The following is a 57,328-nucleotide window of genomic DNA, read 5'->3' on the forward strand; positions in this document are numbered from 1 at the left end:
CGCTGACCTCTCGACGGGAACACGTGCCATCCGAGTCGCCCCGTTCCTCCCACCGGTCTCGTATCAGTCGACTATATTTCCGACGCTGATTTTACGAATGTGGAAAAATTATTTGATAGATATGAACTGAACTACCGCCATTCAGAACTGAAGGACGGTAATGGAAAACATAAGCGGCAAATTTATAAACAATACCTCTTATCTTCTACGTACAGGAGAGCCAGTTAATGTCCGATGACACACCCAAACACGGCACGGGAGAATCCGATCACGAGAAAGAGGACTACCATTGCTTCGAGACGATGGCACAGTTCAACACCGAGGAGATTCGGGGGGTCGCCCGATGACGCTCGGCACCAATCACGACTGGTGGCCAAACCACCTGAAGGTGGAACTCCTCGACGAGAACGCGCGTGATGTCGGACCGCTCGACGAGGAGTTCGACTACGCCGAGGCGTTCGAGTCGCTCGACCTCGACGAGGTGAAGGCGGACATCGAGGACGTGATGACGACGTCCCAAGACTGGTGGCCGGCCGACTACGGTCACTACGGGCCGCTGTTCATTCGAATGGCGTGGCACAGCGCAGGGACGTACCGCACCTGGGACGGCCGCGGCGGCGCGTCCGGCGGACGCCAGCGTCTCGCCCCCATCAACAGCTGGCCGGACAACGTGAACCTCGACAGGGCACGCCGACTGCTCTGGCCGGTCAAGCAGAAGTACGGCCGCGCGCTCTCGTGGGGCGACCTCATCGTCCTGACCGGCAACGTCGCGCTGGAGTCGATGGGCTTCGAGACGTTCGGCTTCGCCGGCGGCCGCGAGGATTCGTTCAAGGGCGACGACGCGGTCAACTGGGGTCCCGAGGACGAATGGGAAGGTGCCTCCCTCGACCGCTTCGACGAGGAGGGCGACCTCGAAGACCCGCTCGGTAACACCGTGATGGGGCTCATCTACGTGAACCCGGAAGGCCCGCAGGGCGAACCGGACACCGAGGGGTCGGCTCACAACATCCGCGAGACGTTCGGAAACATGGCGATGAACGACGAGGAGACGGTCGCGCTCATCGCGGGGGGCCACACCTTCGGAAAGGTCCACGGCGCGGACTCCGGCGACCATCTCGGCCCCGACCCCGAAGCCGCACCCCTCGAAGAACAGGGTCTCGGCTGGGATAGCGACCACGGCGAAGGGAAGGGTCCGGACACCATCACCAGCGGCATCGAAGGGCCGTGGACCACCGCGCCGATCCAGTGGGACATGGGCTACATCGACAACCTGCTCGACTACGAGTGGGAAGCCCACAAGGGTCCCGGCGGCGCGTGGCAGTGGCGGCCGGTCGACGAGGAGGCAAAGGGAACCGTCCCCGACGCCCACGACTCCGACGAGTCGGTCGACCCGATGATGCTCACGACCGACATCGCGCTCAAGAGGGACCCCGACTACCGTGAAGTCCTCGAACGTTTCCAGGACGAACCGGCCGCGTTCCAAGAGGCCTTCGCGAAGGCGTGGTACAAGCTCATCCACCGCGACCTCGGGCCGTCGTCCCGGTTCCTCGGTCCGGAGGTCCCGGACGAGGAGATGATCTGGCAGGACCCGCTGCCCGAAGCCGACTACGACCTCATCGGAGAGGAAGACGTCGACGAACTCAAGGGGAAGATTCTCGACTCCGAACTGTCCACCTCCGAACTGGTCAAGACCGCATGGGCGTCGGCGTCGACGTTCCGCGGCAGCGACAAGCGCGGTGGCGCGAACGGGGCCCGTATTGGCCTCGAACCGCAGAAGAGCTGGGAAGTTAACGAGCCGGAACAGTTGGAGAGCGTGCTGATGACCCTGGAGGGGATTCAGGAGGACTTCAACGAATCGCAGTCCGACGGGACGAGAGTGTCGCTCGCCGACCTGATCGTTCTGGGCGGCTCCGCGGCCGTCGAGAAGGCGGCTGCCGACGCCGGATACGACGTGGAGATTCCGTTCGAACCGGGACGAACGGACGCCACGCAGGACCAGACCGACGTCGAATCCTTCGACGTGCTCAAGCCGGACGCCGACGGGTTCCGTAACTACCTCGGCGGGGAGCACGACCGTAAACTGGAGGAGATTCTGGTCGACGAGTCGGAACTGCTGAACCTGACCGCGTCCGAGATGACGGTGCTGCTCGGTGGCATGCGCACGCTCGGCGCGAACTACGAGGACAGCGACCTCGGCGTCTTCACCGACGAACCGGGGACGCTGACCAACGATTTCTTCCAGACCCTGCTCGGCATGGACTACGAGTGGGAACCGGTCTCGGACGACGAACGGGTCTTCGAGCTTCGCGACCGGGAGACGGGCGAAGTCGAGTGGGAGGCGACCCGCTTCGACCTCGTCTTCGGTTCGAACTCCCGACTCCGAGCCGTCTCCGAAGTCTACGGTGCCGACGACGGCGAGGAGAAGTTCGTGAGCGACTTCGTCGACGCGTGGAGCAAAGTGATGAAACTCGACCGCTTCGACCTCGAGTAAGCGGGTCGCGAGTCGTCGGTGACGGCGCTGCAAACCGACGCGCCGATATTTTTCTCGCGCCGTTCGCGCGTTTCCGTTCTCGATTTCGCGCACGAAGATGTAAGAGTCAATACAGAACTGCGCTTCGGGAAGGGTTAATGTGCCGACGATTCACATTCATATTCGATGACAGGAGAGTTTTCCCTCGAAGCCCTCGCACGCCTCCCGGAGTTCAACCATCCGGCGGCGTCACCCGACGGCGAACGGGTCGCCGTCTACTACGACGACACCGGTCGCAACGAACTCCACGTTATCGACGTGGCGTCCGGCGAGATGCGGCGGGTGAGCGACGGCGAGGTTCCGCGAAACGCGCGGCATCCGTTCATGTGGGCACCGGACGGCGAACGCGTCTACTTCCATCTCGACGATTCGGGCGACGAGCAAAACGACATCTGGGAGATGGACCTCGACGGCAACGCCGCGCCGGTCGTCGAGGACTCCGGACAGTGCATGCTCACCGACGTTCACGACGGGAAACTGCTCTACGTGAGCAGCGTCGGCGGGCAGATGAACCTCTATCGCTACGACCGAGAAACCGAAACGAACGAGCAACTCACGGAGTACGAGTTGGGCGTCTATTTCGCCTCCTACGGTCCCGACGGCGACCGGATGGTCTACATGACCAACGAGTCGGACGACATGACCAACATGGACGTGTACGTCGCCGACGCCGACGGATCGAACCCGCGAAACCTCGAACTCGGCATCGACGGCAGCGAGAGCCACTTCGAGGATTGGTCGGCGGACGGGACGGAACTCCTCGTCTCGGACAACGCGGACGACAAGACGCGCTGTGGAATCTACGACTTCGAAACGGAGTCGGTCGAGTGGTTCGGCGACGGCGAGCACGTCGAGGAGGCCGTCGCGTTCCTCCCCGACGGAAACGGCTTCCTCGCGCTTCGGACGCGCCGTGCCGCCGTCGTTCCACTGGTGTACGACGTCGACGGAACCGCGACGGAACTCGACCTGCCGACGGGCGTGGCGTCGTTCCCCGAATACGGTGACGCCGCCCTCCTCGGCGACGGACGCGTACTGGTCGAGCAGACGACGCCGACACAACGCCCCGCGCTGCTCGTCCACGACATCGAATCGGGCGAAACCGAAACGCTCCTCGAACCGGTCTACGACGACGTCGACCCCGAGTCGTTCACCGACGCGGAGTACGTGACGTTCGAGTCGCACGACGGAACCGAAATCGGTGGCCTGCTCTACGACTCCGGCGAACGCCCGTCCAAAGCGGTCGTGAAGGTCCATGGCGGCCCGCCGGTACAGGACCAGCGGAACTTCAAGCGGCGGACGCAGTTCTTCCTGAGCCGCGGCTACTCGGTCCTCGAAATCAACTATCGTGGGTCGGCGGGTCGCGGACGCGAATTCAAAGAGCGACTCATCGGCGACTGGGGCGGCGGCGAACAGGACGACGTCGCCGAGGGAGCGCGATGGCTCCGCGACAAGGACTGGATAGACGAGGACGCACTCCTCGTGTACGGCGGCTCCTACGGCGGCTACAGCGCCTACTGGCAGATGGTCCGATATCCCGAACTGTACACCGCGGGTATCGCGTGGGTCGGCGTCACCGACCTCCACGACATGTACGAGAACACCATGCCGCACTTCCAGACCGGACTGATGGAGAAGTACCTCGGCGACCCCGAAGAGAACCACGACCTCTACCGGGAGCGAAGTCCCGTCGAGTACACCGAAAACCTCGGTTCGCCGCTCCTGATGGTCCACGGCGTCAACGACCGACGGGTGCCGGTTTCCCAAGCGAGACACTTCCGCAACGCGCTGGAAGAAGACGGCTTCGAGGAGGGCGAAAACGGCGACTTCGAGTACGAGGAACTCGGCGAGGAGGGACACGGCAGCACCGACATCGAACAGAAGATTCGGTCGATGGAACTCGTGGCCGAGTTCCTCGACCGTCGGGTGGCGACGAGGAAGGACGTCAGCGCCCGCTGACGACCGCCAATCCGTGCGCCGTCGTCCGCTCGAACTCGGTCGGCCACTCGTCGCCAACCGCTTCCCACGTCGTTCCGGCGTCCTCGGTTCGGTAGATGCCGCGGTTGTTGACGGCGTACAGTTCCCCGCCCGAGTCGCCCGACTGGAAGACGGTCCGGGTAACGCCCTCCCCGGTCGGAAGGCCCTCCAATCGCTTCCACGGTTCGCCGTCCCGTTTCCGCGAGACGATGGAGTCCGCGGAATCGACGTTGTGGGCGGTTCGCGGCCCCGTCGCGCTGGAGAGGAGGACGGTGTCCGGGTCGTCCGGTGCGAGGGCGACGCTCCAGCAGTAGCGGCGGTCGAGACCCCCCTGCGGGTACTCCCACGTCTCGCCCCCGTTTTCGGATTCGGCGTAGCCGTCTCCGGCGGCGGACCAGACCTGTCCCGGCGCGTCGGGATGAGTCGTCAAGGAGTGGTTGTCGATGCGGGCGGTCGGCACCTTGTCCTCCCACGTCTCGCCCGCGTCGTACGTCTGGACGAGCGCTCCCGCTTCGATGCCGACGTAGAGGTGGTCCGGGTCGTACGGGTCGGGTTCGATCCACCGGACGTGGTGGGTGTGGGGGCGGGGCGGAAAGGACCAGTTCGGTTCGGAGGGCAGGTCGGTCAGTCCGTCGCGGTGGTCCCACGAGTCGCCGCCGTCCGTGCTTCGATAGACCGCACTGGGTTCCGTGCCGACCCACACGGTGTCCGGGTCGGAGGGGTCGACGGCGAGCGACATCACCGACTCGGGAATCGTCCCCTCGCCGACCGATTCGAACGAGTCGCCGCCGTCCTCGCTTCGGAAGAGACCGGCGTCGAACGTGCCACAGAAGACCCGTTCACCCGTCGCAGCGACGCACTGCAAATCATGGTCCGTCAATCGAACGGAGGAGGTTCCGTTTTCATCGAGGACGAACAGGCCGTTTCGCATCGCAGCGTACAGTCTCATGAATAGTATTACGTCTTCCACCCGCCTGAATCTGTGGATCCAGTAACAATTTTTCTACAGGAGTGCGTTTCAGGAAACTGTTTACCGTCTCTCGTCCGAATCCCGATTCGATGTCTCGCCTTTCGGCCATCTACAAATACTACTGCTACCAAGCGACCGTCTCGTTCGGGTTCTTCTCGCCGATATTCACCCTGTTCCTCCTGTACCGCAACCTCGATTACACGCAAATCGCGCTGCTGAGTACGCTGTACACGACGCTGACCATCGTCGGAGAGATACCGACGGGCTACGTCGGCGACCGAATCGGCCGCCGTGACAGTCTCGTCATCAGTTCGGTCTGTATGACGCTCTCCATTCTCGGCTTCGTCGTTGCACGGTCGTTCCTCGCGCTCGCGGTGCTGTACGTGCTCTGGACGCTCGCGCTCGTCTTTCGCTCCGGGAGCGACGACGCGTGGCTCTACGACCACCTCCGCGCCGAACTCGACGCGGACGAGTTCGCCCGCGTCCGCGGCCGTGGCATGGCCGTCAATCGCGCGGTGACGGTCGTCACGGTGCTCGGCGGCGGCGTGCTGTACGAACTCGACCCGCGATTACCGTTTCTCGCCTCCGGCGTGCTGAACGGCGCTGGCGTCGTCGTGCTGTCGACGCTCCCCCGAAATCGAGGATACGGCGACGCCGACAGCGACGACGTCCTGTCCCCCTCCGACGCCGTCGGCGTCATCCGTCGTCACCTTTCGGTTCCTCCGCTTCGGTCGTTCGTGGTCTACGTGGCGCTGTTCTTCGCCGCGGTCGGGGTGGTCGAGAGCTACGTCCAACCCATCGCGACGGGTCCGCTCGGGATTCCAGTCGAACTCATGGGGCCGCTGTATGCCGGGTTCACGCTCGTCTCCGCGGGGGTGAGCTACTACGCCGGAGCGATAGAGGAAACCGTCGGACTCCGAACGACGACCCTGCTCGTCCCCGTACTCCTCTGTGTCTCGTTCGTTCTGCCGGTGTTCGCGCCCCTCCTCGCCCTCCCGATGTTCGTCGCCCGAACGGGGTCGAACACGCTCCTCCGACCGCTGGTCAACCAGTACATCAACGACCACTCGGAGTCGGTCGGACGGGCGACCATCCTCTCGGCCGCGTCGATGGCCTACGCGGCGCTACGGCTTCCCCTCACTCTCGTCGGTGGGTTCGCCGCCGACGCGTATTCGCCGCTGGTCACCGTCGCTGCCGTCGGGGTCGTGGTCCTCGTCGGACTCGCGCTGGTCGCCCTCTGGGGGTCGCCCGTCCAAGCGGGGACGGAAACGACCAGTACGTCGTGAGAAACACGCACCGAGTTCACTCGACGGGACGTGACTGGTCCCTCTCGACCGTTCGCGGCGGTTCCCCGTCCCGCCTCGTGATGTACCCCGCGATTTTGTTGCGGACGCTCTTCGAATCGACGTTCGTCAGGACGGTCACACTCTCCTTGTTCCGGTCGAAATCGTCGGTGAACGCGTTCGGGTATCGCTCCAACAGGATACCGCCCACTTTCTTCACGTAATCTGGTTGGACTGGCATTGGAACGTCGTCAACCCACTCCGGCAAAACCGTTGGGGTGCCGCCGCGACCGGAAAACGGGGTAAAATCGTCAGTCCGATGGACTGCACCACCCGTTGATTTATCGACCCCGACCGACCGAGGATTATAGGGGCATCGGGAACCAACGTCGCTGACGTGACACGAATCGCAGTGACGGGTGCCGGCGGCAACGTCGGGAGGGAGTCGCTTTCCGCCCTCGAAGGGTTCGACGTGACGCCGCTCACTCACAGCGAACACGACGACATCGACAGCGTCCTCTGTGACGTGACGGACTACGACGCGCTCTCGGATGCGTTGTCCGGTCACGACGTTGTGGTACACCTCGCCGCGAACCCGTCACCTGATGCGGACTGGCGGAGCACCGTGGACGTGAACATCGAGGGGACGCGGAACGTCTTCGAAGCGGCGCGCGAACACGGGATTCGGCGGGTCGTCTTCGCCTCCTCGAACCACGCCGTCGGGATGTACAACGCGGCGGACAAGACCAAAACGGAGACCATGACGTCCGACACGGCCGAACCGATATACCACGACGATCCGCCGCGCCCGGACTCCTACTACGGCGTGAGCAAAGTGACCGGCGAGGCGCTGGGAACCTACTACGCCGACCGCTACGGTATCGAGGTCGTCAACCTCCGAATCGGCTGGCTCATCCCCGAGGCGGAGCTTCGGGAAACGCAGGACGAACCGGAGGAATACGCTCGATTCGCTCGCGCCATGTGGCTCAGTCCGCGGGACTGTCGCGACGTGATTCACGCCGCCGTCACGGCGGACCTCCCGGAACCGACCGTCACCGCCCACGCCACTTCCCGGAACGACGAGCGATTCCTCTCGCTCCTCTGGACCGAGCGTGCGTTGGGCTACCGCCCACGGGACGACGCGGCGGAAGTCCTCGACTGAGGGTTCATGGATACGAAACCGACCTACTCGGTCGGGCGAACGCCCGTCAGCCGTCGCCCCAGCCACGTCACGACGACCGCGAACAGGTAGTACGTGACGAACAGTCCGACCACCCACAGCGTCTCTCCGCCGCCAATGACTCCATCGAGGGCGTAGGCCGCGTTTTCCAGCCCCCACGGAGCGTCGTAGAGGAAGAGCATCACCAGATACGACGGGATGAACAGAAGCCGCCAGAGGAGGGAGCTGTAGATGTCGAGGACGGCGGGCAGTTGCGACGTGAGCGCGAGGAAGGCGAACAGGAGAAGCGTCGGACGGGCGAACCACACCGACGGTGTCGGTGCGGTCGGTAGCGGTGTTTCATCCATACCATCCGTACGTATTCGAACGGCTTTACGTCGCGTCCGGTCGGCCGTGACAGGGGCTGTCGGCCGCGACAGCCCCGTTCAACGCTCCTCCATTTGCGGTGGACCGTCGGACTGCCGTCGTGCGCCGATGGTTTTCGGATGGGGGTTCTCCCCGCGTTCCGCCATGCCGAGATACAGCGCCCCGTTGACCAACCCGACGTGACTGAACGCCTGCGGATAGTTCCCCAGCAACCGCCCCGACTCCGGGTCGATTTCCTCGGCGAGGAGGCCGAGCGGGCTCGAGTGGTCACAAACCGATTCGAACACGTCGCGCGCCTCGTCGACGCGTCCGGAGAGCGCCAGCGCGGAGACGAGCCAGAACGAGCAGATGACGAAGGTTCCCTCCTCCCCCGGCAGGCCGTCCGTACCGTTGTAGCGACGAACGAGGCCGTCGTCGTCCGCTTCGAGGCGGTCGCGGACGGCGTCGATGGTGTTCTGCACCCGCTCGTCGTCGAACGGAAGAAAGCCGACGATGGGAATCAACAACGCCGTGGCGTCGAGCGATTTCGAGTCGTAGGATTGGGTAAAACTCCCGACCTCGTCGTCGTACCCGCGTTCGAGGAGTTCGCCGCGAATCATGTCGCGGGTTTCCTCCCATTCTGCGGTCGGGGCGTCGAACTCCCACTCGTCGGCGATTCGCAGGCCGCGGTCGATGGCGACCCAGCACATCACCTTCGAGTGGACGAAGTGGCGAGGGCCGCCGCGGACCTCCCAGATTCCCGCGTCGGGGTCGTCCCACACGTCGCAGACGTGTTCGACGATGCCGCGAATCGCGTCCCAGTCGTGGGACGAGAAGTCGTCGGGTTCGGCGGTTTCGAATATCGCCAAGAGGAGTTCGCCGAACACGTCGAGTTGTCGCTGATCCTTCGCCGCGTTGCCGACGCGAACCGGGGTCGAATCGCGGTAACCCGAGAGGTGGTCGAGCGTTCGCTCCGTCAGGTCGGGGTCGCCGTGCAGTCCGTACAGCGGTTGGAGTTGGGTCGGATGCTCGGCGTGGCTGAGATTGAGAAACCAATCGAGATACGCGTCGGCCTCGGCGGTGTGGCCGAGGTTGGCGAGCGCCTGAATCGTGAACGCGGCGTCGCGAATCCAGTTGTAGCGGTAGTCCCAGTTTCGTACCCCGCCGGGGTTCTCCGGGAGCGAGGTGGTCGGTGCGGCACAGATGGCCCCCGTTTCGCGGTGGGTGAGCAGTTTGAGCACCAGCCCCGACCGAATCGCGAGGTCGTGTGCCACTCCGCTGAACGTACAGACGTCCGCGCAGGAATGCGCCCAGTCGTGCCAGAACTCGACGGTTCGATGGAGTCGTTCCTCACAGTCCTCCGAGACCGCCTCCCTCGTCTCCTCGTGGGACAGCACGAACCACGTCGGTTCGTCCGCCGACACCGACCACGTGGCGCGCGCCGTCGCTTCGTCCACCTCGAACCCGACGCCGCCCGAGAGGAAGATGAACTCCTCATCGTCCGTTCCGCTACCATCGTCCGTAACTCGAATCCCGTTCTCGACGGACTCCACGAACGTCTCCCCGCGGGCGTAATCGAGTCGTGGCTCGAACGTCAGTTCGAGTTCGACGCTCCCCTCGACGGACGCCACCTTGCGGTAGACGGCACGCTCTATTCCGTCCTCCCGAACGGGCATGAAATCGAGGACGCACACCGTGCCGGAAGCCGTCTCGAACGTCGTCCGCAACACGTTCGTTTCGTCCAGATACGACTGTTCCGCGTCGAACGGTTCGGTGGGCTGAATCCGCCAGTAGCCGCCGTCATCGGCGTCCAAGAGGCTCGCGAACGAGCTCGATGATTCGACGTGGGGCATGGGGAGCCACTCGATTTCGCCCTCGTCGTTCACCAGCGCACAGGTCTCCAGATTGCCGATGAGTCCGTACCGTTCGAGGGAGGGGTAGCGAGTCACCGTTTCGCACCTCCGAAAAACTGCGTCATACTGACAATTCGACCGAGAAGCGAATTGAAGCTTTGGGCGGATCACCGTTCATATTCGGGCCGGGTCGGCGTACGTTTTTATGCGATGACGGGGGCACTCCGGGCCACCGTGGGACACCGAGCACTCGTCGCCTACGAGCGACCGGACGGCCGCTACGACCGCCACTACGCCCATTGGGGTGCGACGGACCTCGCACTGCGCCACGAAATCGCGGCGGAAACGCCGTTTGCTGACGGCAACGGAAAACGAAACCCGAACCGATGGACCCCGGCCATCGACCCGACGCCCCGAGAACGGGCGCTGTCGTTCGAAGATGCCGCCACGTTCGATTACCGGGCGTACGAGGCGTTCTACGTCGTCTCTCTCGCGTGGGACGTCACCGCGTTCCTCCCGCTGTGGTTCGGCACCACGGACGACGAACCGCACGCTGGCGTCCTCGTCGAGGTGGATTCTGAGAACGATGCCGAACGCGCCCGTCGATGGTTTCGCGCGACGAGAGCGGTAGTTCGGGACATGGTTTGTCGCGAGGCCCTCGACGAACCGGAGGTACACGACTACCTCGACGCACGCGTCAGCGAGTGGACGGGAAGCCGTCGGGAGGTGATTTCCGTGCGCTGATGGCAATCGGTTTTTATCCGACTACCATCTACCATCCGGCAGTGACGCAGACGAACGACATGGACCCCGCCACGCTTCGACGGCCGACGCACGGCGAGGCGCTGGCACACGTCGAGACGGCCGTGGAACGGGGCGACCTCGTGACCCTGTTCGGCCGTTGTACCGTCGACTACGACGGACGCGCGGAGAGCTATCTCGGACCGGGCGACCGCCTCGTCGTCCTCAAACCCGACGGAACCACGCTCGTCCACACCGAGGAGGGACAGAAACCGGTGAACTGGCAACCGCCGGGCGGCATCCTCGCCGCCGAACTCGTGGACGGCCAGCTCCGCGTCGGCAGTCGGCGAACGAACCCCAGCGAATCGCTCGAAGTCCAGTTCGAACGCCTCGTACAGGTGTCGGCGTTCGACGTGGCCGACGCGAAGGAGCTGTCGCTCGCGGGAACAGAGGAGGACCTCCGCCAGCGAATCTTGGACGACCCGGACCTCGTGGAAGCCGGGTTCACGCCGCTCGCAACCGAGCGCCAGACGGCGGCGGGTGCCATCGACATCTACGGCAAGGACGCCGACGGAATCACGATGGTCGTCGAACTCAAACGGCGGCGCGTCGGTCCGGATGCGGTGGGGCAACTCCGGCGCTACGTGGACGCCCTCCACCGTGACCTGCACGCAGAGGCCGAGGTTCGCGGCGTCCTCGTCGCGCCGTCAGTGACGGAGCGCGCCCGCAACATGCTCGCCGAAAGCGGCTTGGAGTTCGTCCCGTTGGAACCGTAAAACAGCGGTATCTCAATCCAACTGCCTTTTCAGCCTATCGAGCAGTTGCAACGCTTCGAGCGGCGTCGTATCGGCGACGTTGGTTCGTCGGAGTTCGGCCAGTACGTCGTCCGAAACGGACGAGGCGGACCAAGAGGGGGCGGAGTCGGTCGAGTCGGTATCTCGGGAATCGGAAGCTTCCTCCGCCGCATCCACATCCTCGCTTTCGGCCAGCAACTCCTTCGAGCGTCGAATGACCGTCTCCGGAACACCTGCGAGTCCCGCGACTTCGACGCCGTAGGACGCCATCGTCGCACCTTCGGAGATGTGGTGTTCGAAGACGACGTCGCCGTCCCGCTCCGTCGCGCCGAAGTGGAGGTTCGTGGCGTTCGGGAGTTCGTCGGCGACGGCGGTGAGGTCGTGGTGGTGCGTCGCGAAGAGCGTCTTCGCGCCGATTTCGTCGTGGACGTGCTCGGTCACCGACCGGGCGATGGCGAACCCGTCCGTCGTACTCGTTCCGCGACCCACCTCGTCCAACAGAATCAGCGACCGGTCCGTCGCGTCGCGGAGGATGTCCGCGAGTTCGGTCATCTCGACCATGAACGTCGAACGGCCGCCCGCGATGTCGTCGCTTGCGCCGACGCGGGTGAACACGCGGTCCACCAGTTCGAGGTGGGCTTCGTCGGCTGGCACGAAGCTGCCGATCTGTGCGAGGATGGAGACGAGCGCGACCTGCCGCATGTACGTCGATTTCCCGGCCATGTTCGGCCCGGTGATGACCGCCAGCGTGTCGTGGTCGAGGTGGGTGTCGTTCGGGACGAACGAGGATTGGGTTCGCTCGACGACGGGATGGCGGCCGTTTCGAATCTCGATTCCCTCGGGAACGATTTCGGGACGCGCGTAGCCGTGCTTCGCGGCGACTTCGGCCAGCGCGACGAGGGTGTCGAGTTCGGCCAGCGTCTCGGCGAGCGACTGCACTCGTTCGGATTCCTCGGCGACGGCCTCGCGAACCTCGCAGAAGAGGTCGTACTCCAACTCGTCGGCGCGCTGTTCGGCACGGACGATTTCGTCCTCGCGCTCCTTGAGTTCGGGCGTGTAGAACCGCTCCGAATTTTTCAAGGTCTGCCGTCGCGTGTAGTCCTCGGGCACCTTGTCGAGGTTCGGGTCGGTGACTTCGATGTAGTAGCCGTGGACCTGATTGTAGCCGACCTTGAGCGATCCGACGCCCGTCCGCTCGCGTTCGCTCGCTTCGAGGTCGTCTATCCACGCCTTGCCCGAGCGTTCCGTCTCGCGGAGGGTGTCGAGTTCGTCGTCGTAGCCCGACTTGATGACGCCGCCCTCGGTGATTTCGATGGGGGGTTCCTCGGGGATCGCGCGGCCGATTCGGTCGCGCACGTCGGCCATCTCGTCCAGATTCGCGTGGAGCGTTCGGAGCTTCGGCGATTCGACGCCTTCCATCGCCTCGACGATGTCGGGAACCACGTCGAGCGTCGCCTTCAGCGAGCGCAAATCGCGGGCGTTGGCCCGACCACGCGAGACGCGCGAGATGAGGCGTTCGATGTCGTAGACGTTTCGAAGCAGGTCGTGAACCTCCTCGCGTGCCTGCACCGCGGTCGTCCACTCCTCAACGGCGTCGAGTCGGTCCTCGATGCGGTCGCGTTCCAGCAGGGGGCGGCGAAGCCAATCCGTGAGTTTGCGACTCCCGAGGGCGCACGCCGTTTCGTCCAAAACGCCGACGAGGGTTGCTTCCTCCCGACCGTGGACGGCACGGGGGGAGAAGAGTTCGAGGCTCGTGAGCGCGACCGCGTCCAACAGCATGTACGAGCGCGGGTCGTAGCGCGTGAGGTGGTTGAGATAGTCGAGTCGGGTGTCCGCGACGTTTTCGCTTCCTTCCTCGTCAATTGCCCCTTCGCCGCCGCGGACGTACTCGGCGTAGGAGAGGAGCGCGCCGCAGGCCCGGATTTCGGCGTCGGTGGCGAGCAACCGGTCCGGCGGGCCGAAGTAGTCGGAAACGAGGTCGCTCGCGCCGTCGATGCCGAACGTGGCACCCTCGTACTCCGTCACCATGCAGTCCGCGTCGAACACGTCGGGCGTCGGCGTATCGTTCGCATCGAACGCGGGGGCGACGATGGCTTCCGTGGGCGCGAACCGCTCCACTTCGTTACGGACTTCGCCCTCGGTTTCGACCGTCGTCGCGTAGAAGTCCCCCGTCGAAACGTCGAGGACGGCGAGGCCGTAGCCGTCGTCGTGGGCGAGGCTGGCGACGAAGTTGTTGTCGTCGCCGTGGAGCAGTTCGTCCTCGGTCAGCGTACCTGGCGTGACGACGCGGGTGACGGCGCGTTCGACCACGCCCGAGGCGTCGGCCGGGTCCTGCACTTGGTCCGCAACCGCGACGCGATAGCCCGCCTCCAACAGCGCCTCGATGTACGATTCGGCGTTGTCGATGGGAATTCCGGCCATCGGATACGTCCCCGTGTTGTCCTCGCGTTGCGTGAGCGTGATTTCGAGAATCCTCGAACAGCGCTCGGCCGCCTCGCAGAACGTCTCGTAGAAGTCGCCGACCTGAAACAGTACCATCGAATCGTCGTACCGGCGACACAGCTCGAAGTACTGGCGCATCATCGGCGTCAGCTCGTCGCTGTGTTCGGCCATCTTCTCGGGTGCCCCCAACGCCGCGTCCATGGGTGTGACCCAGTTCCCGCACGGCAATAAGCCACCGGAATCGGGGCGCGAGTTTCCGAATTCGGTCTACTATTCGTCCGTGAAGGCCACGTCGTAGAGGTGGTAATCCGCCGTGGCGAGTTCGAGCGCCCCATCCATGTGTTCGCGCACGTCGGGGCGCTCGAAGATGGCCTCGTAGGCGGCTTCGCTCTCCCACTGGGCGTAGTTGACGACCCGTTCTCCGTCCCGGCTTCGGTGGATGTTCGCGGAGACGAAACCGGGGAGGTGGCGCATGGTCTCCTCGGTGGCGTCGGCGAGGAGGGAAACGAGTTCGTCCTGTCGCTCGGGAGCCACCGTGAATACGTTGATGAGGGTCGTTACGTCCGTTTCCGTGTCGATAGTCGTCATCGAATCGTCTTCGTCACACCGACGGAAATACGCTCCTGCCGACCGCTTCCGTCCGTTTCCAGTGGAGTTAAGTGGAGTCGGCCTCTCGGAAGTGAAGGTTACCGATGGACATCAGGACAGGCCTCTCGTACGGCGATGTACTGCTCGTTCCGCAACGCTCCCCGGTCGATAGCCGGAGCAACGTCTCTCTCACGACGAATCTGACGCCGAACCTCGAACTCGACGCGCCGGTTCTCTCCGCGCCGATGGACACCGTCACCGAGACGGACGCCGCGAGCGCGCTCGCCGAGATGGGCGGTCTCGGCACGATCCACCGCTTCATGGGCATCGAGGAACAGGCCGAACAGGTCCGTTCGGTGAAAACGGCCGGTGGACGGGTCGGTGCCGCCGTCGGCATCAACGAGGAGTTCATCGACCGGACGGAGGCCACGCTCGATGCGGGCGTGGACTGCGTCATGGTGGACGTCGCCCACGGTCACATGGAGCGCTGTCTGGACGCCGTGTCCGAAATCAAGGCGGAGTTCCCGGACGCCGAACTCGTCGCCGGAAACGTCGTCACGCCCGAAGCCGTCTCGGACCTCTACTCCGCGGGCGCGGACGGCGTGAAGGTCGGCGTGGGTCCCGGTTCGCACTGCACGACCCGGAAAGTCGCCGGTGCGGGCGTCCCCCAACTGACCGCCGTGGACGACTGCTCGGAGCGGGCGGACGAGTTGGGAATCCCTATCGTCGCCGACGGCGGTATCCGCACCTCCGGCGACGCAGTGAAGGCGCTCATGGCCGGTGCCGACACGGTGATGATGGGAAGCTTCTTCGCCGGAACCGAGGAAGCACCCGGCGAAACCGTGACCGTGGACGGGCGGACGTTCAAGCGCTCCCGCGGCATGGCCTCCACCGCCGCGAACGCGAACCGCACCGACAAGGACCTGACCCCCGACGCCGACGAGGGAATCGAAGGCCTCACCGCGTACAAAGGCCCGCTTGCCGACGAAACCGAAACCTTCCTCGCCGGAATCCGCTCGGGACTCAGCTACTGCGGCGGCCACGACATCGCCGCCGCACGGGAGAACGCCCAGTTCATCCGAGTCGCCCCGAGCGCGCGGGAACGGGAAGGCGCTCATTCGGTCTTCGCGGACGTGAAAACGGAAGCGGAGAAGGAAGCGCTGGCCCCGTTGCAGTAATCCCCATACGTCGCGCATTTCGATTTTCGATATGGCGCGCGCTGGTGGAGCGACACGGCCACTCTCGGCCGTGTCGCTCCGCTGATAGCGTGCGAGGGATGAGCATCGTAGCGAAGCGAGAAGCGCAATCGGTTGGGGAGGGAGTGGCTGATGCGGTGCTGTGCGGAAGCGGTGCGGGTGGGAATGAAAGGGGCCACCCGGTCGCGCTTGCATGGTTGCTGTGTGGGCAACTATTCTGGCCGAACATGGCGGAGAGGCCAGAATATCCTGCACAGCAACCGCGAGCGGGCGGGGGCTTTTGAAGACTTCTTCTCTGTAACTGCAATCGCAAAACAACCAACGTCACTTCGAAGCGAGCGTGGCGGGAGCTTTCGGAGACCACGTTACAGTGTCGCCGTTTGCAAAGTGATCACCGGAATCCGTCCGTTATGAATCTCTCACGGAAACCTCCGATACGGTTCCACGAATCAGCACGGATTTGTGCGCCGCCGAAATACCACCGGTATGAGCGACCTCGGGAAGATAGACCGCGACTTCTTCGACGAGCACATCTATCCCTACCTCGGCGCGGATCGCGACGACGAACTCCTCGGGCCGAAACACGGCGTGGACTTCGGCGTCATCGAGCTTGGCTCGATTGCCAGTCGGACGGAGTCCGACGACGCGATTGAACTGGGCGACCAAGTCGTCGCGCTCGCCACCGACCCCCTCTCGCTCCTGCCCGAATTGGGATTCGAGCGGGCGGCGTGGTTCGCCTTCCACGTCGTGATGAGCGACGTGGCGGTGAGCGGTTTGCGTCCGACCCATCTGGCGGTGGATTTCAACCTCCCGCCCGAAATCACCGACGAGGAGTTCGCCACGGTGTGGCAAACGTTCGACCGGGAAGCGAAGAAATTGGGCGTCAGCGTCGTCACGGGCCACACCGCGAGATATTCGGGGTGTCAGTATCCGTGGGTCGGCGGCGCGACGACGCTCGCGGTGGGGGAGAAGGAGAACCTCGTCCGGCCGGACGGCGCACGACCGGGCGACACAGTGCTGGTGACGAAGGGACCGGGCGTGGAGACGGCGGGGTTCCTCGTAACGCTGTTCGAGGACCGGATCGACCTTCCCGAGGGGACCATCGCGGACGCGAAAGAGCGCTTCTACGACATGAGTCCGGTCGAGGACGCGCTGGTGGCGGCCGAGGCGGGACCGGTCACTGCCATGCACGACGCCACGGAGTGCGGGATTCACGGTGCGTTGGTCGAGATGGCCCGCTCCGCAGGGGTCCGATTCGACGTGAGCCACGACGACGTGCCGATTCTGCCGGGCGTGTTGGAAGCCTGCGAGTTCTTCGATATCGACCCGTGGGCGTCCACGACCGAGGGGACGCTCGTGCTGACGGTCGCGTCGGAGGGCGCAGAGGACGTGTTGGCCGCGTTCGACGACGCCGGAATCCCGGCGGCCGAAATGGGGACGGTGCGCGAGGGCGAAGGTGTATACGTCGACGGCGACCGAATCGAACATCCCGACGTAGACCCCTCGTGGCAGGTGTTCGCCGAGTTGTCGGGCGAACGGGAGTGAACACCACGGATAAATACCACAAAGTAATATCCCAGACTGATGAGCGAGTTAGGCAAAGTGGACGGCGAGTTCTTCGAGGAGTACATCTTCCCGCACCTCGGCGCGGAGCGAGACGACGTGACGCTACAGCCACAGCACGGCGTGGATTTCGGCGTCATCGAGCTCGGCTCGATGGCCAGTCAGACGCAGTCTGACGATGTAGTAGAAGCCGGCGGCAACGCGATAGCGATGGCGACGGACCCCATCTTCGTCATGCCCTCGCTCGGGTTCGAGCGGGCGGCGTGGTTCGCGTTCCACATCCTGATGAGCGACGTGGCGGTGAGCGGTTTGCGTCCGACCCATCTGGCGGTGGATTTCAACCTCCCGCCCGAAATCACCGACGAGGAGTTCGCCACGGTGTGGCAAACGTTCGACAGGGAGGCTCAAAAACTGGGTGTTAGCGTCGTCACGGGGCACACGGCCCGGTATGCGGGATGCAACTACCCGATGGTCGGCGGTGCCACCGCGATGGCCGTCGGCGACCCCGAGAAGGTCGTCCGACCGAACGGTGCACGGCCGGGCGACAAAGTGGTGCTCACGAAGGGTCCCGCCGTCGAAGCGACCGGCCTGTTGAGCAACCAGTTCGAGGAACTGATGGACCTCCCCGAGGGAACCGTCGAGGACGCCAAGGACCGATTTTACGACATGAGTCCGGTCGAGGACGCCCGCATCGCGGCGGAGACGGGCGACGTGTCGGCCATGCACGACGCCACGGAGGGCGGCGTCCACGGCGCACTGGTCGAGATGGCGACCGCGAGCGGAGTTCACCTCGACGTGAGCCACGACGACGTGCCGATTCTGCCGGGCGTGTTGGAGGCCTGCGAGTTCTTCGGCATCGATCCGTGGGTGTCCATCAGCGAGGGGACGCTCCTGCTGACCGTGGCACCCGAGGACGCGGAACGTGTCGTTTCCGCGCTGGACGACGTCGACATCCCCGCGGGAATCATCGGCGACGTGCGCGACGGGGACGGTGTCACCGTCGATGGGGAGGAGATAGCGCATCCCGAGGTGGACCCCTTCTGGGCCGCCTTCGAGGAGTTCATGGAGAAATCGACGTGACCCGAAACGCCGCACCGGTCGGGATTCCCGTCGCGCTGACCATCGCGGGAAGCGACTCCGGCGGCGGGGCGGGGATTCAGGCCGACCTGAAGACGATGGAAGCCCACGGCGTGTTCGGTACCAGTGCAATCACGAACGTCACGGCACAGAACACCCGCGGCGTGGAGGGGTTCGCCACGCTTCCCGTCGAGGAAATCGAGGCCCAATGCGAGGCCGTCCTCTCGGACTTCGACGTGCGAGCGGTCAAGACCGGCATGCTCGCCGAAGCACCCGTCGTTCGGAGCGTCGCGGCGCAAGTCGCCGACGTGGACGTCCCCGTCGTCGTTGACCCGGTGATGGTCGCCGCCTCGGGCGACCGACTGCTCGATTCGGCGGGCGAGGAAGCCTACGTCGACCTGTTCGAACACGCGACGCTCGTCACGCCGAACGCCGAGGAAGCCGAGGTGTTGACGGGTATCGAACCGACCGACGACGGGAGCGCCACGGAAGCGGGAGAAGCGCTCCTCGAACTCGGCGCGGATGCCGCCCTCGTGAAGGGTGGCCACGTCCCCGGCGAGACGGTTCGGGACGTGTTGGTCACGGACGACGGCGCGACGGCCTTCGAACACCCGCGAATCGACACCGACGCGACCCACGGGTCGGGATGCACGCTCGCCAGCGCCGTCGCCGCCCGACTCGCACTGGGCGACGACCTCGACACCGCGGTGTCGGGAGCCACCGACTTCATGGAGCGCGCGGTCCGCTACGCGGTCGACGTCGGCGAGGGACCGGGAGCGGTCCACCACCTCGCCGACCTTCGGAACCGAGCGGCACGGAACGACACGGCGGAGGCGGTCGAACGAATCGTCCGCTCCTTCGTCGAACGGGACGTGAGCGCGCTGGTTCCCGAAGTCGGAATGAACGTCGTCGCGGCGACGCCGTACGCCGAGAACGCGGGGGAGACCGCCGCCGTCGAGGGACGAATCACCCGCACCCTGTCCGGCGTGAACCCGAACCGCGGCGTTCGGTTCGGCGCGTCGAGTCACGTGGCACGGTTCCTGCTTTCGGCCCGCGAGTTCGATTCCGACCTTCGATTCGCCGTCAACTGCCGCTTCGACGCCGACGTGGAGGACGCCCTCTCGACGCTGAGCGGCGACGTCGCGGAGTTCGACCGCGACGCGGAACCCGAATCCGTGAAAGAGAAGGAGGGAAGTACGATGGGATGGGGCGCAAAGCGGGCCTTCGAGTCGGCGGACGGAACGCCCGTGGCGATAATCGACCGCGGCGAGGTCGGGAAGGAAGCCATCGTCAAACTGCTTGCGGCCGAGGAGGAGGAACTCCAACGACGGACGCTGGCGCTCCACTCCGCGTTGGAGGCGGGAGGGTCGTCGTGAACGCCGACGTCGGGATCATCCTCCCGCAGTACGGCGACGACTACGATATGGTCCGCGACGTCGCGCTCGACGCCGAAGCGTGCGGGTTCGACGCCGTTTGGCTCGAAGACCACTTCCAGTCGTGGGTCGGCGACGCCGAACGGGACACCTACGAGTGCTGGACGACGCTCTCGGCGCTCGCGGAGGCGACGGACGACATTCGACTCGGGACGCTCGTCACCTGTCAGGCGTACCGTCACCCATCGTTGCTGGCGAAGATGGCCGCGACGGTAGACCGCGTGAGCGACGGCCGCCTCGACCTCGGAGTCGGCGCGGGGTGGTACCGGGACGAGTTCGAGCGCTTCGGCTACGAGTTCCGCGAACCGCCCGCCGCGCGCATCGAACGACTGCGCGAAACGGTCGAGATTCTTCAGGGGTTGTGGACGAACGAGACGTACACCCATCACGGCGACCACTTCGATGTGGACGACGCGTTCTGTCGTCCGAAACCGGTGCAGGACCCGCACCCGCCCATCTGGGTCGGCGGCGGGGGGGAGCAGTTCACCCTGCGGTACACGGCCGAACTGGCCGACGGGTGGAACTACGGAACCCTCGACCCCGACGGCTTTGCCGAGAAGTTGGCGGTGCTCCGGAACCACTGTGCGGACGAGGCCCGCTACGACGACATCACCAAATCCGCGGAACTGTTCGCGTTCGTCGCCGACTCACGGGGCGAGGCGGTGGAAAAGCGCGACCGGTTCGCCGAGCGCCACCTGCCGGATGAACCGAGCGAACCGCGGGAGTTCTTTCTCTCGGGCTACGTGGAAACGGCGTTGGTCGGCACGCCGGACGAGATTCGGGCGGAACTGGAGCGTTACGAGGCGGTCGGGATGGAGGCGTTCATGCTGAGCGTCCCGGACGCGCCGCGCGACGACAGCGTGGCCCTGCTCGCCGACGAACTCGTTTGAATCGACGGTCGGCGGAACTCCTTTCGACTACACCTCGTGATAGCTCCGTACGGATACCGTCCCGTCGTCCGCTATCCTGAACTCGGTGAACGAACGCCTATCTCCCTCGACGACCGGGAGTTCGACCGTTCGAGTCACCCGCTCGCCGTCCACGGTCAGTCGGAGGGTGTATCGTCCGGAGCGGTTCAACGTGGACAGCGGTTCGGACGAGTCTGCCGAGAGACGGAACGATTCGTTCGACGGTCGCTCGCCGTCGGCTTCGATGACGAACGCGATATCGTGTGACGCGTCGTCGGAGTTGACTATCGAGACGCGATGGTCGGGGAACTCGTTTCGCGGCGAGGCACAACCGGACAGGAGCGGAACTGCCAGCAGCAAACCGGTACAGAGGAGCAGGGTTCGACCGTCGAGCGAGGGCATGAAAATCGACTACTCATGACGTGATAAATGTCTTCTGGAAAACACGTGCTTTGCATGAAATATAGGGGATAACCCCCGGTTCGAGCTCCGAAAATGAAGCGGGAACCGGTCCTTTCCGGGCTTCTACGCCATCATCCGCCGACAGCTTTCCGCACAGTCTTCGAGCACGTCGGCACAGACCTGACAGTGGTCGTGATCGTGCTGGGAACACTCCGCGGCGCACTCCTCGCAGGCACCGGCGCAGGCTTCGGCGAGTTCCGCGCCATGAACCGCACGTGCATCGACGCGAGGTCGGCCACGTCGCGACAGAGGCGGATACACCGCGCCATTCCCTCTCCTTTTTCGGCACACTGGTCCGCACACCACTCGCAGTCTTAGGTTGCCTCGAAACAGTCGTTGATGCAGTTGTCTATCTCGGCGTCGAGATGGAACGATTTCGGTCAGAGCCATGAAACGACCGACTGCGGAACGCCGAGTGTCTATTCCGGTTGCTCACGCAACCGGCTTTTGGGACTTCGAACGAACAGCCAGAGGCCTGCAAGAAAGACGAGGAGGGCGACACACCCGAACGCGAGATGCCATCCGGCCACCCAGTAGGGGAGTGCGACCACGTGCCGAGCGCTGTCGAGGAGATAACCGAAGACCGGCAGGTTCGTCGTTCCGACCCCGACGGTTCCCGTCTCACCCGTTGGCGGTCCGGCGGGGTATTCGCCGGGGTAGCGGTCCGCCTCGTAGGGAAGGGTGGGGACGCGGGCGCTCCAGACCATCTTCCCCGACTCGTTCAGTTCCACGACGCGGTTGTTCCTGCTGTCGGTGACGAGCGTGTGGCCGTTCGGGAGGCGGTCCGCGTCCCGCGGCCAATCGAATCCGATGCCGCCCGCGCCGTGGGCCTGCCACGCGATTTTCCACGTTCCGTCGATCCGGTGGAGTTCGACCACGCGATCGTTCTCGCTGTCGGCGACGAGGATGGCATCCTTCGAGAGATACTGGGGGTTGTGCTGCTTGTTCAAGCGTCGCCAGTTCCCGTCACCGTTCACGACGTCGACGACGCCCTCCCCGCGCTGGAGGACGACGAGTTGGTTCGCGTTTCGGACGCTGACGAGGTAGCGCCCCGGCCCGATTCGGTCTACGTCGTTGATGTGAAGCCAATCGGTTCGCGTCGGGTCCGACGGCGGGTCGTACCGTTCGCTCGCGTTCCACTGCCACGTTATCGTCCCGTTGGGTGCGAGCGTGAACACCCGCTCTTGGTCCATATCCGCCACGAGGAGATCCCCCGAGGGAAGCAGATCAGCGTCGTGCATCTCGCTGTTCCGTCCGGAGCGGACGGGAAACGTCCACTCGTAGACGACGTGCGGCGAGGGCTTCGGGTCGATGACCCGCACGCCGGTTCGGGCACACGGCGACTCGTAGGGACCGCAGTTCCGATAGCCGTTATCGATGAACGACGCGAGAACCGTTCCGTTCTGGAGCCACGACACGTCGTGATAGCCGTTGGCGTGACCGTACTGCCAGAGCACGTCTCCATGGGTGTCGAGGGCGACGACCCGGCCGTCGGTCGTCGTGGACTGGACGCCGACGACGGTTCGGTCGGAAACGGTCGGGGACGAGACGTTCGAAATCGGCGGCGTAACGGCGGCGCTGACGACGAGCGTGAGGACGAAGCCGAGGACGGCGATCCCCATCAACGCCGCACCGAGCCGACGCGAACCGGAGGGAACGGAAACCACGGGAGGAGAAGATACCGTCGCGGGCGGGAAAACCGTACCGGAGGGAGCGCGTCCGAACACGTCCGAGCGCCCGACGTTTTCGCGCCGAATCCACACCGTTTTAGTCTCCGTCCGACCCACTGTCGCACATGAATTCGGTTCTCGCCTTCGGGGGTGTCCGCCGTGAGTGAGGGCGGCATCGTCGGGGAGTTCCTCTCGCTCAAGGCCGAGACGGACGCGGACGTGTTGACGATGCAGGTCGGCGACTTCTACGAGTTCTTCGCGGACGACGCGGAGTTCGTCGGCGACGTCCTCGATTTGAACATCTCGAAGAAGTCCAGCCACGGCAGCAGCTATCCGATGGCGGGCGTCCCGCTCTCGGAACTGACGCCGTACGTCAAACAGTTGGTCGAACGCGGCTACCGCGTGGCCGTGGCCGACCAGTACGAGACGGACGGCGGCCACGCCCGACGGATTTCGCGGGTCGTGACGCCCGGCACGCTGCTCGAAACCTCCTCGGCGGACGCCCAGTACCTCGCGGGAATCGTCCGCGTGGACGACGGCTACGGGTTGGCGTTCGCCGACGTGACCACGGGGAAATTCCTCGTCAGCGCCGTTTCGGGACCCGACGCGGAGTCGAAGGCGTTGACGGAACTGTACCGGTTCGACCCCGCCGAAGTCCTTCCCGGCCCGGAGATTCGGAACGACGATTCGTTCCTCGAACGGGTGCGCGACCGGACCGACGCCTCGCTGTCGGTCCACGACGCGAACGCCTTCGCGCCCGGCAAGGCCGCACACCTCACCCGCGAGCAGTTCGGGAAGGAAACGCTGTCCAGCCTCGGACTCGATTCGGGCGACGGCGCGGAGGTACGGGCGGCGGGCGCGGTCCTCTCGTACGTCGAGGAGACCGGCGCGGGCGTCCTCGGGTCCATGACGCGGTTGCAGTCCTACCACGCCGACGACCACGTGGAACTCGACGCGACGACCCAGCGCAACCTCGAACTCACCGAGACGATGCACGGCGACCGCAAGGGGTCGCTGTTCGAGACGGTGGACCACACGAAGACGAGCGCGGGACGTCGGTTGCTGAAGGAGTGGCTCCAGCGCCCCCGCCGTTCCCGCGACGTGCTCCGGGAACGACAGTCGAGCGTCGCCGCCTTCGCCGAGTCGGCGCTCGCCCGCGAGGAGATTCGAGAGACGCTCGCGGACGCCTACGACCTCGAACGGTTGGCGAGCAAGGCGGTGTCGGGGAGCGCCGACGCCCACGACCTGCTGCGGGTTCGGGACAGCCTTGCCGTCCTCCCGTCCGTCGCGGACGCCATCGCGAACGCGCCGTCGTTGTCGAGTTCGCCGCTGTCCGAACTCGTCTCCCACCCCGACCGCGAGGGAGCGGAGCGATTGCGCGAGGAGTTAGCCGAAGCGGTGGCCGAGGACCCGCCGAACACGGTCACGCAGGGGGGTCTGTTGCGCCGCGGCTACGACGCGGAACTGGACGAAATAATCGACAAGCACGAGGAGAATCTGGAGTGGTTCGACACGTTGGCGGGGCGCGAGAAGTCCCGAACCGGCATCTCGCACCTACAGGTGGACCGCAACAAGACGGACGGCTACTACCTGCAGGTCGGGAAGTCGGACACCGACAAGGTTCCCGAGGAGTACGAGGCCGTCAAGACGCTGAAGAACTCCGAGCGGTACGTCACCGACGAACTCCGGGAGCGGGAACGGGAGGTCCTGCGACTCGAAGAGCGGCGCGGCGAACTGGAGTACGAACTGTTCGGGGAACTCAGGAATCGAGTAGCCGAGCACACGGAACTGCTACAGGACGTGGGACGGACGCTGGCCGAGTTGGACGTGCTGGCGAGCCTCGCCGTCCACGCCGTCGAAAACGGCTGGGTACGGCCGGAACTCGCCGAGTCGGGACTCGACATCGAGCAGGGTCGCCACCCTGTCGTGGAGCGAACGACGGAGTTCGTCCCGAACGACGTTCGGATGGACGACGACCGCGAGTTTCTCATCGTCACTGGACCGAACATGAGCGGGAAATCCACCTACATGCGGCAGGTCGCGCTCATCACGCTGCTGGCACAGGTCGGCAGTTTCGTCCCCGCGCGGTCGGCCCGCATCGGCGTTGTCGACGGCATCTTCACCCGCGTCGGGGCGTTGGACGAGTTGGCACAGGGGCGTTCGACGTTCATGGTCGAGATGCAGGAGTTGAGCAACATCCTCCATTCGGCGAGCGAGGAATCGCTCGTCATTCTGGACGAGGTGGGACGGGGCACGGCGACCTACGACGGGATCTCCATCGCGTGGGCGGCGACGGAGTACCTGCACAACGAGGTCAGGGCGAAGACGCTCTTTGCGACCCACTATCACGAACTGACGACGCTGGCGGACCACTTGGACCGCGTCGAGAACGTCCACGTGGCGGCAGATGAGCGGGACGGGGACGTGACCTTCCTCAGGACCGTCCGCGACGGCCCGACCAACCGCTCCTACGGGATTCACGTCGCCGACTTGGCGGGCGTGCCGATGGCCGTCGTGGAGCGCTCGCGGGACGTCCTCGACAAACTCAGGCAGGAGAAGGCCATCGAGGCCCGCGGGTCGGGGTCGAACGGGTCGGTGCAGGCGGTGTTCGACCTCGGGTCGGGAGGGTTCGAGACGAACGGAGCGGACGAGAGCGAGGCGAGAAGCGATGGGATGCACGACGACGAGGAGTCGAACGCGCCCGACTCCGCGCTCGACCCCGAAACCGAGGCCGTGCTCTCGGAACTCACGGGCGTCGAAGTCGCCGACATCTCGCCCATCGAGTTGATGTCGAAGGTACGGGAGTGGCAAAAGCGAGTCGGGAACTGACCGACGCCCGAGGTGGCGGCGATTCGAGGGAGCGACGAAGCGTGGTGACGTATCCACGGACCGTTCGAAAAATACGGTGAAATGTTGACAGTCGAACTGCGCTAAACGCGGGCGAATCCCGCTACCGGGAAATTATTCGCCGGACGAGTAGTTGACAGTGACCCACGTGACGCCGTAGATGTCGTCCCAGTCCTTGTCCTTGTCCATCAGCAGGACCATCAGTTCGACCTCGCCGTCCTCGGCACCGGCCTCTTCGAGACCGCCGGGGCGGATGTCGATGGTGAACTCGCCGTTCTCGTCGCGGGAGACGTCGGACCGCTCGATGAGCGTTCCGTCGGTACGAGTGAAGCGCGACCCGTTGTCGAGCGACCCGTCGACGTACACGAGGAAGAACGGTTCGCCGTTCACCGTCCCGTGTTCCGCGGGGTCGACGTGGTGCATGTCCGTGTTGGCTTTCACTTTCAGGTCGAAGTTGGAGTAACCGCCGTTCGCGGATTTCGTGTTCACGACCGAGACGCTCTCGATCCAGTTACCGCCGTCCTCCGATTCCATCTTGTTCTGGAGTGGGGTGTTGGGGGATTGCGGTTCGGACCACGACGATTCCGCGGTCGTGGTCGCTTCTGTCGTCGTCGCCGTCGTGGTCGCTTTTGACGTCGTTTGTGACGTCGTCGTGGTTTCTTCCGCCGAGTCGGTAGTGTCGGCGTTCTCTTCGGTCGTCGATGTGGCCGCGGTCGATGTCGCGACCGTCGTCGTTTCCGTGGGGTTTTCCATGGACGATGTCGTGCTGGCCGTTCCGTCGTCGCTGCCGGTGAGCGACGAGCAACCTGCGACAGCCACGCAGAGGACCAACAGGAGTGTAATGGTCGTTCTCTTCATGTAGTTGCGAATGACCTCGGACTGGAATTCACGCATGGACCCATAACTTTGCCACATTGTTTCGTTAGTTGTACAGAGTTAAGTATGAAATACACATCGGGTAATCGAACAGCGAGAGTCGATTTCGTACCGTGTGGTGAAACGATTCCGGAACGGTGGTATCCGTCTCCCCTCGCTTGTTCTAATAGGTGACTAATCGAAAAATATGGATGACATATGAACGGCCCAATGATTCCGAGCCGACCGTTTTAGTGTCGTTAAATCTGAGTTTCCGCGTCCGATCGAACGCCGTCGAACGGCGTCATGGGGATGGTTCAGCGAGACGAATAGTACCACAATTCCGTTAGGTCTGTCGGTCGTCAGACCTCCGCGTCGTTACCGATCGCATCGAGGGTCGAACGAACGGGTCCGAACGGCGTACGTCCGACCCCGCACTCGAGCGGCGGAAAACTGGAAAGAACACGTACAGGAGATTCTCTTCAGGGTTCGAAAACCCGGAATATTTATCTGAAAGAATTCCAATTCATACAGTATGACTTCGGGACTCCAGTTTCGGGGGGACGATACGGATTCGAACTTTCACGTGTGGTTACAGCAATTGAAACGGCGCGGGAGCAACCTCCTCGTAACCGGGAACGTCCCCGACTCGATTTCCGCAAAGGCCGCGCGCGCGCTGTTCGGGCACGGACGAAAGCGATATCGAATCTTGGCGCTCATCGATCGAACCATCGATAGCCCAGAATCCCGATTTCCCGAACATGCGTCCGTCGCGGATACGACGACGTGGGTCATCGACCAGCGAAACGGGGAACGGTCGATTCCGGCCGCTGCGTCGTCCGCTGCGTCCTATCTCGACCCGCCCAGAAAGGACAACATCCATCAACTCGGGGAGGAGATTCAGACGGCTATCGGCTTTTACGAGGAGCACGAAAACGGACTCGATCCCGCCCAACTTCGGGTCGGTATCGACTCGCTCTTTCCGCTCATCCAGCGAGACGAGGGGGCGACGAAACGGATCCTCCGAACCCTCACCGCGACGGTCCGTGGAGTGAGCGGAATGGCACATTACCACCTTCGAGTCCGGGACGAAGAACCCATCGTAGAGGAACTGACGCCGCTGTTCGATGCACGAATCGAACTCCGTCGAAAGCCGGGGCTGAAGCCCGAACAGCGCTGGCACGTTCCCGAACTGGAGAAGACGACGGTGTGGATAGAGCTGTAATCACCGCGAGACATGATAACAGATTGATATGGAGTTCGATACCCTCGATCGGCGCTCCGGGATCGCCATCTTCGACCCAGTGGAGAACGTCCGATTCGAACTGTACACGGAGAATCGTCCGTCGATAGAACCAACCGAGACGGCCGGATTTTACTTTCCCATCGATGCGGCGGTCGGGTTCGAAACCGGCGCGATCGAGGTTCCGAACCACCTCTCGGTCGTCGTCCGCACCCAAGACGGGTCCATAGTCACGGATGCGACGACGTTCGACGGACTGTCCCTCCCCTTCGACGCCTACCTCCTCGAAGTGCAGAGCACGCCGATGAAACTGTACATCGCGGTCGAGGGTTCTCTGTCGCTCGACCACGGCGAAACGTCCGCGATGATTCGTTTCGACGAGCGTCGCCGGGTGCGAATCGGTGCACGGTCGTTTCACGACCAACCGGCGGGGACCATCACCGTTACCGACGACATCGAGGACGCGATGGCCGCCCTCTCGTTGCTCGGGTCGGCGCTGAAGACGACCTCCTGTGAGCGGTCGTTTCCGACGCTTCGCGGACATCCACCGGTCATCGAGTTCGGAGAGTCCTTCGACGTCCCGAGCGACATCGAGCGCCCGGAAACGGGCGTCGAACTCGTCGTGCCGCCCGAACGACAGTACGTGTATCCCGCCGCGTCGCTGGCGTACTATCTCGGCGCGGAACTCGTCGCCGGGGGAGCGCCACGATTGCGGGTCGGTGAGTTCGAACACTCCCTTTCCGGACCGGACGGGTACGAAGCCGCGGTCAACCGCACCCTCCGACAGGTGTTCTTCCTCGACTGTCTCACCCGGACGGAAGGATACTACCCGGTGGAACTGCACGAGCGCGAACGGGTCGAGCCGTTAGTGGACCTCGATTTCACGGCGTTGTACGGTCAGCCGTTGGCGAAACAGCTCCCGGAGTACCTCTCGATTCCGTTCGAAACGCTCCGACCGCACGTCCCCGACTGGCATCTCACGACGGACGTGGTTCCGACGGTGGAGACGCTTCCCGCGCTCCCGTACTTCGCGGACGAGTTGTCGCTGCTGCGGACGCCACGGGACCCCGCGACGTACACGTCACGACCCAAGCCGAAGATGTTCGACGACTTTACGCGAACGGCGGCGGTCGCGGCGGGCGACTTCACGAGAAGCACCGCCGACGCGTGGGACTGGGGCGAGGACGAACTGTTTCAAATCGAGAGGGCGGATACCATCGAACACGCGTGGGTCGGCAACGGCTATCCCATCGGGGCGAACAAGGTGTCGATAGAATCCCTCCGTCAGCGGGTCGATTACACCGCGCCGGACGATTCGGCGCTGAAGGTCCACGTCGTCTGCAACGACGTGGCGATGGACGAGGAGAACGTCGTGGGGCAGTTCTACGGGCTTCGGGATTTCGTCGCCTTCGACGTGTCGATTCACGAGGAGACGACGACGGACGAACTGGCGACCCTGTTCCAGTCCGAGGCCGACTTCATCCACTACATCGGCCACGTGGACGACAGCGGGTTCCACTGCACCGACGGCTGTCTCGACGCGAACACGCTCCCCGAGGTCAACGTCGATGCCTTCCTGCTCAACGCCTGCCGGTCCTACCGGCAGGGAACGGCCCTCGTCGAAAAGGGGAGCAAGGGCGGCGTCGTCACCCTCGCGGAGGTCATCAACTCCTCGGCGACGAAGATCGGACGCTCGCTCGCCAGACTGCTGAACTGCGGGTTCTCGCTCCGGAGCGCCCTCAGCATCGCAAAGGAGGAGTTGGCCGGCGGCGTGGAGTACATTACAGTTGGTGACGGCGGGGTGACGCTGTGTCAGAGCGAGAGTGGCGCACCAACGATGTTTCGGGTTTCCCGTGATGGTGAAGAATTTTTGCTTGAACACAGTCTTTTCCCAACAGCGAACTACGGGTTGGGGTCGATCACCTCATCAGAGGTAGAACAGTTCAGAACCAGGTATCTTGCTTCGGATTCGTTTATGCAATTTCGGTTGTCAGCTGACGAATTTGAACAGTCATTGGAACTCGAACTATTACCCGTCAAAATCGATGGGGAACTCTATTGGAGCGACGAACTTTCCATTGATGATGTGTAGGTTCTACGGACCATTTATCGTATTTGCTGACGCCGCCATAACGTTCCCCGCCTGTAAGAGGAGCGTACAGATGGCGAACAGGACGCCGATCATTCGTGGGTGCTGTGCTAGATATCGTTGCAGTTTATCCTCTGACATGCGATTAAATGAACCCCGTGTGTGTACATGCCCTTTTCTTAAAGGTACATACCTATGGAATATAGAAATAAACCGAGAACAATACGACAGAAGTTTGAGTATGTGCTCGATTATCGAGGGAACTGCCAGTGTGAACCGATTTGTTCGAAACGTTCCACGGAGTTCGACAACATCATCAATCAAATGGTGAATAATCCAGATATCCACACCGAGGAAGAACGTTCTCGTATGCGGAAACGAAATCCAGTCACGCGAATCCTCGCATGAAAAACTACGAGTAGTACGCTCGGTTATCGTTTCATAACAGTCCGTCGCCCGTGGCACCACACGCCACCTCTCCGTGGTGCCGACCACAACACCACCCATGAAACGGTATCCATCGACGCCGAACGCCGACGACGCGCCCGCCCTGTTCGAACGAGGCCACCTTTGGATTCAGGAGAAGATAGACGGGGTCAGCGTCCGCTTCCAGTTACAGGAGTCCGGCGTGATTCGGGTCGGCGACCGGGAACGCGTCTACGACTCCGAGGAGATACCCGCTCCCCTCCAGCATCTGACTCGGCATCTCCGGGAGAACCTCGACCGCGAGGCGTTGCGCGCCGCGGTCGGCGACGTCGAATCCGTCGTCTTCTTCGGCGAAGCGACGGTCAAGTGCGGCATCGACTACGAGTGGGAGCGCATACCGTCGTTTCTGGGGTACGACATCTGGGACGGAGACGACGGGCGGTTTCTCCCGCCGGATGCCGTCGAAAAGGTGTACGAACGTCTCGGACTCCACGCCGTAAACGCCCTCCAGAAGGAGGTTCGAGCGGTCGATTTCGATCCGGATAGCTGCGAGATTCCCCGTTCGAACTGGTACGACGGGACGGCAGCGGGCGTCGTCCTCCGAAACAAGACGGGCGAGCGGGCGGAACTCTCGGACCCGAACGCGGGAACGACGGCGGACGCGGAACCGATGCGGTTGCCCGCCGACGAGGCGGCAAAGGAACTCGCGACCGACCGCCGATTTCGACGCGTCGCGGCGGACGTCGAAGCCACGAATCGGGGAGTCACGGTCGATACCCTGTACGACCGCGTGTTCGAGGACATCGTCCGGGAGGAACACGACCGACTGTTTCACGACGCCGCCCAGTTCGATGAGCAGACGTTTCGGTCCGAACTCGCGGCGCTCACGGGCGAGTTCGTGGCGAAGCGGTCGGCGTAGTCGCCCGATTCGATGGCGGTTCGATCGTGAAGCCGGTCGCCGATAGGGGTGGACTCCCGTTCCATTCGGGCGTTCGTTTGGATTTTATGGAGACCCCCGGTCGAAAGTCGTACTTCGGAGGCGCGACGAGCAGTGGATTCATGCCTGTGCCGCCCATTCTATCCCCAACGACCCTCGCTATCGAGGGGGATGGTTCAATGACGTCATTTCCCGACAAACGGACGTCGAAGAACGTCGGCGGGTTCGATGCGCTCGTGTCGAGTTTCGGTGATGATTCTCGGTCGCTCGCGAAACTGTTCTCGGCGTTGGACGACACGGTGTTCGCGTTCGCGTTCCGGCACGAGGAACCCCTCTCGTGGTGGTCCGATCGCGTGACCGACCTGACCGCTCGTTCCGATACCGACCTCGCCGCACGGCGGGCCGGGACCCTCGTGGCCGAGTCCGACCGCGAACGCTTCGACGCCGCGTGTGAGACGGCGCTCGATGACGGCAACGCCACCGCCTCCGTCGCCTTCGCCACGGCGGATGGGCGGGAACGCTTCGGGGACTGCCGCTTGGTTCGGCTCCCCGAAAGCGACTGCCTCTTCGTCGCCGTTGAACTGAACGAACCATCCGAACGGACGGCGCGTGAGCGCGACCTCGAACGGTACGAAACGATGTTCGACACCGTCGACGACGGTATTTACGCGCTGGACGACGAGTTCTATCTTCTCGCCGTCAACGAGGCGATGGAGGAGTTGACGGGGTACGAGCGGGACGAGCTCGTCGGCGCACACGGCTCCCTCATCTCGGACGAGGAAACCGTCACTGAAGCGTTTCGGCAGCGTGAACTCCTCCTCGACGGAGAGAAGGAGGTCGGCACGTACGAAATCGAGATTCGGACGGCCGACGGAGAGACGGTTCCCGTCGAAGTGCGATTCACGTCGCTGCCGTCCGAGGACGGCACGTTCGAGGGAACGGTCGGAGTCATGCGCGACATATCCGAACGGGTCGAGCGCGACCGGCGTCTCCAACTCGAACGCGACCGAGTCGCGGCGTTGTTCGAGGATTCGGGCGACGCGACCGCCTACTGCGAGTACGAGGGAGACGTTCCGACGATCAGAGCGGTGAACGCCGCGTTCGAGCAGACGTTCGGCTACCCCGAAGACGAGATGGTCGGTCGCTCGATAGACGACGTCGTTCTGCCGACGGAACTCGCCGCGGAAGGGAAAGCCATCAATCGCCGGGTGAAGGAAGGCGAGTACATCGAGGACGAAGTCAGACGCGAGACGGCCGACGGCGTTCGGGACTTCTTCTTGCGGTCGATTCCGATTCACCCCGGCGAATCCGGCGAGCGGTCCTACGCCGTGTACACCGACATCACCGAGCGGAAAGAGCGCAAGCGCGAACTCGAAGAGACCAAAACTCGCCTCGAATCGGTCGTCGAGAACGTTCCGGTCATCCTGTTCGCGCTCGATGCCGACGGGCGGTACACCCTTTCCGAAGGTCGCGGATTGGCGACATTCGATGAATCCCCGGGCGTGGCCGTCGGTGAGTCGACTTTCGACCGCCTCTCCGGGTATCCCGACATCATCGCCGAGGTGCGGCGAGCGCTCGCGGGCGAACGCGTCAACGCGGTGCACGAGTTGGGGGGCCTGTATTTCGAGACGTGGTATCAACCGATGTGCGACGAGGACGGCGAGGTGACGGGGGTCATCGGCGTTTCGATGGACGTCACAGCACGGATGCGCCACGAGCAGGCGCTCACGGCGCTACACACCGCGACACAGGAGATGCTCGAAGCGTCCTCGACGGAGGAAGTGGCACGAATCGCCGCCGCCGCGGGTGCGTCGGTGCTCGACCTTCCCGGCGTCGTCGTCTTCCTCTTCGACGAGGAAACGAACAGGCTGGTCCCGGCGGCCTATTCGGACGACGTCCCATCGCTCGTCGGACCGCCGGTTCCCTTCGAAGCGGGCGAGAGTATCGCGTGGCAGGTGTTCGCCACGGGGGAGACGAAGGTGTTCGACGACGTTCGCGAGTCCGAGCACGTGTACAACCCGGAGACGCGCCTCAGAAGCGGACTGTACGTCCCGCTCGGGAATCACGGGGTGTTCACGTCCATCGACGACGAACCGGGGACGTTCGAAGCGGACGCCGTCGAACTGGCCACCCTCTTCGCTGCGACGACGCAGGCCGCACTCGACCGGGTGAGTCGAGAGACCGCACTCCGCGAACGGGAGCGCGAACTCGAAGAACAGGCTGCACGCCTCGAACGACTCCACGAAACGACCGAACTGCTCCGCGACATCGAACACCTGCTCGTCCTCGCGGACTCGCGCTCGGACGTCGTGGACGAGGTGTGTGAGCGTCTCGCCGCGACCGACCGATTCTCCATGGCGTGGGTCGGCACCTTCGACGAGGCGGCATCGAAGGTCGTCCCGGAGGCGTGGTCCGGCATGGAGCGTGGATATTTGGACAGCGTTTCCTTGGAGCTCGAGACGGACTCGACGGCGGTGGAACCGGCGGTGAGGACGGTGAAAGACGGCACCCTCACGACCGTGACGAACGTCGCCGGGGGCGTGCAACGCGAGGCGTGGCGGTTCGAAGCGCTCACGCGAGGCTATCAGTCGGTTATCGGAATCCCGCTCGTCTACCGGGAGTACTCCTACGGCGTTCTGATGGTGTACGCGACGCGCTCGGACGCGTTCGACGCGCTCTCACGGGCGGTGTTCGCCGAACTCGGTGAGACCATCGCGTACGCCATCGACGCCCTCGAAACGAAGCGTGGCCTGTTGACCGACCGGAGTATCGAACTCGACTTTCGGGTCAGCGGTTCCGACGACTTGCTCCAACGACTCGCTACGGGCCTCGACTGCCGAGTCACCTACGAGGGAATCGTCAACGACGAGGAGACGGACCACCTCTTCATCACCGTTCACGGGGCGGATGTCGATGCAGTCGAGGCGTATCTGGACGAGGTCATCACGGTGGAACGCAGTCGCCCCGTCACCGAACGCGACGACGAGGTGCTGTTCGAAATCGCGGCGTCCGAGCCACTCATTCCGTCGGTGTTTGGAGAACGTGGTGCGGTACCCGAGTCGATAACCGCTACCGAGGACGGCATTCGAGCGGTCGTTACGGTCCCGCCCACGACGGAGGTCCGGGAACTCGTCGAGACGCTCCGAACGCGCTATTCGGGGCTCAAACTCGCCGCACGGCGCAACCGTGAACGGCCGGTGCAGACAGTTCAAACCTGCCGTGCGGCCTTCGAAGAGGGTCTCACCGACCGGCAGCGACAGGTGTTGAAGACGGCCTACCTGAGCGGCTATTTCGACTCCCCTCGCGGCACCACCGGGCAGGAAGTAGCGAAATCGCTCGACATCACGCAGCCAACGTTCATCAACCATCTCCGAATCGCCCAACGGAAGTTGTTCGACCGGCTATACGAAGTCGAGTAGCTAGGTATCTAGCGTCGGCCTCGCCGTGGTACTGCATAGCTAGCTGGAACCCCTTTACGGATACTTGTCCTGCCTCCGGTCGTGGAACGCATGAGTGAACGAGGAACCACCGCCACGATATCGATTAAAAACGGGCGTGTCAGCGAGGCCGTGATACGTGCCGTCGCCGACGTCGCCAAATCCGATCCCGCCCGTATCACGCCGCTGTACGACATCATCGATCCGGACGCGCTCGACAGGCTATTCCGGCCGACCCCGTCGGTAACGAGGAACGTCGAGTCCAGCGTCTGCTTTACGATGGCCGGTTGCGAAGTAGTGGTTTCGGACAACCGAACGGTGACTGCCACGCTCCTCTCGCAAGTAGAGGCATGAGCGACACCCCCGGAATAGAGGAACGGGATAGTCGTCGTGACGACGCCGTCACTCGGTCCGTGACGCCCGTCTGTTCCCACTGTAATACGCCCATCGACACCACCACGTGGTATCCCATCGTCACGGAAACGAAAGAGGACGGATCGGTCGTTCTCCACTCGTTCTGCGACGAGACGTGTCAAGCGGCGTGGAGCGGTCGATGAACCTCCACTCGGCGTCCCCAGCGATTCGCTCGATGGCGACGCTCTCACCCCCTCCCCAACCATGACGACCACCAGCGACGAACGAACGGAAGAACTCCAGTGTACCGAATACTCCGACGGTTCGGGTCGAGTCGTGATGATGTACGACCCCGAGAACTCGAACGCGTGGATTCGCTCCTGCGTGACAGCACCCGTCGAACGCTGACCGCCGTCCGATAGCGGCCGGTCGGGTCGGCCACCGACGGCAGCGAGTCGGAGATTATCGCGTGATTTCCATCCCGAGCGCTTCTCCGGCGACGATCCAGTCCTCGTCGCCGAGGCTGTAGTGGCGAACCTCCGGCGTCGTCCACGACCCGTCGACGTAAACGGCGCTGATTTCACAGCGTCGAATCCCCTCGTGTCGCGGTTCGATTTCGAGGCGGAAGCGGTCGTTGGGCATGTAGTCGATGGGACTGGCCGGGCCTTCGAACGCCTGTCCGTCTTCGAGTTCGATTCGGACGTGGTTCCCCAACGTCACGATTTCCAGCGTTTCGGTAAACGACTCCATAGTAAGAACGTACACGCGACGGACGCGAGTAAACGTTGCGATTTTATTATTATTATTCGTTATGAATAGGCGGGCGAACGGACACACGAACCTTGATTACGCCGGGACGAAACGGTTCCAGAAATGAGCGACGGGGAGACGAACATCCGGGCGCTTTCCGAGACGACGATTCGGCGAATCGCGGCGGGAGAGGTGGTCGAACGGCCGTCCTCGGTGGTCAAGGAACTGGTCGAGAACAGCCTCGACGCCGACGCCTCGCGGATTTCGGTGCGGATCGGCGGCGGCGGAACGGAGCGAATCGCGGTCACGGACGACGGCGTCGGGATGAGCAGGGAGGACGTTCAGGTCGCCGTCGAGGAGCACACGACGAGCAAGATTCGGGACATCGACGACCTCGAATCGGGAGTCACGACCCTCGGCTTTCGCGGCGAGGCGCTGTACACCATCGGCGGCGTGTCGCGGACCGAAATCCGAACGAAACCGAGGGGCGGTGACACGGGGACCGAACTCCGTCTCGTCGGCGGCGACGTGGAGGGACTGGGTCCGGCGGGGTGTCCGGAGGGAACGACGGTGGAAGTGAAAGACCTCTTTTTCAACACCCCCGCGCGACGGAAGTATCTGAAGGCCGATTCCACGGAGTTCGCGCACGTCAACCGCGTCGCTACGCAGTACGCGCTGGCGAACCCGGACGTGGCGTTCTCGCTGGAACACGACGGGCGCGAGGTGTTCTCGACCACTGGACAGGGAAACCTCCAGTCCGCGATTCTGTCGGTGTACGGTCGGGACGTCGCCACGTCGATGATTTCGGTGGACGGCGGGGATGCCGTGGACGTTTCGGGCTACGTCAGCCACCCCGAGACGACCAGAAGCACCCGCGAGTACGTCGCAACCTACGTGAACGGTCGGTACGTGCGCTCGTCGGTGGTTCGGGACGCCATCCTCGACGCCTACGGCAACCAACTCGCGCCCGACCGCTACCCGTTCGCGGTTCTCTTCCTCGACGTGCCCGGCGACTCCGTGGACGTGAACGTCCATCCGCGAAAGATGGAGGTCAGGTTCGGCGACGAAACGCGGGTGAAGACGGCGGTTCGCGACGCCGTCACGGACGCCCTCCTCGACGATGGACTCATCCGGGCGTCCGCCCCGCGTGGTCGCTCCGCGCCCGACGAAACGAACGTGACCCCCGAACCCGTCCAGTCGGAACTGGGGGAGGAAGAAGACGGGAGCGAAGGGGGGAAAGACGAGAAAGACGGGAGCGAAGGGACGATGGACGCGGAGGCGGCCGATTCGGAGACGACCCCACAACCGGGGCCGCGGGACGTCTCGTCCGGCCCCCAGCGTACCGAACCCGGAAACGCAAGCGCGACACGCTCGGGCCGAACGGAGTCGGCTAGCGACGATGCAGCCACTGAAGGTGCCGCGACGGAATCCCGAACGGGGTCGGTGTCCGGCGGCGATTCGGCGACGAAGGGGACTCCGACGGACGATATCCCGGCGAACGAGCAGCGTTCCGCGGCGGAAACATCGATGGGCGAGCGTTCGCCGGATATTCCTCTATCTCGCGATCCGGAACGGAAGTTCAGTGCGGCGACGGCCGCGACGACGCTCCCCGAGACGGACGAGGCGGAGACGGGGGGAACGGACGAACGCTCGTTCGAGCGACTGCCGAGCATGCGGGTTCTCGGGCAACTCCACGACACCTACGTCGTCGCCGAAACCGAGGACGGGTTGGTGCTCATCGACCAGCACGCCGCCGACGAGCGGGTGAACTACGAACGGCTCTGCCGACAGTTCGCGGGCGAGACGACCACGCAAGTCCTCGCGTCATCGGTCGAACTCGAACTGACGGCGGCCGAGGCGGCGCTGTTCGAGGAGTATCGAGAGGCACTGGCGCGACTGGGGTTTCACGCCGCGCTCGTCGGGGACAGGTGCGTCGAGGTGACGACGGTTCCCGCCGTCTTCGAGAAGACGCTTTCGCCGGACCTCCTGCGGGACGTCCTCTCCGAGTTCATCTCGACCGATTCGGAAACCGAGACCACGTCCGCGGAGGCGGTTGCGGACGAACTCATCTCCGATTTGGCGTGTTATCCGTCGATAACCGGCAACACGTCGCTCCGGGAGGGGGACGTGGTGAGCCTCCTCGCGGCGCTCGACGAGTGTGAAAACCCCTACGCCTGTCCGCACGGACGACCGGTGGTCATCGAGTTCAATCGCGGGGAGATAGAGGACCGGTTCGAGCGGGACTATCCGGGCCACGCCGGACGACGGGCAGAGTGAGCGGTCACAGTCCGAGTCGCCACGTGAAGACGAGGACGAGGACGACGTTCGTGACGAGATGGACGGTCATGGACGCTTCGAGTCCGTACCGCCAGTAGCACCATCCGAGGAGTACTCCGAAAACGCTGATACCGGCGAGCGTCACGCCCACGGAGAGCGGGGTAACGGCATTGGCCGCGAACAGCGGCGTCAGATGGATGAACGCGAACCCGACTGCGGACAGGACGATCGCGGCCCAGATTCCTCCGTTCGTCGGGTGGCCGTCTTCGGTTCGGGAAACGAACGTGCTGAGCCACGCGAGGAACGTCAGAAGGCCGAACCGCCAGAACACCTCCTCCGTCAACCCGCCGTACAGCGGCATGCCCACGAACCGAACGGGAAGCGAAAGCGACACCATGTCGGCGACGACATCGACGCCCACTCGCATCTGAATCGGACGCACGACGAACAGTTCGTACGTCGACAGGCAGATGCCGACAATCACACCGAGGACCACCATTCGGCCGATGCGGGAGCGTGTACGCGGACGAACCCCCTCTCCGGTCAACACGCTCTCGATGAGCGGTGCCCCGAAACCGACCTCGTTCGAAAGGCGAACACCGAGGAAGGAGGCGAAGAGGAGCAGAGCACCGAGGGGAGTTAGCGCTTTCAGCGGAGACGAACCGATCGAAAGCGCCGGTGCGTACGCGATGAGTCCCAATCCACCGATCGCGGTGGCGGTTCCGAACAGTCGGCCATCGAAGGTCGTGTGTCGTGTGGAATCGTCGTTCATTCGTTCTCGACGGAGTAGTTTCTCGGCGTGAGCAAGCGAACACTGCCGGATTTCCTCGGTCGATTTATAACGGTGTGCGGTGAGAAACCACCATGCGTTTCGTCACCGTCCGCTCGAAAACGAACGATGCCGCCCTCCATCCGGCGGAATGTGCGATGGCGCTGGACCCGGCGATAACGCGCGGTCGAATCCACCGCCTCGACCAATTGGACGACGGAACGACGGTACTCCTCTACGAGCTTCGGGGCGACCTCGATGGGGCGAAAAGGGTTCTCGAATCGAGTTCGAGCGTCCTCAGATGGGAGGTCTCGGGCAGCGAACGTGGGTTCGCGTACGTCCATTCGCGGCCGACCGAACCGGCGACGACGCTCCTCACGCTGCTCCGCGCGAACGACGTTATCCTCGACACGCCCGTCGAATACACGAGTGAAGGGTCGCTCCGTGTGACGCTCGTCGGTGCGGAGGACTCCCTCCATCGAGTGACCGCTGCCATCGCGGATATCATCGAAGTCGAGTTGGAGCGGACGGGAACGTATCAGCCGCAGTTGGAACAGCTCTCCGCAACGCTCACGAAACGGCAGGAACGAATCCTCTCGCTCGCCGTCGAACGAGGGTACTACGACGTTCCGAGACGAACTACCCAGAGAGAACTCGCGACCGAACTCGACGTGAGCGAATCGACAATCAGCGAACATTTTCAGAAGATAGAGGCGGCCATTCTCCCGTCGTTCGCGTTGTGACCGGGATGGACAGAATCTAAACCAGTTCCTTTTCGGACCCGTAAGGATAACGTTCATATCGGTTCGCCGAATGGAGCCACAGTATGGCACGCGGGACGAGTCAGGGAGGACTCACCGACGCAGTACGATACGACATCGCACAGTTACACACCGGATGGATGGGACTGTTCTTCCCGCGACAGAGACAGCAGGCCCACTCGGTCCTCGGAAAGTGGAAACCACAGAGCACGACGGGGAAAGTCGCCTACAGCGTCTGGAGCGTGGTCGGAACGCTCGTCGTCGCCCTGTTCTATCCGTTCGTCCTGTTCGGCTTCGCGGTGCGCTACTACACGAGCAAAATCGACCGAACGGCGGCGAGCCTCGGGGTACTCGGCGTCGTCTTGCTCTCGGCCGTCGTGTGGGGCGGGTTGGCCGCGGTGGCGCGGTATCGTTTCTCGACGGAAGGGTTCTACGCCGTCGCCGCCGCCGGTGGCGTGGCGACGGTCGCGGCGGCGTTTTCCTATCTGACGAGTCGATACGGTGGCCGAGTAACGACGGTGCTGTTCGCCTACCCGTCCGGCATGACGGCCATCTTCCTCCCGCCTGTCGTCGCGGCGCTGTACTCGCCGACGCTCTCGAACGTGATCTTCCCCAACAGCACGAACCTCGCGGTGTGGTTGCTGAACAACGTCCTCACCTACCGTGGCATCGACGAGATACTGCGGGCGCGCTTCGACCTCGAGGGACTCGCCTACGTCGGCATGTGGTTCGGCATCGCCGTGCCGGTCGGTTGGGTCCTCGGGTTCTTAGTCACGCTGGCGAATCTCATGCGCCCGAAATCGGCATAACGCTTTTCCTTCGGTCGGCGAACGGTTCGGTATGGAGTTCGACTTACCCGTAACTGTCGTAGCATTGCTGATAATCGTCGCTATCGGTACCGCGGGCCTCATCGGGATGGGAGCCATGGCGACGAGTACGGTACTGATGATGGTGGCACCTTCGATGCTGGTGTTCGGCCTGATAGCGCTCTTCATCGGCGTGAAACACGGGGAGTACCGCGCAACGAGATAGCGAACCCGATCGGGTCACTCGACCCGTCCGACCGCGAGGATGTGATTCGACAGGTCGGCGATGGTCGGGTCTTCCCGAAGCGTCCGAACGACATCGGCGACGGTTTCCTGTGCGTCCCCGTCGATTTCTTCGAGATTCGCTCCGAAGTTCGAGGCCGGGCCTTCGAGTCCGGCGACGGCTTCGACGGCGATTCCGTGGTCTTCGAGGAGACGGCGGAGTTCGTCGCTCCGGAAGAAGTGACACTCGACGAACGACGGGTCGTCGATACCGTGGTTTTCGATCAGTTCCGGCGAGTAGTCCCGCGATTCGATCACGTCGGGGAGTTGTCGGACTCCCGCCCCGAAGTGAGGTGCGCTCTTGATGAGGTTCTGGACGACGGAGACGAACCCCATCACGGAGATGAAGACGGGCGCGTCGGATTTGTTGACCCGGTGGAGTTCCCGAACCGCCGCGTCGCGCTCCTCGGCGTCGATGACGTGGGAGAGCGGACCGCCGAGACAGAGCGCGGCGTCGAACCGATTTTCCGAAAACGGCAACGCTCGGATGTCACCTCGTTGGACGGTGATGCGGGATTCGAGGCCGCGTTGTGCGACGCGCCGCTCCGCGATGGCGACCTGTTCGGCCGAGAGGTCGAGGAGGGTCACGTCGTATCCCTTCTCCGCCAGCCAAATCGAGTACCGTCCCGCGGCCCCGCCAGCGTCGAGGACGTGGCCCGATTCGGGCAGGAACCGGTCGAGGTAGTCGGTCGTGTTCTCGAATTCGAGGGCGTTCTTGAACGACTCTTCGAGGCGTTCCCACTCCTCCTCGCCGAGTCGGTCGTAGTAGTTTGCGGGGTCGATGCGGTTCGGCGGGTCGTTCGTCATTCGATATGTCGATGGAGTAAGGAGACGGAAAGCGGTTTTTGTGGAGTGGTAACAGCTAGCACCCCCACGGTCGAAACGTTCCTGACCAGCGAACGGCGAACGAACGTGAGCCAAGAGATAGGCCGGTGACACAATCACTGGAAATCGGCCCTTAACTCGATCATCGGGTATCCGCAGACCACACAACCGTCGGAATTCAGCAATCGACGCAATCGTCAAAAACAGCGTTCTGCACAACCAACAGAATCAACAGGCGACACACCTCCCGGTCGCTAGTTCACTCACCGGAAAATCTCCGATTTTCCGGGCCGACGACTGAATGGAGACGAACGACTCGCGGCGCGAGTCGTTCGTCAAAATGAGGGAGGAGCGTTTTTGGTCCAGCTTTTTCCAGGGAGGTAGGCCGAAACCGGCGTCACCGCGACGCCGGTTTCGGCTCCCGACCGCAGAAAAAGGTGGTTCTTACATGTAACCCAAGTCACGCAGGCGTTCCATCAGGTCCTCTTTGTCCTGTGCGCGGCCTGCGCGCTCGGTGGTGTTCTCCATGTCCTGCAACCACGCCGGTTCCTGGTCGCTCTTCTCGGTGCTGATCTCGCTGCCGAGCGAGCGGAACCCTTCGAAGTACTTGGGCGAGACGGGGATGTCGTCCTGCGAGAGATCGTTCGGCAGGTCGTCGAAGCCTTGCGGGACGTAGCCGTCGTCGGGGTAGCCCTCCACGGTGTCCGGGACGACGAAGTACCAGAACGCGTCCCAGACCGCGGGTTCGTCGAAGTGGAGGATGGGTTGAACCCGGTCGTGCGGCGGGTAGATTTCGGGGTCGTGGCGCGGACTGAAGAACGTCTCGTCGGCGCGGGCTTCCTGTTCGTCCCAGCGGACGCCGGAGATGACGCCGTCGACGTCGTACTCTTCGAGCGCGTCGTTGAGCGCGACGGTCTTCAGCAGGTGGTTGCCCACGTACGTATCGAGGAGGAACGGGAACGTGTCGTCCTCGTATTCGAGGAGGTCGCGAACGTGGTGCTGGTTGTGCTCCGAGAGCGCGCCGATTTCGATGTCGTCGCCGGGTTCGAGGTCGTGTTCGTCGACGTAGCCACCCACGTCCTCGTTGCGGGCGTAGATGACGTCGAGGTCCCACTCGTCGGCCCAGTACTCCACGAAGTCGTGGATCTCCTGGAAGTGCTGGTAGTGGTCGATGAACACTGCCGGCGGGACTTCGAGGTCGTAGCGCTCCGCGACTTCCTTGATGAAGTACAGCGTGAGCGTCGAGTCCTTGCCGCCGGTCCACATGACCGCCGGGTTTTCGTACTCTTCGAGACCCTTGCGGGTGACGTCTATCGCCTTCTCGATTTTGTCCTCGAGAGAGGGATAGTCCTCGGGGTTCTCGCCTTCGCCGTCCGTGTAATCCACGTCGAGATAGTCGGGGAAGTCGTTTGCCATGACGTGTAATTACATATAATTAGGTCGCTAAAGTGCTTTTCGGCTCGTCGTGAGGAACCGTTTAAAATAATTACCCTGATACGTCTCGTTTTGGAGCGGTGGCACCACAAAGGAGGGACGCGGATAAAAATGGAACGGCTGATCCGTGCGATTTCACGCCGTGTGAACGTGTGTATGGAAAGATTCCGAACGGGGAGAGGGCGACGGTTTAGCTGATGAACTTGTTGTCGCGCCAGTTCACGCCGCTGGACGACGAACTTTCACTGCTCGGCCCTTCGACGACTTCGATGGACGCCGGACGGTCGTCGCCGTCGACGATTCGGGTGGCTTCGAGGTCGCCGCCGACCTCCGAGATGGCGGTCAGCGTCCCCTTTTCGGCCTTTCGAGCGATGGTGCAGAGCACCTCGAACATCGGATACTGGACCGCGGTGTTCTGGAGCACCGTCTCGCGGTCACCCTTGAACGCGGCCATCTCGATGAGTTCACCCGTCGGTTCCTCCTCCTCTTCTTCCTCCGGCGTTCCCCAACGAGGCGCGTTTCGTCGTGCCTCTTCCTCCTCGGTAAAGACGCGCGTCTCGGAGACGCTCGCCTTGAGTTGCGCGGTCGGCGTGTACTTGCTGATGCTTTCGTCCGTCGAGACTGCGCTGATTATGAGGGTGTTGTTCCGGCGGGTGATATCGACGCTGTCGATTCCATCCGGTAGGTCTGGGTCGCTTTCGAAGTAGTCGTAAACGGTTTCAAGCGGCAATTCGAGCGTCGAATGTAGTCGGTATACCTGGCTCATTTGTAGTCGTGGGTTCCGTCTCCCGTCGGCGGTACGTATTTGTATACGCGCCCCGCACTTATAGGGTCTACTCTTTGCGTTGCGTGTGCAACCCGCGGACTGATATCAGTCCGCTCGAAGTGTCGATTCGAGTTCATCTCGTTCTTCCATCTCCGCGAGGATGTCGCTCCCACCGATGAATTCGCCGTCCACGTACGTCTGGGGAATGGTTTCCCATCCGCTGTGGCCCGACAGCGCCTCGCGGTAGGCATCCAAGTTATCGAGCACGTTCACCGTCTCGAAGTCCTCGCCGCGATGTTTGTCGAGGAGTTCGACCGCGCGCATGGAGAACCCACACTGCGGCATGATCCGCGTTCCCTTCATGAATAGTACCACGTCCTCGTCCGCGATTGTCGAATCGACCCGTTCCTCGACTTCCTCGGCGGATAACTCCTCGCCGGGTGTGAAGGTCATACGTTTGCGTAGGCACCCACGCCGCAAAGAAGTTGCGCCCGCGTCACGACGTGCCGTTCAGGGAGCGGTAACGAGCGAAGGACGAGTCGGTATTCTCGATGGTCGTCACCCGTTCCCCGTCGGCGACGACGGTAATCGTATCGTAATCGCGCGGCACCGTCATGCTCGCGTCGATGGTCGTTCGGGGCAGGCAGTCTTCCGGCGCGGGTCCTTTCTTCGCCGATGCGGCGCGGTCCGGACTCGTCTCTATTCGGAGGAAGTAATCCCCGTTCGCGCTCGGTTCGAGCGACGCGTTCACGTTAATGGCTGTCGTCTCGTGTGCGAATGTGTCGTTGAACGAGACGGCCATGACGTCGTGAACCGGTTGCTGGCCGACCCAGCCACCAGTATCGACCGCCGCGGAACAGCCCGTCCCAGTGGCGGTGACGAGGGATTCGGACGGTAGCCCGACACCATCCGTCGCGTTTGCAGAAAGCCCGAACAGCGATGGCCCGGCGGACCCGACGACGAGACTGAGACCCACCCCAATGACGAGGGTCACGATAAGAACCCGTCCGGTAATCATACCTGATGGAACCGGTCGGAAGATAAGTGCTTTCTGTCGAGTTTGCCGCGCTATTCGTCGCTTCCGACGCCGATGACCTGCACCAGCGAGTAGATGGGAACGCCGTCCAATTCCTCGATGCCGCGTTTGTCGGCGAGCACGATGCAGGCAACCGGGTCGCCACCGCGGTCCTTGATGGCCTCGATGGTCTCGGTCATCGTCGTCCCGCTGGTGATGGTGTCGTCCACGACGTAGCACTCGCGGTCCCGAATCTGCGCGAAGTTGCGCGAGAAGGTGCCGCCGTACTCGTCGATGTCGCCTTCCTCCCACTGGTGTTTCCGCGGCGCGTAGGTACCGAGGTCGGTTTCGAGTTCGCGGGCCACCGTCGTTGCGAGCGGCGCGCCGGCTTTCTCGATGCCGATGGTCAGATCGACCTCCTCGCCGTGTTTCGACAGCATGTCTGCCATCGCCGCGCCGACGTGCGAGAGGCGGGTGCTGTCGCGGCCGATGGCGCTCCAATCGACGTGGATGTCCTGCGTGCCGCCCTTCGGTTCGGGAGTCGGCGCGCTGCCGCTCCGTTCGACCAGCCAACTCGCCGTCTCGCGCGAGACGTTCAGTTCGTCAGCGATTTCACCCTTCGAGAGACCGCGCTCGGCTAGCTCGGCCGCGCTCTCGATGAGGTCGTCAACGTTCTTCATACTCGTAGAATTTCACCGCGGCCTTTATTGTCGTTTCGTCGTCCGCAAATGCGTCCGTGAGGTTCGATAAATCGTAGATGCCGGTCACGAGGTCGTCCAATAGCCACTCCGGGAGCGAGGAGAGTGTCTCCGTGGCGGCCTCGAAATGTCGGTAGCCGGAGTTGACGCTCCCGACGAGTGCCTTGTTGTGCATCACGAGTTCGCGGTGAAGCGCCCCGCCGTCCACCTCGAAGGACCACGAGTCGGGAACGCCGAGGAGCGCCGCGACGCCGTTCGGGGCGAGCGCCTCGATGCTCTCGAAGGCGTGCGGAGCGTAGCCCGTCGCCTCGAAGATGAAGTCCATCGGTTCGTACGCATCGGGGACCTCCGAGACGGGCGTCTCGCGCGAGTCGATGTACGTCGCGCCCAACTCCTCCATGATGTCGATGGTTCGGTCCGGTCGGTCGCGGCGGCCGAGACAGTAGAGTCGATCGAAGGAGTCGCCGAGCATCGCAAGCGTGAGAAGGCCGAGCGACCCGTTGCCGAGGACGAGCGCGCTCTTCGGGATCCAGTCGAACGCCGAGCGAGAAGCGTAGGCGTGTTCGATGGCCTTCTCGGCGATACTGATGGGTTCGACAAGAAAGCCCCAGTTGGCGAGTTCGTCCGGGATGGGTAATAGGAACTCCGCCGAACAGGTGAAGTAGTCGCTCATGAAGCCGTGGCCGCCGGTGATGCCGCACTCGACGACGTCGTCCGGCGGGGCCATGTCGGGTTCGCCGCGCTCGAAGTACTCCGTCGGGCCGTCGGGAAGCGGGCGACGAACGGTCGGGACGACCACGTCGCCTTCCTTGAACGCGGTGCCGTTCGGGTCTTCCACGACGCCGACCGCCTCGTGACCGAGGACGAGGTGATCGTCGTCCGCGGGAAACCCGCCGTGGTGCCCGGCGATGACCTCGTAATCGGTTCCGTCGATGCCTACTCGGAGTGTCCGCACTAGAACCTCGCCGGAATCCGGTTCCGGGCGTGGTTTGTCGATGACTTCGGGAGCACTCGCGCCGCGCTTGAGTGCGACTGCGTGCATGACAGCCCCTTGCACCCCGGAGTTCAAAACATTTATTCTTTACCGAGTAAATAGTTCAGTCGCGGATGGACGGCCGTGAGCGTCCATGGTATTATGCTCACATCGAACCGGAAACCGATCCGATTCGTCGCTTCCGGCCGTCCACCGGTTTTCCTGCGTCCATCACCCGAGTTACCACTCCGTCGTCCGAGTTCGCCGGCTGACCATCATCGACACGGTCAGCGTTCGACCGCCACGCGCTCTCCGGTCTCCGCCGACTCGTAGATGGCCTCCACGGCCCGCATATCGACCAGTCCGTGGTTCCCGTCGGGTTCCGGGTCGCGCCCCGCGAGGAGACGGTCCGCGAAGTAGTCGAACTCCTCCCGCTCCTCGTCCACGGGCGTAACGGAGAACGCGACTTCTGTCTCGCCGCGTTCGGCCGTCAATCCCGCCTCGCCGAAGAACGCCGGCGAGAGGGTCAGTCTCCCTTCGGTTCCCGTGACCGAAAACGAACTCCCCATCTGGGCGTACTGGCTGGCGACGCAGGCCGCGGTGACGCCGTTGTCGAACGCGACTTCGAACGAGACGTGCTGGTCCACCTCGCCGAAATGCTCGTGCGGGCTGCGGGTCGTCCCCTGTGCGCTCACCGGATTCGCGTCAAGGACGAACCGCGCGGTGTTTAGCGGATAGATGCCGAGGTCGATGAGCGCGGACCCGCCCGCGAGGTCGGCGTCGAGTCGCCACTGGTTCGGGTCGGGCGATATCTGCTCGAAGACGTTCTGGCACATCGACCCCTCGACCAGCGCGGGTTCGCCGACGAACCCCTCACGCACGAGTTCGCGCATCCGACGCACGGCAGGGTTCGTGTGCATCCGATAGCCGATCATCAGCGGAACCCCGGCCTCGTCACAGGCCGCCACCAATCGCTCCGCCCGCGTCACCGAGACCTCCATCGGTTTCTCACACAGCACGGCCTTCCCGAGGTCGGCGGCGGTTTCCACGAATTCGAGGTGGGTCGCGTTCGGCGTGGCGACGTACACCGCATCGTACTCCTCGCTTCCCGCTCCCTCGTGAAATTCCTCGTAGCTCAATGCGCGAGTCGCACCGGTTTCGTCCCTCAGGCGCGCGGCCTTGTCGGAGGAACCGCTGACGAGCGCCCCGATTTCACAGCGGTCGCTGTCCCGAAGCGCGGGGACGACCATCTCGGTTGTGAACCAGCCGAGACCGACGAGCGCGAATCGAACTCGTTCGTCCGGTTCGGAGACGGTTTCCCAGTCCCGCCGAGGGAAGTCGGAGAGGAGGTCTTCGAGCGTCATCCCTCACGGAAACGGTCCTGAATCGGTTAGCGTTTGGGGGTGTCGTCAGCAGCGAGAGAAAGGAGAAGCGTGTCAGCGGAAGACACATCGAGCGCGTCATCGGGTGAGAGAGTCCGACACATCAGCGGTAGGCGATACCGAACGTCGATTCGAGCGCGGCGTACCAGTCGTCCTCCGAGAGCGACCGTTCGCGCTCCTCGCCGTTTTCGTGCCGCGTCAGCGTGTCGGGACGGAGTTTCACGTGTCCAGAATCGGTCGCGATGCTGACCACGGGGTCGCCGGTAAACGGCGACTCGGGCGCGGTGGCGAGGTACTCACAGGTCGCCGCGAAGTAGGACCGCTCCCTCGGCACGTCGCGGAAGACGTATCGGGTCGTCCACTCGTCGTCCGAGGAGCGTCGAAACTGGGTCGCGTAGTCCGAATCGGGCCGGGTGCTTTCGACGGTTCGCCATTCGACGCCGACGTCGTCCGTCCTCGTTTCACCGTCGAGCGGCAGCGGCCGTCGCATCGTCGGGATTCCCATTCCCACGTCCACGATGTACGGTCGGTCGAGCGTGACGACGTTCGTGAGGTGGTTCGCGGGCGGGCGGGCCTCGCCGTCCGAGACCATCATCGCAGCGCGTCGGCCCACGTCGAAGCCGAGTTCGGCGAGGAAGTCCCCGAAGAGACCGTTGAGTTCGAAACAGAAACCGCCGCGTCGCCCCTCCACGATTTTGTCGTAACAGTCTTCGGCGACGAGCGAAACGCCGTTTCCGTCCCGATTTCCGAAGGGGTCGCCGGTGATGGCGACGTTCTCGAAGGGGACGGTCGTGACGTGCGCCCGTTGAAGTCGGGCGAGCGTTTCGAGGTCGGTGTCCCGAACCGCGTTCGGGTCGAGGCCGATTCGGGAGCAGTAGCGTTCGTGGTGCATCTCGAATCAGAAACCGGTGACGGATTCGATCGTCGCGCTGGCGACTTCGGGATATCGTTCCACGCCGGCGAAAAGGACGAGTCGCTCGCCGAGTCGGCAGACGCACTCCGCCGTTGCCGGGTCGGTCAGTTCGCCGTCCGCGAACGACGAGCGTGCGTTGGGGACGCCGACTTCGAGGGGGAGCGTCCACGCGTTCAGCGCGCGGCAGACGGAGCGCAGGTGTTCGAGGGCGGGCGTCGGAAAGCCGTCGGCGGACACGGCGAGGAGTCCCACCGTCTTGTCCGCGAACTCCTCGGGGCCACAGTAGTCGAGCGCCGTCTTCAGCGGCGAGGAGTACGACCCGTGGTATAACGGCGTGCCGAGGAGAATCGCGTCCGCGTCCCGGAGCGTTTCTCGAAGCGATTCGGCGTCTTCGGGAGGAGCCTCGTCCGAATCCACTAACGGGAGGTCGTGGGCGCGCAAGTCGACGAGCGTGGTCGTCGCACCGGCCGCACTCGCCGCATCGAGTGCGGTTTCGAGGGCGACCCGCGTTCCGCTTTCGTCGCGTAGGCTACCACACAGCGCCACGACGTGAGTATCGGGTTCCATCTCGAACGGAAGTACCGCGGACGGCCACTAAAGCGCTCGCTGAAGACGGGTAAAGTTACGAAGTTGTCATCTCAATTCGCCGCGACCGACCGCCACGTCACCGTCCGCTCGACGGATCCGTGGGAAGTCGCACTTCGCGTGACGCTGGACGGCGACGCGCTCGAACTCGTCGTGGACGAGGACCTGCGCGTCGGCGAGCGCTCGGTTTCGTGAACAGCGCTACTCCCAGAGGTGGTACAAATCGTCCCGCGGCGGGTCGGAAATCTCCTCGCCGTCCAGCGCCAGCGTTCCCTCGCCTTCGACGACCCGCCCGATGACGGTTGCCGAAATCCCGGCGTCACGAACGGCGTCGAGCGCGTCTTCGACCGACTCCTCCGGAATCGCCGCGAGGAGCGCCCCGGACCCGAAGATTCGGAGCGGATCCACGTCCATCGTCTCACAGAGTTCGCGGGTCACGTCCCGAACCGGAACGTCGTCGCGCGCGACTTCGAGGCGTACGCCGGAGGCTTCCGCCATCTCCAGCAGGCCGGTGACCACGCCGCCCTCCGTCGGGTCGTGCATGGCGTGGGCGTACTCGCGGAGGAGACGGGCGTCCTCGGCGACGCTTATCTCCTCGAAGAACGATTCCCCCCGTTCGGCCGCCGAACCGACCTCGTCGCGGAAGTCGGTGGCGAGGATGGCCGTCCCCTCGATTCCGGCCCCCTTCGTCAGGACGAGTCTGTCGCCGGGTTCGGCCCCGCCGGTCGGGACGAACTCGTCGGCGAGTCCCATGCAGGTCATCGTGACCATCGGGCGCGAGAGGTCGGGCGCGTACTCGGAGTGGCCGCCGACGATGGCGACGTCGAGTTCGGTCGCCGCGTCGTCTATCTGCCGGGTCACGATGTCGAGCGTCTCCCGGTCGTCGTCGGGGAGAAACACCACGTTCGTCAGCCATCGCGGGTCGGCCCCGGAGCAGGCCACGTCGTTGCTGGCGACGTTGACCGCCAGCGTACCGAGGCGTTCGCGGGCCAACGAGAGCGGGTCGGAACTGACGACGAGGGTTTCGTCGCCGATCTCGATTGCGGCCGCGTCCTCGCCGTAGCCGGGACCCACCGAGACCGCTTCGTCGCGTGCGCCCGTCCGCGAGACGACGAGTGCGAGGTCTTCGGGGTCGAGTTTGCCGATCATGGTCGCCCTTCACACGACGTGCCAATGTGCGTTTCGTCGTATCGTCGCGTCGTTGCGTCGTCACGTCGCGTTCGACACCACGTCGAAAAACCGCCTCGCTCGTCTATCTCATCGCTCGTTCCCCGGGACTAGTTCTTTTGCCGATGCTGACGTACCCGGTGTGGGGGAATCATGGCAGACAGAATGCAGACCGGACCGGTTCTGATACTCGGGGAGGAGGCACAGCGAACCAGCGGGCGCGACGCCCGGGAGATGAACGTCACCGCCGGACGGGCGGTCGCGGAGGCGGTCCGCACCACGCTCGGCCCGCGCGGGATGGACAAGATGCTCGTCGATTCGATGGGCGACGTCGTCGTCACGAACGACGGCGTGACCATCCTCACGAAGATGGACATCGAACATCCGGCGGCGACGATGATGGTCGAAGTCGCCGAGACGCAGGAAGAAGAGACCGGCGACGGGACGACCACGGCGGTCATCCTCGCGGGCGACCTGTTACGGCGGGCGGAAGAGTTGCTCGAACAGGGCGTCCATCCGACTACAGTTGCGCGCGGCTATCGGTTGGCGAGCGAGGAGGCGACCGACGTGCTCGAATCGGCGACCCATCCGGTCGAGGAGAGTGGTCTTCTCACCGAAATCGCACAGACGGCGATGACGGGGAAAGGAGCAGAAGCGGCGAAGCAGGCGCTCTCGGAACTCGTCGTGCGGGCGGTTCGGGCGGTCAGGGACGAGGACGAAGGCGACATCGACCTCTCGAACGTCACCGTCGAAACGGTCGTCGGCGGAGCCATCTCGAACTCGGAACTCGTGGAGGGCGTCGTCGTGGACAAGGAACGAGTGAACGACGACATGCCGTGGCGGGTCGAGGACGCCACCATCGCGCTGGTGGACACGCCCATCGAGGTGCAGGAGACGGAGGCGGACGCGGCGGTCAGCATCACCGACCCGGATCAACTGCAGGGCTTCCTCGACCGCGAGGAGGCACAACTCCGCGAGATGGTCGACCGAATCGTGGACAGCGGCGCGAACGTCGTCTTCTGTCAGAAGGGTATCGACGACCTCGCACAGCACTTCCTCGCACAGGAGGGCGTTCTCGCCGTCCGCCGTGCGAAATCCAGCGACATGAACCACCTCGCGCGGGCGACGGGCGGACGTATCGTCTCCAGCCTCGGCGACATCGATCCCGACGACCTCGGACACGCCGGGTTCGTGGCGGAACGGGACGTGGCGGGCGACACCCGGATTTTCGTCGAGGAGTGTGACAACCCACGAAGCGTCGCGCTCCTCCTCCGCGGTGGCACCGAACACGTCGTTGCGGAGGTCGAGCGGGCCGTCAACGACAGCCTCGGGGTCGTTCGGGTCGCCCTGCTCGATGGACGGGTGCTACCGGGCGGCGGCGCACCCGAGACCGCGCTCGCGCTCTCCCTCCGCGAATACGCCGACGGCGTGGGTGGTCGGGAGCAACTCGCCGTCGAGGCGTTCGCCGACGCGATGGAGACGGTCCCGCGAACCCTCGCGGAGAACGCGGGTATCAGCCCCATCGACGGCATGACCGACCTCCGAAGCCGTCACGATGCGGGCGAGGAGAACGCCGGATTGGACGCCGAAACGGGCGAAATAGAGGACATGCTCGACGCGGGCGTGGCCGAACCCCTCCGGGTCAAGGTGCAGGCCATCCAGAGCGCGACGGACGTGGCCGAACTCCTGTTGCGCATCGACGACGTGATTTCGGCGGGCGACCTCGGCGGCAGCGACGAGGAGGGAGGTGCTCCCGAAATGGGCGGCATGGGTGGTATGGGCGGCATGATGTAGAACGGTAGCGCGCGGCACCGTGCGTTTTTCGAACGACTTCGGCTGCCCTCAGATGGTGTCCAGTACGCCGAGAACGCGCTCTTCGTTCTCCCGGCCCGGGTCGTGTTCGCTCCCGTCCCGGTCGCTTTCGAGGTGTTCCTCGACGGTTCGTTCCATCGCCACGTCGAGCGGCGTGGACTCCCAGCCGAGCGATTCGAGTTTGTTCGTGTCGAGGACGTGCGGGTAGTCGCGGTAGAGCATGTAATCGTCGGTCGAGAGGTCGGCCGTGGAGAGTTCGCGCTCGCCCGCGTGGACGAGTTCGACGTCCGTGTCGAGGGCGTCCGCGATGAGCGAGAGCATCTCGTCCAACGTGACCAACAGTTCGTCGCCGACGTTGTAGGCCTCGCCGGGTTCGCCCTCCTCGGCGACGATTCGGAGCGCGCTCGCCACGTCCTCGGCGTAGGCGCGGTGCCAGAGGCTGTCGCCGTCGCCGGGAACGACGAGGCGGTCGTACTCGTTCACGCGGTCTATCCAGAAGTCCAGTCGCTCGGTGTAGTCGTAGGGACCGTACACGATGCAGGGTCGAACGCTTGCGGCGTTGACGCCGCGTTCGGCGGCCTCGAAAATCGCGCGGTCGCCCTCCGCCTTTCGCGGCCCGTAGGACGCCATCGACTCGTCCGTGGCCTGTTCGGCCGTGCAGTCACAGAGTTCGGTGTCGTCCTCGCGCTTGGGTATCTCCTCGACGCCGTAGGCGCTTCCGCTGGAGATGTACACGTAGCCGTCCACGTCGGCGAATATCTCGGTGGCCGAGCGGACCTCGCGCGGTTCGTAGGCAACGCAGTCGATGACGATGTCCGGGTTCGCCTCGTCGCGCGCCGCTTCGAGCGCGCTGTCGTTCGTCCGGTCGCCTTCGAAGTGACGTACGCCGTCCGTATCGGCGAACGGATTGTCGTGGTTCCCGCGGTTGAAGATGGTCACGTCGTAGCCGTTGTCGAGCAGGTCGGTCACGAGGTGGCGACCGATGAATCGCGTCCCGCCGATGACGAGTGCCGTGTTCATGGCGAGTCGATTGCGCGGCGGGCGGAAAACGCTACCGAAGGCGGAGAAGCGCGACTCCGAACGACCGACCGGCGATGACCGGTTGAAACGGGAAAACTGGACGGTTGGTCGGGAACGAACCGACGAGAAACGTTCGAACGGACGAAAGGAGGCTATCGATACAAAAAATCAAACACAATGGGGGCGGACGGAGAGACAAGTGGAAAACGGCGGCCGGTAGAATGTTTATTGTTCATCCCGGAGTAAGCCAAGTATGCAAGTACGCGAAGCGCGAACCGAGGACATCGCCGGAATTCAAGACGTCGCTGCGGAGTCGCTTTCGGCTTCGTACGCCCACTTTCTCGACGAAGACGTGATCGAACACGCCATCGAGGAGTGGTACTCGGAGGAAAGCTTGGAAGAGGAGTTCCAGAGTCGGGGCACGCTGTTCCTCGTCGCGCTCGACGGGGGGGACGTGGTAGGCTTCACGCAGAGCGAGGTGCTTCCCGACGTCCCCGAGGGGAACATCCTCTGGTTGCACGTTCACCCCGACTACCGCGGTGAGGGCGTCGGCACGACGCTGCTCGGGCAGACGAAGGAGAACCTCGAAGAGAAGGAGGTCGAAACACTCTCCGGACTCGTCCTCGCCGGTAACGAGGACGGAAACGAGTTCTATCAGGACCACGGTTTCACCAAGGTCGGCGAACGGACGGCCGAAATCGGCGACGAGACGTACACGGAGAACATCTACTCGGAGAGCGACGAACCGATACTCGAATCCCGCGAGTTCGGCGGCGAAGCTCGATACATCAACCGTTCCGAGACCAGTCGGGGGTCGAAAGCGCCGTTCTTCGCGGTGTTCAACGACGAAGCCGGTGAGGAACGATACGGCTACTACTGTTCGAACTGCGAGACGCTCGACAACGCCATGGACAGCATGGAGCGAATCGAGTGCAACGAATGCGGTAACAAGCGGAAGGCGGCGCGGTGGGACGCGGCCTACCTGTAAAATCGAAACGGTTCTTTTTCGCGTTCAGTCGTCGGACGGTACTCGAAAGCCGGACGACTGGCGGGCCGCCGGAACCTGACTGGGCGGCGACGTTCGAACGTCCTCCTGTCCTTCCTCGATGGCCTGCCGATACGCGTCGGGCATGACCTTCACGAAGGAGACTGACTCCCAGTCGTCGAGCAGCGATTGCGCTTTCTCGCTCCGCGTCGCGGCGGCGTGGTTTTCGACCAACCGCCGAACCACCGCCTCGTCGCGCGCGTCCAAATCGGCCGAGAGCGAGATGGTTTCACCGTTCACACGTTCGCGGAGTTCTTGACCTTCGTCCAGCACGTAGGCCACGCCGCCCGTCATCCCCGCGGCGAAGTTCTCGCCGGTTTCTCCGAGGACGACGGCGACGCCGCCGGTCATGTACTCGCATCCGTGGTCGCCGACGCCTTCGACGACCGCTTTCGCGCCGCTGTTACGGACGCCGAAGCGCTCGCCGGCGACGCCGTTGACGTACAGTTCGCCCTCCGTCGCGCCGTACAGGGCGACGTTTCCGACGACGACGTCGTCCGAACCGTATCCCGCGGTGTCCGGCGTTTCGACGACGAGTCGCCCGCCGGAGAGTCCCTTTCCGACGTAGTCGTTCGCCGCGCCGGTCAGGAACATGTCGACCCCCGATTGGCAGAACGCGCCGAAGCTCTGTCCGGCGGAACCATCGAATCGGCAGGTGATCGTTCCGTCGGGGAGCCCCGACTCGCCGTGAATCGCGGAGATGCGACCGGAGAGCATCGCGCCCACGGCACGGTGCCGGTTCGTGATTTCGCGTTCGATTTTGACCGATCCTTCGCCGTCCAGCGCACCGCGTGCGGCGGCGAGCAGGTCGTGGTCGAGGTGGTCGTCCAACTCGTGATCCTGTTCCCGCGTCTTCGTTCGACTGCCGCCGTCCACGGGGTCGGCGAGCACGCTCGAAAGGTCGAGGGTGCGCGCCTTCGGGTGGTCGGTGTCGCGCTGGTGGAGCAGTTCCACGTGGCCGACCATCTCCTCGACGGTGCGGAAACCGAGTTCGGCCATTATCTCCCGGAGTTCCTCCGCGATGAACGCCATGTAGTTGATGACGTGTTCCGGTTCGCCTGGGAACCGCGCCCGAAGCTCCTCTTTCTGCGTTGCGATGCCGACCGGACAGGTGTTGGCGTGGCAGTTACGCGCCATCACGCAACCGCTCGTGACCAGACTCGCCGTCCCGAACGAGTACTCCTCCGCGCCGAGCAGGGCCGCGACGGCGACGTCGCGGCCGGTCTTCAGGCCGCCGTCGACGCTGACACGGATGCGGGAGCGAAGCCCGGTCCGGTGGAGCATCTGGTTCGCCTCGGCGAGGCCGAGTTCCCACGGCAGGCCCGCGTTCTTGATGGACGTGCGCGGACTCGCGCCGGTTCCACCGGAGTGGCCGGAGATGTGTACGACGTCGGCTTTGGCCTTGGCGACGCCCGCCGCGACGGTACCGACGCCCGCCTCCGAGACGAGTTTCACGTTGACCTCCGAACCGTCGCTTCCCGCCTTCAGGTCGTAGATGAGCTGTTTCAGGTCCTCGATGCTGTAGATGTCGTGTTGCGGCGGCGGCGAGATGAGACCGACCCCCGGCGTCGCGTGCCGGACGTGCGCGATCATCTCGTTCACCTTCTTGCCGGGGAGGTGTCCGCCCTCTCCGGGCTTCGACCCTTGGGCCATCTTTATCTGCACCTCGTCGGCGGATTGGATGTAACGACTGGTGACGCCGAACCGTCCGCTCGCCACCTGCTTCACGGAGCATTCCCGCTCGGTGTCGAACCGTTCCGGCGGTTCGCCACCCTCGCCCGTGTTCGACTTGCCGCCGATGCGGTTCATGGCGATGGCGTTGTTCTCGTGCATCTCCGGGGAGAGCGATCCGAGGCTCATGGCCGCCGTGGAGAAGCGTTCGATTATGTCCTCGACCGGTTCGACGTCGTCGAGGGGAACCGACTCGCGGGCGTCGGTGTCGAAGTCCAGCAAACCACGGAGCGTCTGGAGCGTCTCCTGTTGGTCGTTGATCCCCTCGGCGAACGCCTCGTACTCCTCGCCGTCGTTCCCGCGAACGGCACGCTGGAGCGCCCCGACCGTCTTCGGGTTCCACTGGTGGTGAATGCCGTTCGAGCGGAACTCGTACTCCCCTTTCCGGTCGATGTCCGGGTCCTCGCCGAACGCGGTTTCGTGGCGCTCGCGTACGTCGTCCTCGATGTCGTCGATACCGATGCCTTCGGTGCGGTTCTCGGTGCCGGCGAAGTATTCGTCGACGAACCCGCCGTTCAGGCCGACTGCTTCGAAGATCTGGGCACCGCGGTAGCTCTCGACGGTCGAGATTCCCATCTTCGCCATCGTCTTCAGCAGGCCCTTCTCCAGCGCCGAGACGTACTTCCCGATGGCTTCCTCCTCGTCCGCGCCGTCGGGTCCGGCCACCAAATCCCCGATGGTCCGGTAGGCGAGGTACGGGTTGACCGCACCCGCGCCGTAGCCGACGAGGGTGGAAAGATGGTGGACGGTTCGGGGTTCGCCCGACTCCACGACGAGGCCGGTTCTAGTCCGCAGTCCTTCGCGCACGAGATGGTGATGAACCGCCCCGGTTGCGAGAAGGGAGGGAATCGGAACCCTGTCTTCCGCCACCCCTCTGTCCGAGAGGAGGACGATTTCGGCCCCCGACTCCACGGCGGTTCGGGCGTCGGCACGTACCCGCTCGACGGCCGCTTCGAGGTCGACGTCGGTGTCGAAGGTGATGTCCACGACTTCGGTCGGGACGTCGGCGTCGACCACGCCGGCCAACTCCTCGTCGGTCAGCACGGGCGAATCGAGGACGAGTTGCCGCGCGTGGGCGGGCGACTCGCCGAGGAGGTTGTGCTGGCGTCCGAGTCGGGTT

The 57,328-nt window shown here is 63.9% G+C and carries 53 protein-coding genes and 1 pseudogene (2 of these 54 cut by a window edge); 28 read left to right on the plus strand and 26 right to left on the minus strand.

Annotated elements, in window-relative coordinates:
- The 3 genes from LJF34_RS08210 to LJF34_RS08220 form a co-directional block, all read left to right on the plus strand.
- A protein-coding gene (locus LJF34_RS08210; RefSeq protein ID WP_231184411.1) for a hypothetical protein crosses the window boundary here: on the plus strand, nt 1-6 show its end. The gene continues 276 nt to the left of window position 1, outside the view; only the last 6 of its 282 coding nucleotides appear in the window; its start codon lies beyond the left edge, outside the window; it ends in the stop codon at nt 4-6.
- 337 nt (nt 7-343) lie between these two features.
- Nucleotides 344-2,491: a catalase/peroxidase HPI gene (gene katG / locus LJF34_RS08215; protein ID WP_231184412.1), complete on the plus strand. Its 2,148-nt coding sequence runs from the start codon at nt 344-346 to the stop codon at nt 2,489-2,491.
- A 165-nt stretch (nt 2,492-2,656) separates the two neighbouring features.
- Nucleotides 2,657-4,486 carry a prolyl oligopeptidase family serine peptidase gene (locus tag LJF34_RS08220; protein WP_231184413.1) on the plus strand — a complete coding sequence of 610 codons (1,830 nt, stop codon included), beginning with the start codon at nt 2,657-2,659 and terminating at the stop codon, nt 4,484-4,486.
- Here LJF34_RS08220 and LJF34_RS08225 read toward each other — a convergent pair.
- Nucleotides 4,473-5,453, minus strand: coding sequence for a hypothetical protein (locus LJF34_RS08225; protein ID WP_231184415.1), 981 nt, complete (start codon nt 5,451-5,453; stop codon nt 4,473-4,475). The two genes, LJF34_RS08220 and LJF34_RS08225, sit on opposite strands and share 14 nt — an antisense overlap.
- A gap of 110 nt (nt 5,454-5,563) precedes the next feature.
- On the opposite strand from LJF34_RS08225, the gene LJF34_RS08230 reads away from it, so the two are divergent.
- Nucleotides 5,564-6,760, plus strand: coding sequence for an MFS transporter (locus tag LJF34_RS08230; RefSeq protein WP_231184416.1), 1,197 nt, complete (start codon nt 5,564-5,566; stop codon nt 6,758-6,760).
- A 16-nt stretch (nt 6,761-6,776) separates the two neighbouring features.
- Here LJF34_RS08230 and LJF34_RS08235 read toward each other — a convergent pair whose 3' ends face one another.
- Complete coding sequence (locus tag LJF34_RS08235) at nt 6,777-6,998, minus strand: 30S ribosomal protein S17e (RefSeq protein ID WP_231184417.1); 222 nt, start codon at nt 6,996-6,998, stop codon at nt 6,777-6,779.
- Nucleotides 6,999-7,154: 156 nt separating this feature from the next.
- On the opposite strand from LJF34_RS08235, the gene LJF34_RS08240 reads away from it, so the two are divergent.
- Complete coding sequence (locus LJF34_RS08240) at nt 7,155-7,919, plus strand: NAD(P)-dependent oxidoreductase (protein WP_231184418.1); 765 nt, start codon at nt 7,155-7,157, stop codon at nt 7,917-7,919.
- Between the two features lie 23 nt (nt 7,920-7,942).
- Here the strand turns inward: LJF34_RS08240 and LJF34_RS08245 are convergent, their stop codons facing one another.
- Together LJF34_RS08245 and LJF34_RS08250 are read right to left on the minus strand one after the other, a co-directional pair.
- On the minus strand, nt 7,943-8,284 hold the full coding sequence (locus LJF34_RS08245) for a hypothetical protein (RefSeq protein WP_231184419.1): 342 nt from the start codon (nt 8,282-8,284) through the stop codon (nt 7,943-7,945).
- Nucleotides 8,285-8,362: 78 nt separating this feature from the next.
- A complete protein-coding gene (locus LJF34_RS08250) occupies nt 8,363-10,231 on the minus strand; it encodes a glycoside hydrolase family 15 protein (RefSeq protein WP_231184420.1) in 1,869 nt (622 codons plus the stop codon).
- A gap of 138 nt (nt 10,232-10,369) precedes the next feature.
- Here LJF34_RS08250 and LJF34_RS08255 point away from each other — a divergent pair, with 138 nt between their 5' ends.
- Nucleotides 10,370-10,879 carry a DUF6735 family protein gene (locus tag LJF34_RS08255; protein WP_231184421.1) on the plus strand — a complete coding sequence of 170 codons (510 nt, stop codon included), beginning with the start codon at nt 10,370-10,372 and terminating at the stop codon, nt 10,877-10,879.
- Between the two features lie 59 nt (nt 10,880-10,938).
- Complete coding sequence (gene nucS / locus LJF34_RS08260; protein WP_231185054.1) at nt 10,939-11,652, plus strand: endonuclease NucS; 714 nt, start codon at nt 10,939-10,941, stop codon at nt 11,650-11,652.
- A 12-nt stretch (nt 11,653-11,664) separates the two neighbouring features.
- On the opposite strand, the gene mutS (LJF34_RS08265) is transcribed toward nucS, so the two are convergent.
- Nucleotides 11,665-14,313, minus strand: coding sequence for a DNA mismatch repair protein MutS (gene mutS, locus LJF34_RS08265; protein WP_231184422.1), 2,649 nt, complete (start codon nt 14,311-14,313; stop codon nt 11,665-11,667).
- A gap of 69 nt (nt 14,314-14,382) precedes the next feature.
- The gene (locus tag LJF34_RS08270) at nt 14,383-14,700 is read right to left on the minus strand and encodes an antibiotic biosynthesis monooxygenase family protein (protein ID WP_231184423.1); all 318 of its coding nucleotides are present in this window, start codon (nt 14,698-14,700) and stop codon (nt 14,383-14,385) included.
- Nucleotides 14,701-14,804: 104 nt separating this feature from the next.
- On the opposite strand from LJF34_RS08270, the gene LJF34_RS08275 reads away from it, so the two are divergent.
- From LJF34_RS08275 to LJF34_RS08295, 5 genes are all read left to right on the plus strand, one after another.
- On the plus strand, nt 14,805-15,878 hold the full coding sequence (locus LJF34_RS08275) for a guanosine monophosphate reductase (RefSeq protein WP_231184425.1): 1,074 nt from the start codon (nt 14,805-14,807) through the stop codon (nt 15,876-15,878).
- A 504-nt stretch (nt 15,879-16,382) separates the two neighbouring features.
- On the plus strand, nt 16,383-17,441 hold the full coding sequence (locus LJF34_RS08280) for an AIR synthase family protein (protein ID WP_231184427.1): 1,059 nt from the start codon (nt 16,383-16,385) through the stop codon (nt 17,439-17,441).
- 39 nt (nt 17,442-17,480) lie between these two features.
- Entirely contained in the window at nt 17,481-18,539 is a 1,059-nt protein-coding gene (locus LJF34_RS08285) for an AIR synthase family protein (RefSeq protein WP_231184428.1), read from the plus strand.
- Nucleotides 18,536-19,912: a bifunctional hydroxymethylpyrimidine kinase/phosphomethylpyrimidine kinase gene (thiD, locus tag LJF34_RS08290; RefSeq protein ID WP_231184429.1), complete on the plus strand. Its 1,377-nt coding sequence runs from the start codon at nt 18,536-18,538 to the stop codon at nt 19,910-19,912. Before LJF34_RS08285 ends, thiD begins: the two co-directional genes overlap by 4 nt.
- On the plus strand, nt 19,909-20,859 hold the full coding sequence (locus LJF34_RS08295; RefSeq protein WP_231184430.1) for a TIGR03560 family F420-dependent LLM class oxidoreductase: 951 nt from the start codon (nt 19,909-19,911) through the stop codon (nt 20,857-20,859). The genes thiD and LJF34_RS08295 overlap by 4 nt, the downstream gene beginning before the upstream one ends.
- Nucleotides 20,860-20,886: 27 nt before the next feature.
- Here LJF34_RS08295 and LJF34_RS08300 read toward each other — a convergent pair whose 3' ends face one another.
- From LJF34_RS08300 to LJF34_RS08310, 3 genes and pseudogenes are all read right to left on the minus strand, one after another.
- Nucleotides 20,887-21,279 carry a hypothetical protein gene (locus LJF34_RS08300; protein ID WP_231184431.1) on the minus strand — a complete coding sequence of 131 codons (393 nt, stop codon included), beginning with the start codon at nt 21,277-21,279 and terminating at the stop codon, nt 20,887-20,889.
- 123 nt (nt 21,280-21,402) lie between these two features.
- A pseudogene (locus LJF34_RS29245) lies at nt 21,403-21,729 on the minus strand (four-helix bundle copper-binding protein).
- Nucleotides 21,730-21,758: 29 nt separating this feature from the next.
- Nucleotides 21,759-23,006: an aryl-sulfate sulfotransferase gene (locus LJF34_RS08310; protein ID WP_342765863.1), complete on the minus strand. Its 1,248-nt coding sequence runs from the start codon at nt 23,004-23,006 to the stop codon at nt 21,759-21,761.
- Nucleotides 23,007-23,159: 153 nt separating this feature from the next.
- Between LJF34_RS08310 and mutS (LJF34_RS08315) the strand changes: the two genes are divergently transcribed.
- Nucleotides 23,160-25,838 carry a DNA mismatch repair protein MutS gene (gene mutS, locus LJF34_RS08315; protein ID WP_231184432.1) on the plus strand — a complete coding sequence of 893 codons (2,679 nt, stop codon included), beginning with the start codon at nt 23,160-23,162 and terminating at the stop codon, nt 25,836-25,838.
- A 132-nt stretch (nt 25,839-25,970) separates the two neighbouring features.
- On the opposite strand, the gene LJF34_RS08320 is transcribed toward mutS (LJF34_RS08315), so the two are convergent.
- Nucleotides 25,971-26,714 (minus strand): hypothetical protein, encoded by a 744-nt coding sequence (locus LJF34_RS08320; RefSeq protein WP_231184433.1) that lies wholly within the window; start codon nt 26,712-26,714, stop codon nt 25,971-25,973.
- Between the two features lie 532 nt (nt 26,715-27,246).
- Between LJF34_RS08320 and LJF34_RS08325 the strand changes: the two genes are divergently transcribed.
- Nucleotides 27,247-27,936 (plus strand): hypothetical protein, encoded by a 690-nt coding sequence (locus LJF34_RS08325; protein ID WP_231184434.1) that lies wholly within the window; start codon nt 27,247-27,249, stop codon nt 27,934-27,936.
- A gap of 28 nt (nt 27,937-27,964) precedes the next feature.
- Nucleotides 27,965-30,046, plus strand: a complete 2,082-nt coding sequence (locus LJF34_RS08330) for a hypothetical protein (protein WP_231184435.1) — start codon at nt 27,965-27,967, stop codon at nt 30,044-30,046.
- 3 nt (nt 30,047-30,049) lie between these two features.
- Here the strand turns inward: LJF34_RS08330 and LJF34_RS28890 are convergent, their stop codons facing one another.
- On the minus strand, nt 30,050-30,184 hold the full coding sequence (locus LJF34_RS28890) for a hypothetical protein (protein WP_255665771.1): 135 nt from the start codon (nt 30,182-30,184) through the stop codon (nt 30,050-30,052).
- Nucleotides 30,185-30,548: 364 nt separating this feature from the next.
- Between LJF34_RS28890 and LJF34_RS08335 the strand changes: the two genes are divergently transcribed.
- The 5 genes from LJF34_RS08335 to LJF34_RS08355 all read left to right on the plus strand — a co-directional run bounded on the left by LJF34_RS08335 (nt 30,549) and on the right by LJF34_RS08355 (nt 35,605).
- Nucleotides 30,549-31,388 (plus strand): RNA ligase family protein, encoded by an 840-nt coding sequence (locus LJF34_RS08335; protein WP_231184437.1) that lies wholly within the window; start codon nt 30,549-30,551, stop codon nt 31,386-31,388.
- A gap of 197 nt (nt 31,389-31,585) precedes the next feature.
- Complete coding sequence (locus tag LJF34_RS08340; RefSeq protein WP_231184439.1) at nt 31,586-34,825, plus strand: PAS domain S-box protein; 3,240 nt, start codon at nt 31,586-31,588, stop codon at nt 34,823-34,825.
- Nucleotides 34,826-34,915: 90 nt separating this feature from the next.
- Nucleotides 34,916-35,197, plus strand: coding sequence for a HalOD1 output domain-containing protein (locus LJF34_RS08345; RefSeq protein ID WP_231184441.1), 282 nt, complete (start codon nt 34,916-34,918; stop codon nt 35,195-35,197).
- Entirely contained in the window at nt 35,194-35,400 is a 207-nt protein-coding gene (locus LJF34_RS08350; protein ID WP_231184442.1) for a hypothetical protein, read from the plus strand. Before LJF34_RS08345 ends, LJF34_RS08350 begins: the two co-directional genes overlap by 4 nt.
- A gap of 61 nt (nt 35,401-35,461) precedes the next feature.
- The gene (locus LJF34_RS08355; RefSeq protein WP_231184443.1) at nt 35,462-35,605 is read left to right on the plus strand and encodes a hypothetical protein; all 144 of its coding nucleotides are present in this window, start codon (nt 35,462-35,464) and stop codon (nt 35,603-35,605) included.
- 54 nt (nt 35,606-35,659) lie between these two features.
- Here the strand turns inward: LJF34_RS08355 and LJF34_RS08360 are convergent, their stop codons facing one another.
- Complete coding sequence (locus LJF34_RS08360; protein WP_231184444.1) at nt 35,660-35,947, minus strand: hypothetical protein; 288 nt, start codon at nt 35,945-35,947, stop codon at nt 35,660-35,662.
- Between the two features lie 123 nt (nt 35,948-36,070).
- Here LJF34_RS08360 and mutL point away from each other — a divergent pair, with 123 nt between their 5' ends.
- On the plus strand, nt 36,071-38,224 hold the full coding sequence (gene mutL, locus LJF34_RS08365; protein ID WP_231184445.1) for a DNA mismatch repair endonuclease MutL: 2,154 nt from the start codon (nt 36,071-36,073) through the stop codon (nt 38,222-38,224).
- 4 nt (nt 38,225-38,228) lie between these two features.
- Here mutL and LJF34_RS08370 read toward each other — a convergent pair whose 3' ends face one another.
- On the minus strand, nt 38,229-38,996 hold the full coding sequence (locus tag LJF34_RS08370) for a CPBP family intramembrane glutamic endopeptidase (RefSeq protein WP_231184446.1): 768 nt from the start codon (nt 38,994-38,996) through the stop codon (nt 38,229-38,231).
- 92 nt (nt 38,997-39,088) lie between these two features.
- Here LJF34_RS08370 and LJF34_RS08375 point away from each other — a divergent pair, with 92 nt between their 5' ends.
- The 3 genes from LJF34_RS08375 (at nt 39,089) to LJF34_RS08385 (ending at nt 40,786) form a co-directional block, all read left to right on the plus strand.
- Complete coding sequence (locus LJF34_RS08375) at nt 39,089-39,736, plus strand: helix-turn-helix domain-containing protein (RefSeq protein WP_231184447.1); 648 nt, start codon at nt 39,089-39,091, stop codon at nt 39,734-39,736.
- Between the two features lie 83 nt (nt 39,737-39,819).
- Nucleotides 39,820-40,563: a hypothetical protein gene (locus LJF34_RS08380; protein ID WP_231184448.1), complete on the plus strand. Its 744-nt coding sequence runs from the start codon at nt 39,820-39,822 to the stop codon at nt 40,561-40,563.
- A gap of 31 nt (nt 40,564-40,594) precedes the next feature.
- Nucleotides 40,595-40,786 (plus strand): hypothetical protein, encoded by a 192-nt coding sequence (locus LJF34_RS08385; RefSeq protein WP_231184449.1) that lies wholly within the window; start codon nt 40,595-40,597, stop codon nt 40,784-40,786.
- Between the two features lie 14 nt (nt 40,787-40,800).
- Here LJF34_RS08385 and LJF34_RS08390 read toward each other — a convergent pair whose 3' ends face one another.
- From LJF34_RS08390 to LJF34_RS08435, 10 genes are all read right to left on the minus strand, one after another.
- Complete coding sequence (locus LJF34_RS08390; RefSeq protein ID WP_231184451.1) at nt 40,801-41,649, minus strand: class I SAM-dependent methyltransferase; 849 nt, start codon at nt 41,647-41,649, stop codon at nt 40,801-40,803.
- A gap of 462 nt (nt 41,650-42,111) precedes the next feature.
- On the minus strand, nt 42,112-43,083 hold the full coding sequence (locus tag LJF34_RS08395) for a phosphoadenosine phosphosulfate reductase family protein (RefSeq protein ID WP_231184453.1): 972 nt from the start codon (nt 43,081-43,083) through the stop codon (nt 42,112-42,114).
- 208 nt (nt 43,084-43,291) lie between these two features.
- Entirely contained in the window at nt 43,292-43,867 is a 576-nt protein-coding gene (locus LJF34_RS08400; protein WP_231184455.1) for a hypothetical protein, read from the minus strand.
- 105 nt (nt 43,868-43,972) lie between these two features.
- Nucleotides 43,973-44,320: a glutaredoxin family protein gene (locus tag LJF34_RS08405; RefSeq protein WP_231184457.1), complete on the minus strand. Its 348-nt coding sequence runs from the start codon at nt 44,318-44,320 to the stop codon at nt 43,973-43,975.
- A gap of 43 nt (nt 44,321-44,363) precedes the next feature.
- A complete protein-coding gene (locus LJF34_RS08410) occupies nt 44,364-44,861 on the minus strand; it encodes a hypothetical protein (protein WP_231184458.1) in 498 nt (165 codons plus the stop codon).
- Between the two features lie 74 nt (nt 44,862-44,935).
- Complete coding sequence (gene gfcR / locus LJF34_RS08415; RefSeq protein WP_231184459.1) at nt 44,936-45,562, minus strand: transcriptional regulator GfcR; 627 nt, start codon at nt 45,560-45,562, stop codon at nt 44,936-44,938.
- The gene (locus LJF34_RS08420) at nt 45,549-46,622 is read right to left on the minus strand and encodes a glucose 1-dehydrogenase (protein ID WP_231184460.1); all 1,074 of its coding nucleotides are present in this window, start codon (nt 46,620-46,622) and stop codon (nt 45,549-45,551) included. Before LJF34_RS08420 ends, gfcR begins: the two co-directional genes overlap by 14 nt.
- A gap of 218 nt (nt 46,623-46,840) precedes the next feature.
- Entirely contained in the window at nt 46,841-47,917 is a 1,077-nt protein-coding gene (gene gfo6, locus LJF34_RS08425; RefSeq protein WP_231184461.1) for a D-xylose 1-dehydrogenase Gfo6, read from the minus strand.
- 121 nt (nt 47,918-48,038) lie between these two features.
- Nucleotides 48,039-48,827, minus strand: coding sequence for an arylamine N-acetyltransferase (locus tag LJF34_RS08430; RefSeq protein ID WP_231184462.1), 789 nt, complete (start codon nt 48,825-48,827; stop codon nt 48,039-48,041).
- Nucleotides 48,828-48,833: 6 nt separating this feature from the next.
- Complete coding sequence (locus LJF34_RS08435) at nt 48,834-49,415, minus strand: NAD(P)H-dependent oxidoreductase (RefSeq protein ID WP_231184463.1); 582 nt, start codon at nt 49,413-49,415, stop codon at nt 48,834-48,836.
- On the opposite strand from LJF34_RS08435, the gene LJF34_RS08440 reads away from it, so the two are divergent.
- Nucleotides 49,398-49,628 carry a hypothetical protein gene (locus LJF34_RS08440; protein WP_231184464.1) on the plus strand — a complete coding sequence of 77 codons (231 nt, stop codon included), beginning with the start codon at nt 49,398-49,400 and terminating at the stop codon, nt 49,626-49,628. The genes LJF34_RS08435 and LJF34_RS08440 overlap by 18 nt on opposite strands.
- Before the next feature lie 6 nt (nt 49,629-49,634).
- On the opposite strand, the gene LJF34_RS08445 is transcribed toward LJF34_RS08440, so the two are convergent.
- Nucleotides 49,635-50,582 (minus strand): AIR synthase family protein, encoded by a 948-nt coding sequence (locus LJF34_RS08445; RefSeq protein WP_231184465.1) that lies wholly within the window; start codon nt 50,580-50,582, stop codon nt 49,635-49,637.
- Between the two features lie 183 nt (nt 50,583-50,765).
- On the opposite strand from LJF34_RS08445, the gene thsA reads away from it, so the two are divergent.
- Nucleotides 50,766-52,394 carry a thermosome subunit alpha gene (gene thsA, locus LJF34_RS08450; RefSeq protein ID WP_231185056.1) on the plus strand — a complete coding sequence of 543 codons (1,629 nt, stop codon included), beginning with the start codon at nt 50,766-50,768 and terminating at the stop codon, nt 52,392-52,394.
- 48 nt (nt 52,395-52,442) lie between these two features.
- On the opposite strand, the gene LJF34_RS08455 is transcribed toward thsA, so the two are convergent.
- Complete coding sequence (locus tag LJF34_RS08455) at nt 52,443-53,432, minus strand: NAD-dependent epimerase/dehydratase family protein (protein WP_231184466.1); 990 nt, start codon at nt 53,430-53,432, stop codon at nt 52,443-52,445.
- Here LJF34_RS08455 and LJF34_RS08460 point away from each other — a divergent pair.
- Nucleotides 53,431-53,652 (plus strand): hypothetical protein, encoded by a 222-nt coding sequence (locus LJF34_RS08460; RefSeq protein WP_231184468.1) that lies wholly within the window; start codon nt 53,431-53,433, stop codon nt 53,650-53,652. The genes LJF34_RS08455 and LJF34_RS08460 overlap by 2 nt on opposite strands.
- Before the next feature lie 33 nt (nt 53,653-53,685).
- Nucleotides 53,686-54,420, plus strand: a complete 735-nt coding sequence (locus LJF34_RS08465; RefSeq protein WP_231184470.1) for a GNAT family N-acetyltransferase — start codon at nt 53,686-53,688, stop codon at nt 54,418-54,420.
- A 24-nt stretch (nt 54,421-54,444) separates the two neighbouring features.
- Here the strand turns inward: LJF34_RS08465 and gltB are convergent, their stop codons facing one another.
- Nucleotides 54,445-57,328: the 3' portion of a glutamate synthase large subunit gene (gene gltB / locus LJF34_RS08470; protein WP_231184472.1), read on the minus strand. Its footprint extends 1,598 nt past the window's final position; 2,884 of the gene's 4,482 nt are visible here — the last part of the coding sequence; its start codon lies beyond the right edge, outside the window; the stop codon is at nt 54,445-54,447.

The organism is Haladaptatus sp. DYF46 (assembly GCF_021083305.1).
GTDB lineage: Archaea > Halobacteriota > Halobacteria > Halobacteriales > Haladaptataceae > Haladaptatus.

Coding starts and splice junctions, on each gene's coding strand:
- katG (WP_231184412.1), top strand. CDS start 344: ATGACGCTCGGCACCAATCACGACTGGTGGCCAAACCACCTGAAGGTG.
- LJF34_RS08220 (WP_231184413.1), top strand. CDS start 2,657: ATGACAGGAGAGTTTTCCCTCGAAGCCCTCGCACGCCTCCCGGAGTTC.
- LJF34_RS08225 (WP_231184415.1), bottom strand. CDS start 5,453: ATGAGACTGTACGCTGCGATGCGAAACGGCCTGTTCGTCCTCGATGAA.
- LJF34_RS08230 (WP_231184416.1), top strand. CDS start 5,564: ATGTCTCGCCTTTCGGCCATCTACAAATACTACTGCTACCAAGCGACC.
- LJF34_RS08235 (WP_231184417.1), bottom strand. CDS start 6,998: ATGCCAGTCCAACCAGATTACGTGAAGAAAGTGGGCGGTATCCTGTTG.
- LJF34_RS08245 (WP_231184419.1), bottom strand. CDS start 8,284: ATGGATGAAACACCGCTACCGACCGCACCGACACCGTCGGTGTGGTTC.
- nucS (WP_231185054.1), top strand. CDS start 10,939: ATGGACCCCGCCACGCTTCGACGGCCGACGCACGGCGAGGCGCTGGCA.
- mutS (WP_231184422.1), bottom strand. CDS start 14,313: ATGGACGCGGCGTTGGGGGCACCCGAGAAGATGGCCGAACACAGCGAC.
- LJF34_RS08270 (WP_231184423.1), bottom strand. CDS start 14,700: ATGACGACTATCGACACGGAAACGGACGTAACGACCCTCATCAACGTA.
- LJF34_RS08275 (WP_231184425.1), top strand. CDS start 14,805: ATGGACATCAGGACAGGCCTCTCGTACGGCGATGTACTGCTCGTTCCG.
- LJF34_RS08280 (WP_231184427.1), top strand. CDS start 16,383: ATGAGCGACCTCGGGAAGATAGACCGCGACTTCTTCGACGAGCACATC.
- LJF34_RS08285 (WP_231184428.1), top strand. CDS start 17,481: ATGAGCGAGTTAGGCAAAGTGGACGGCGAGTTCTTCGAGGAGTACATC.
- LJF34_RS08300 (WP_231184431.1), bottom strand. CDS start 21,279: ATGCCCTCGCTCGACGGTCGAACCCTGCTCCTCTGTACCGGTTTGCTG.
- LJF34_RS08320 (WP_231184433.1), bottom strand. CDS start 26,714: ATGAAGAGAACGACCATTACACTCCTGTTGGTCCTCTGCGTGGCTGTC.
- LJF34_RS08325 (WP_231184434.1), top strand. CDS start 27,247: ATGACTTCGGGACTCCAGTTTCGGGGGGACGATACGGATTCGAACTTT.
- LJF34_RS08330 (WP_231184435.1), top strand. CDS start 27,965: ATGGAGTTCGATACCCTCGATCGGCGCTCCGGGATCGCCATCTTCGAC.
- LJF34_RS28890 (WP_255665771.1), bottom strand. CDS start 30,184: ATGTCAGAGGATAAACTGCAACGATATCTAGCACAGCACCCACGAATG.
- LJF34_RS08335 (WP_231184437.1), top strand. CDS start 30,549: ATGAAACGGTATCCATCGACGCCGAACGCCGACGACGCGCCCGCCCTG.
- LJF34_RS08340 (WP_231184439.1), top strand. CDS start 31,586: ATGACGTCATTTCCCGACAAACGGACGTCGAAGAACGTCGGCGGGTTC.
- LJF34_RS08345 (WP_231184441.1), top strand. CDS start 34,916: ATGAGTGAACGAGGAACCACCGCCACGATATCGATTAAAAACGGGCGT.
- LJF34_RS08350 (WP_231184442.1), top strand. CDS start 35,194: ATGAGCGACACCCCCGGAATAGAGGAACGGGATAGTCGTCGTGACGAC.
- LJF34_RS08355 (WP_231184443.1), top strand. CDS start 35,462: ATGACGACCACCAGCGACGAACGAACGGAAGAACTCCAGTGTACCGAA.
- LJF34_RS08360 (WP_231184444.1), bottom strand. CDS start 35,947: ATGGAGTCGTTTACCGAAACGCTGGAAATCGTGACGTTGGGGAACCAC.
- mutL (WP_231184445.1), top strand. CDS start 36,071: ATGAGCGACGGGGAGACGAACATCCGGGCGCTTTCCGAGACGACGATT.
- LJF34_RS08370 (WP_231184446.1), bottom strand. CDS start 38,996: ATGAACGACGATTCCACACGACACACGACCTTCGATGGCCGACTGTTC.
- LJF34_RS08375 (WP_231184447.1), top strand. CDS start 39,089: ATGCGTTTCGTCACCGTCCGCTCGAAAACGAACGATGCCGCCCTCCAT.
- LJF34_RS08380 (WP_231184448.1), top strand. CDS start 39,820: ATGGCACGCGGGACGAGTCAGGGAGGACTCACCGACGCAGTACGATAC.
- LJF34_RS08385 (WP_231184449.1), top strand. CDS start 40,595: ATGGAGTTCGACTTACCCGTAACTGTCGTAGCATTGCTGATAATCGTC.
- LJF34_RS08390 (WP_231184451.1), bottom strand. CDS start 41,649: ATGACGAACGACCCGCCGAACCGCATCGACCCCGCAAACTACTACGAC.
- LJF34_RS08395 (WP_231184453.1), bottom strand. CDS start 43,083: ATGGCAAACGACTTCCCCGACTATCTCGACGTGGATTACACGGACGGC.
- LJF34_RS08400 (WP_231184455.1), bottom strand. CDS start 43,867: ATGAGCCAGGTATACCGACTACATTCGACGCTCGAATTGCCGCTTGAA.
- LJF34_RS08405 (WP_231184457.1), bottom strand. CDS start 44,320: ATGACCTTCACACCCGGCGAGGAGTTATCCGCCGAGGAAGTCGAGGAA.
- gfcR (WP_231184459.1), bottom strand. CDS start 45,562: ATGAAGAACGTTGACGACCTCATCGAGAGCGCGGCCGAGCTAGCCGAG.
- LJF34_RS08420 (WP_231184460.1), bottom strand. CDS start 46,622: ATGCACGCAGTCGCACTCAAGCGCGGCGCGAGTGCTCCCGAAGTCATC.
- gfo6 (WP_231184461.1), bottom strand. CDS start 47,917: ATGACGCTCGAAGACCTCCTCTCCGACTTCCCTCGGCGGGACTGGGAA.
- LJF34_RS08430 (WP_231184462.1), bottom strand. CDS start 48,827: ATGCACCACGAACGCTACTGCTCCCGAATCGGCCTCGACCCGAACGCG.
- LJF34_RS08435 (WP_231184463.1), bottom strand. CDS start 49,415: ATGGAACCCGATACTCACGTCGTGGCGCTGTGTGGTAGCCTACGCGAC.
- LJF34_RS08445 (WP_231184465.1), bottom strand. CDS start 50,582: ATGATCGGCAAACTCGACCCCGAAGACCTCGCACTCGTCGTCTCGCGG.
- thsA (WP_231185056.1), top strand. CDS start 50,766: ATGCAGACCGGACCGGTTCTGATACTCGGGGAGGAGGCACAGCGAACC.
- LJF34_RS08460 (WP_231184468.1), top strand. CDS start 53,431: ATGGCGAGTCGATTGCGCGGCGGGCGGAAAACGCTACCGAAGGCGGAG.
- LJF34_RS08455 (WP_231184466.1), bottom strand. CDS start 53,432: ATGAACACGGCACTCGTCATCGGCGGGACGCGATTCATCGGTCGCCAC.
- LJF34_RS08465 (WP_231184470.1), top strand. CDS start 53,686: ATGCAAGTACGCGAAGCGCGAACCGAGGACATCGCCGGAATTCAAGAC.